Source organism: Pandoraea sp. SD6-2, from assembly GCF_000389825.1.
Classification (GTDB): Bacteria; Pseudomonadota; Gammaproteobacteria; order Burkholderiales; family Burkholderiaceae; genus Pandoraea; species Pandoraea communis.
In genome coordinates this window covers 115,344-173,014 of sequence record NZ_KB944444.1, presented here as the reverse complement: position 1 = coordinate 173,014, position 57,671 = coordinate 115,344, and the positions used below count along the sequence as shown (strand labels likewise).

The following is a 57,671-nucleotide window of genomic DNA, read 5'->3' as shown; positions in this document are numbered from 1 at the left end:
CGTCGCATACGTGGGCATGTACAAGATCATGTAGTTCGCCGTCGTCGTCAGCACCAGCGCACCGATGGACACCAGCAAACGCGCCTTCTGCGTCGCCAACACTTCCCATACCGGCGATTTGCCCGCGTCACCGTCAGCCGTGCGCGCGGCGTTCTTACGCGCGACGTCGTGCTCGAACGCAGGCGTCTCGTCCATGTACTTCCGGATGTAAAGCCCGATCGGCCCCACCAGCATCCCGAACAGGAACGGAATACGCCACCCCCATGACTCGAGTTGCGGCTGCGTCAACGCACCCGTGAGTACCGCCCCGAACGCCGACGCCAGCAGCGTGCTCGCTCCCTGACTCGCGAACTGCCAGCTCGACATGAAGCCCGGCCGGTTCGGCACGTGCTCGACAAGGAACGCCGTCGAGCTACCGAACTCTCCGCCCGCCGAAAACCCCTGCATCAGCCGCGACAGGAAAATGCCAATCGGCGCCCATACGCCGATCACCGCATACGTCGGCATGAACGCGATCAGCCCGGTGCCCACCGTCATCATCGCAATCGACAACATCAGCGAGGCGCGGCGCCCACGACGATCCGCATACGCGCCCAGCACGAAGGCCCCCAGAGGACGCGCAAGATACGACAGCGCAAACGTGCCCAGCGCCATCAGCAGCGACACAGTCTCGTCGTGCGCGGGGAAGAACAGCTTCGAAATCGTCACGGCAAAATAGCCGTAGACGATCAGGTCGTACCATTCGAGCGCGTTACCGATGGACGTCGCGACGATCAGTTTGTAGACGGGCACGTCCGTACGTGCGCCCTCCTTACCGGCGCTGGACGCGCCGCTCGCATGATCCGCCCCGGTGGCGGCAACGGTGCTGTTCATCGCGGCTTCCCCTCTTTCAGGTCCACATTCCCCAGATCCCAGAACAGACCCGCCATGATCTGCAACGCTTCGCGCGCGACGGATCCAAGCAGATGCTCGTCCGGCGCGTGCTGCGAACACGCCGGGTACGAGTGCGGCACCCACAGTGTCGGCAGGCCGAGCACATCGGCGAACACATCGTTCGGGAGCGTGCCGCCGAGATTCGGCAGCAGCACCGGCGCCTTGCCGGTCGTCTCACGCATCGATGCCAGCGCCCACAGCACCCACGGGTCATCCGGGTCGAGACGCGTGGCCATCACACCGCGCTCCACCTCGACCTCGACCATCGGGAAACCGTGCGCGTCCAGATGCGCGCGCAACATCTCTCCCAGCCGCTCCCAGTCGGTGCCCACAACGAAGCGGATCTGCATGTGCGCATAGGCATATGGGGGAATCGCGTTGACGGGCTTCTCAGGATTACCTGTCTTGAACGCCAATACCTCAATGTTGTTCCAGCCGATCACGCGCTCGGTCGGCGTCAGCCCAGGCTCGCCATAGTCGACGTCGACCTCGGGATCGTTCGGCCCACCGCCAACCTCCAGCCCGGCGAGCGCACGACGCACCGACACCGGCAGCTCGGGCGGACGCAGCCCCTCCACGAGAATCTTCCCGTTGCCGTCGACGATCGATGCAATCGCGTTCGCCAGCACCACCCCAGGATTGCGTAACAGCCCGCCCCAGTTGCCCGAGTGATGACCACCATCGCGCAAGTTCAGGCTGAGTTTGAAATTGACCAGCCCCCGCGAACCGAGGAATACCGTGGGACGCTCCGCCGTCAACCGCGGCCCGTCGGAGGCAATCAGCACGTCGGCTCGCAACTCGTCGCGCAATTGCTCGCAGATCGCGTGCAGCCCAGGCGAGCCCATCTCTTCGCCCATCTCCACGATCATCTTCACGTTGTATCCGAGCTTGCCGCCGCGCGAAGCCAATACCTCCGCCAGCGCCGCCAGATTGATCGTGTGCTGGCCCTTGTTGTCGGCGGTGCCGCGTCCGTACCAGCGATCTCCCTCCACCACAATCTCCCACGGCTTCAGGCCGTCGCGCCATTGCGCGTCATAGCCTCGCACCACGTCGCCGTGTCCGTAGGTGAGCACCGTGGGCGCGTCGTCGCTTTCGTGACGCTGCGCGATCAGGAACGGCCCGCCGCCCGGCACCGGATTGGGCACGATGCGCGACGTGAAGCCAAGCGCCGCGAGCGCGGGCGTCATTTCATCGGAGAGGTAAGCGTGCAAAACGTCACCGCTATCCGCCTCCTGACTCTCGGTCTTGTAGGCGACGCGACGGTTAAGAACATCGAGGAACGCGCCCGAGTCGTATTGGGCGGTGGCTTGGGAAATCGCTGCGCTACGTGTCACTGCTTGTCTCCAGATGGCTTGTGAGAGCACGGCGGCCTGTCTCGCACATCACTGCGACGCGTGTCGGCAGCACGCTGCGGCACAACCGTTCAGGCCATTCTAGGAGCGGGTATTTTTGACAACAATGATAATATTTCGAAGGTTTCTTTGCCGTTTCGGCAAAGCAAAAATCGAAGTCACACTCACGATCGATCGCGCTATTCCGCGTTCGTCATTCGGTCTCTCGCCCATGCAAACTCACGCGCTGCGTTACTTTCTCGAAGTCGCCCGTACGGGCTCGCTCAGTCGCGCCTCGGAGCGCCTGCATGTGGCCGTCTCGGCCCTGAGCCGTCAGATCGCAAAGCTCGAGGAGGATCTGGGCACGCCGCTGTTCGAACGCCGGCCACGTGGCATGGTGTTAAGCGAAGCCGGTGAGTTGCTCGCCGATCATGCGCGTCGCGTGCTGCTCGATGCTGAGCGTGTCACCTCGGAAATCCGAGGACTCGCGGAAGTGGGACGCGCGACGATTCGCGTCGCCAGCGCCGAGGGGGTGGCGCGGGATTTCCTGCCACAAGTCTTTGCGCGCTTTCGCGAAACGTATCCCGGCGCACACTTCCTGCTCGACGTCGTCTCGCCGTTCGAAGCCACCGTACGGGTGCGAGATGGCGAGGCCGACATCGCCGTATGTTTCAGCGTCGCCCCTGAAAAAGGGGTGCAGGTCGTGCACACGCAGCCAGCGCCGATCTATGCCCTGATGGCCAAGCGCCACCCGCTCGCCAAACGGCGCGACGTCGCGCTGGCCGACCTGCTGCCGTATCCGCTGGCACTGTCGAACGCCGGCGTGACCATCCGGCAGATGTTCGACCTTTGCTGCACGCTCGAAGGCCTGTTGTTCGAACCGGTGTTCGTGAGCAACTATCACGCCGCATTGCACAGCTTCGTGCGCTCAGGCAATGCGGTGACACTCACAGGTCTGCTCACGGTGCGCAGTCGTCTCGCGCCCGAAGGGCTCGTCGCCATTCCCATTCGGAATCCGGCACTGCATCAGCGCTCACTGCAAGTGCAGACGATGGCCGGTCGCACCCTGCCCGCCCCCGTCGAAGCCTTCCTCGGCCTGCTGATCGATGCCATTCGCGCACCTGAAATTCTCGACAAACCCTTTACTTCAAGGGGCTGAAGGGCCTAAGCGTCCCCCATGGTCATTTCGATTCGTCGCGGCTAATTTGTCGGCGGCGCAGGCGTAGCCGTCACGGCCTGTGCCTGCGTGTCGCCGTCGCCATCGGCCATCTGCTCACGATCGGTCAACTGCGCGAAGATCCATGCAGAACAACAGGTGATCACGCCGACGCACGCGAACGTCGACCGGAATGCGGGCAGCGCCCCAACGCCCTCACTCGCGCCGAACGCCCCGGTAAACGTCACCAGAAGCGCACCGCCCACGGTCAGACCAAAGCTCATTGCCAGCATCTGCACGAGCGAGAACAGGCTGTTGCCACCGCTGGCATCGTCTGGAGTCAGGTCCTTGAGCGTCAGCGTGTTCATGGCCGTGAACTGTATCGAATTGATGCCGCCGAGAATCCCCAACTGGATGATCAACAATGGCATCGGATAGTTGGGGGTGACGGCGGCGAAGCTCGCCATCACGCATCCGGCAAGGATCGTGTTCCACACCAGCACCGGCCGATAGCCGTAACGCATGACCAGATGTGTCGCGAGACTCTTGGCGAAAATGCCCGTGATCGTGATCGGCAGCATCAGCAGCCCCGCTTCGAAGGCCGTATAGCCAAGGCTCACTTGCAGCAGCAGCGGCACGAGATAGGGCACCGCCGCGATGCCGATTCGCGCAAAGAGGTTGCCCAGCAACCCGACGCTGAACGTGTGCACACGAAACATCGCCAGCGAAAACAACGGCTGCGGCGCTCGGTTCGCGTATAGCCCGTAGGCGACAAAGCCGGCAAACCCCACCACCAGCAACACCAGCATGAGGGCGTGCGCGCCCGCCATGTCGGCACGCCGGTCGAGCGCCAGCGAGGTCGCCACCATACCGACGCAGAGCAACAGATAGCCCTTGAGGTCGAACGGCGTCTGGTGCGGGGCGCGCGCGTTAACCAGAAAGAAGTGCGCCGCCACGCACCCCGCCACCCCAACCGGCACGTTGATCAGGAACACCCAATGCCACGACGCCACCTTGACGAGCCACCCGCCCAGCGTCGGCCCGATCAATGGACCGATCATTCCCGGCACCGCAACGAATGCGAGCGCCTGCAAGAATTGCTCGCGCGGGAAGGTGCGCAACACCGCCAGCCGTCCCACCGGCAGCAGCATCGCCCCGCCGAATCCCTGCACCACGCGCCACCAGACCAGCGCCTCGAGCGTGCCGGAATAGGCGCACATTGCAGAGCCGATGGAGAAAATCGTCAATGCACTGGAGAAAACCACACGCGTGCCCAGGCGGTCCGCCAGCCATCCCGATAACGGAATCGTCACGGCCATGGTCAGCGCATAGGCGATGACCACCGCCTGCATGTGCAACGGCGATTGACCGAGATCGCGCGCCATGGCAGGCAGCGCCGTATTGACGATCGTCGAGTCCAGCGTCTGCATGAAGAAGCCGACGGACACCACAAGGAGCATCGCTTTCTGCCGCCACGCGGCCGGGTTGGGTGAAGTCATGTCGATGAGTAATGAACGGTCATGGGCGCGCACGCCCGCCGCGGATAAAACAGTCGCCTGTCCCGCAGACGTCTCGCGAGATCATACCGGCGATGGTCGACCGCATGTCGTAACGCGACGTCGATTACCGATATCGAATCATATCCGCCGTCAAAATGCACTGCGGCGCAGTCCGAAAAATCGGATGCGCCGCAGTCTTGCTTTCCGTCATCGTCATCGAAGGCTTCGCTCCCGAAGCCCTCGATCAGCTACACGCCCTTCACGGCATCGCGCACCTGCTCCAGCGCCACCGGGTCCTCAAGCGTGATCAGATCGCCCGTCTCGCGGCCCTCGCATATCGCCTGAATCGCACGGCGCAGCAGTTTGCCGGAGCGCGTCTTGGGCAGCGTGGTCACGAAGAATACTCGCGCCGGACGCGCTACCGCGCCCAATTGCTTGTCGACCGTCTTCATGACATCGCCTTCCAGCGCCAGACGCGCCTCGGGCGTCGCGGCCAGTTCCGGCTGACGCAACACTGCAAATGCGATCGCCACTTGCCCCTTGAGCGCATCCTGGGCACCGATGACCGCCACTTCCGCCACGGCGGGATGACTTGCAATGCTCTCCTCGATCTCACGCGAACCCAGCCGGTGACCCGCGACGTTGATGACGTCATCGGTGCGGCCAAGAATGAAGTAATACCCATCCTCGTCGCGCAGCCCCCAGTCGAAGCTGGAGTACAGCGTGCGGCCCGGCACCGTCTGCCAATAGGTTTTGACGAAGCGGGCATCGTCGCCCCACACCGTGCTCATGCACCCGGGTGGCAGCGGCCCTTCGATGGCCAGCACGCCCTTCTGGTTCGGGCCGCAGTCCTCTCCCGTCACCTCGTCAACAAGCTTCACATCGTAGCCGTACACCGGCTTGCCCGGCGATCCGAGCTTGCCCGGCAAGACTTCGACGCCACGCGTCATGCCGAGGATCGGCCAACCGGTCTCGGTCTGCCAATAGTTGTCGACGACCGGCTTGCCTACGCCCTCGGTGAGCCAGCGCGCCGTCGGCTCGTCGAGCGGCTCGCCTGCGAGGAAAATCAGCCGCAGCGACGACAGGTCGTATTGCGTCAGGTACGCCGGATCCTGCTTCTTAAGCACACGAATCGCCGTCGGGGCGGTGAAAAGCTGCGTTACCTTGTATTTCTCGACAATGCGCCACCAGATCCCGCCATCGGGACGGATCGGCGTGCCCTCGTACATCACGGTGGCAATGCCCGCGAGCAACGGCGCGTACACGATGTAGCTGTGTCCGACCACCCAACCGATGTCCGACGCGCAGAACATCGTGTCGCCCGGTTTCACGCAGAAAATATGCTGCATCGACGCCGCCAGCGCCACCGCATATCCGCCGGTATCGCGTTGCACCCCTTTCGGTTTGCCCGTCGTGCCAGACGTGTAGAGCACGTAGGACGGCTCACTCGACTCAAGCCATTCGCATGGCACCAAGGCATCGAGGTGTTGTTCGCGCAATGACGCGTAGTCGACATCGCGGCCTTCCACACGCGTCATCGGTGCCAACCCCCGGTCGACGAGCAACACGCTCGACGGTTTGTACTGCGCAAGCGTGATGCCCTCGTCGAGCAACGGCTTGTACGGAACGACCTTGCCATTGCGCGAACCGGCGTCGGCCGAGACGATGACTTTCGGTCGCGCGTCGTCGATGCGGGTCGCCAGATTGACGGACGCGAAGCCGCCAAACACCACCGAGTGGATTGCGCCCAGACGCGTACACGCGAGCATCGCGAACAACGCCTCAGGCACCATCGGCATGTAGATCAGCACCCGCTCGCCACGCGCAACGCCCAGCGATTGCAACGACGCTGCCATGCGATTGACTTCCGCGGCCAGTTCGTCGTACGTGTAGACACGTTCCTGTTCGGTCTCCGTCGACACCCAGATCAGTGCGTTTTGCGTGCCGCGCGACGGAAGGTGGCGGTCGACGGCGTTGTGGCACAGATTCGTTCGACCACCGACGAACCAGCGGGCAAACGGCGGCTTGTCATAGTCGAGCACCTGCGTAAAAGGTGTCTCCCAATCGATCAGCCGGGCCTGCTCCTCCCAGAAGGCCGCGCGCGAATCGGGGGTAATCGAGCGGGCGTGAAACGACGCATACGAAGTCATATTGTCTCCTTGCATATATGAATTGGCTCGCGCGCCCGTCATGCCATACCGGCGGTGCCGGGGCGAAACGGAGCTGGCGCGGCGCCGGATCGGGCCGGCGGAGTCGGTCGCGCATCGCCATCGAACGGCAATGCGTTTCGGTGCAATGAAATCGTCAGGCACGGGTGACGTGCCTCGCGTTCAGTGTGCGCGTTGACGCTTACGGAAGGCTTACCGGGCGACCTCGCCCTGCCCGCGAAACCCTAGGGGATTACACGGACATGGCGTCAGGCCGGGTCGGCGATGTTGCCGCGTTGTTGTGTTGTTGTGTTGTCGGCCTGCCCGTCCGACACGTCATGCCGGTGCCGCCCGATGCTGGCCTGCATCCTCCCGCCAGCCGCGCACGAACATCTCTACGGCATACAAGCGCCGGATCGTCGCCATCGATTCGAGATGGTGATGCGCAATGCGGCCGATGGCCCGCCGGCATGCGTCGCGGTCGATCCATCCCGACACAGCACAGTAGCCCTCCAGACACACCTCTTCCACATGCTGGAGGTTGGCCGCCACGCCCGCCTCCACGATGCCCGTCGTCATCCCCTTGTCGCGCTGCCAGAGATTCGGCAGGCCGCTTGCAAGATAGGCCGCGCGGCGCAACGGCAGCCGGTTGTAGATCGCATTGAAAAGGCGGTACGTCGGCATGGCGAAACCCGCTTCGATGACCGGCTGCGTCAGGAACGGAAACACCGTGCCGCTCGCAGCCAGCGACGGGTGCACCTCGATGTCGCGAAGGTTACCCAGCGTGCGCAGAATCTGCACGCGCTTGCCTGGGCGTATCCGAAGCGGCCATTGCGCGAGCCACGCCTGGGCGAGCGGCTCAGTGCCCTCGGCCTGACCATCGCAGGCCGCTGCCGTAAGCAGATCGCTCGCCTGTGCTGCCAGGGGATCGGCGTGACGCTGCCGCAACTGCACGAAGGCGCGCTGCAACACCCACCATAGCGGCAAGCGCTGCATCACCGCCAGATCTCGCCACGCACCGAATCCTCGCCGCCACTGACCGTCGGCAAAAGCATCGAGAAGCGCGCCATCAGGTGGCGAGGCGAGGAAGATGGCATTGCCGCCATGCCCGTTGACGAGCCGGTGGTCGCGGTAAGACGTCAGCCGTTCGCGCAGGGCGTCGAGCTGCGCGAGCATGCACACATGCAGCGCAGGACGCGCCAGACGCGGGATCGTCGCAGGCGGAGAAAACGCGCCATGTTCGATATCGAAACGCTCGAACGCCATACGCACATGCCGCGCGACGTTGTCCGCATGATGCGACCTGTCGCTCGATGGCAATGCCGGATCACGATGATTCACCGCAGTGCAGTTGCCGGCACGCCCCGACTCGGCAAGCGCCAACGCGAGCGATGTCGACTCGACGCCGCCCGACAGCTCAAGCACGGCAGGCTTGTCTCCGAGGCACCGCTCTGCCGATCGGCGCAACAGTCCCAGCACCCCCTCGCCAGACGCCACTTCGCCGGCCCCATTCGCGTCGCCGCGCTGTTGCCACGACGGCCACCACACGACACGGGTCTTCGGCGCGCCGCGCTCGGGAATCCACAGCGCATGTCCCAGCGGCAGACGTTCCACGTCGTGCAGCGCACACTGCACGCCACCAATGTCGCCATGAACGAGAAAGGACTTGAGTGCGTCGCTATTGAACGCCGGGCGGGCGTCGGCAATCGAAGCCGGGTTCGCGGCGACATGCACCGCCCCGTCTCGGCAAAAGCGGTAATACGTCGGACAGTGGCCACATGGGTCGCACAGAACGAGCGTCGTCGCGCACCAGCGGTCGTGCACGATGACCCGGTAATGCCCCCAGAACTGCTCGACGAAGCGCTCCGGCGATTCGATCGCCGTGCGGGCCAGTTCGAGCCCCGGCGCCACTTCCTGACCATCCTCCTTGCGGAATACGTGGCCGCTCACATACCAGGCCAGCAACTCGCTCTGGCCACTCGTGTGCTGGCGCTCACCGCTCGTTTCAGGACAAATGCGGGCTGCGGGCTGGCCATCCAGGGCACGCAGTACGACGGCTCCGGGCAACGGCACGTGCCGCTCGGCCGGCCCAGGTCTCAGGCGGGCAATTCTCATTGCGGGCTCCGTTTGAATTGAGTCGTAACGCCAACTTGCCGCGGCTCACCGCGCTCCACCTCGGCTCAGGCGGGTGTCTCGAAGATCACGGCGAGTTGCTCTCGGCGCGGCGGATCGTCACCGACGATGTGTCCCTGCGCCACGGCCCACGCGTTGGCGTAAAACGGCTGACGCTGAACGCCGATCAAACGGCGTAGCGCTTGTGAATGGTCGTATGAGAGATTCAAGTGGCGATCGCGGGAGAGCTTGTGCACCACCATATGCCCATCGATACCCACGACGTGCACATCGAGCGCCAGATGACGGAAAACCAGCGCGTTCGCACACGAGTTGGCTCCGATTCGCATCGAATCCGTCACCTCAGGCGTTACCCCCAGTGGCCACCGGCAACGGCGGAATACAAATCGGCGAGAAACTGCGCGGCGGGACCGCGATGCCACCAGCGCCATTGCCAGGAACACCGCGCATAGCATGGGTGGCGTCCACCGAGGACAGCACATCAAGTTCGGTCACTGCCTTCGTGGTTCCCATTTGACCCTTCATTTAGGATTCCTTTTTGAGTGAATCCGAACGGATCCATCCGCGTCTTCATCATAGGAAACGAGAGCCGGTCTATTCATAGGAATTTTCCGAAGCAGGTGTGAAGCGGGCCCAGAGACGCGGGAGACATTCCCGGCCGCAAATACAAAACGCCCGTGAGGGAGATCCTCACGGGCGTTTTGTTTGACGCCGGCGATGCGATGATCGCCGGGTGAACCGGAGAAGACTGGCGCTTAGCGCTGCGCCGTCTTGGTGACCTTCGCGGGCGCCTTGGCAGCCGTCTTGGCTACCGTCTTTGCCTGGGCCTTCGCGGGCGCCTTCGACGCGACCTTTGCCGGGGCGGTCTTGCTGCTGGCCACGGCGGCCTTGGCCGGACTGGCGGCCGGGCGGCGGTCGACCACGCGAATCATCTTGCCGTTCTTGCCACGCACCATGCGCGTGCGCGGTGCGTCGTCGTCTTCCTTGGCTGCCGGTGCCGCCGGTGCGGCGGAAGCGGCCATCACGCGTGAGGCATCCTTGACCGGTACATGCAGCACCAGCAGTTGGCCCGACGTGAGCGTATCGCGACGCAGGCGGTTCCAGCTCTTGATCTGCGCCACACTCACACCGCTGCGCGAGGCAACGCTGGCGAGCGTGTCGTGCTTGCGCGCACGCACCATGACCTTGCGGGTGTCGGGAAGATCCGGCTCCAGCGCCAGCACCGCGTTGCTGGCCACCGACGCGCTGATGTCCTGATCGATGTCGTTCGAACGCGGCACCAGCAGCGTCGAGCCGGCCTTCAGACGCATACGCGGTGCAATGTTGTTGACCGAGCGGATGATGGCAGCGTCGACACCCAGCTTGAGCGCCACATCTTCCGGACGCTCACGCGAAGCCGACGTGTACGTCGTCCAGCTCGACAGCGGCTTGTCGTAGCCCTTCAACCGGCGCTGGAACACTTCGGCGCTGTCGAACGGCAGCAGAATTTGCGGCTGCGCGGCGCCGAGAATCACGGGCTTGCGGAACGACGGGTTGAGTGCATGGAATTCGTCGAGCGGCAGATCGGCCAGCTTCGCGGCGAGCGCCACGTCGATGTCGCGCTTGGTGGTCACGCTGACGAAATACGGGTGATTCGGAATCTCGGGCAGCTTCACGCTGTAGAGGTCCGGATGCGCAATGATGTTCTTGATCGCCTGCAGCTTCGGCACGTAATAACGTGTCTCGGTCGGCATACGCAGGCTCAGGTAATCGGTGGGCAGACCTTGCGCCTGATTGCGGTCGATCGCGCGTTGCACGTTGCCCTCGCCCCAGTTATAGGCAGCGAGCGCCAGGTGCCAGTCGCCGAACATCGCATAGAGCTTCGAGAGGTAATCGAGCGCGGCGGTCGTCGAGGCGAGCACGTCGCGGCGCTCGTCCTGGAACATGTTCTGCTTGAGGTTGTACGTCTTGCCCGTGCTCGGAATGAACTGCCACATACCGGCGGCCTTGGCCGTCGAGAGCGCCTGCGGGTTGTACGCACTTTCCACAAACGGCAGCAACGCCAGCTCCGTCGGCATGTGACGGCGCTCAAGTTCTTCAACGATGTGGAACAGATATTTGTTCGACCGCTGGATCATGCGCTCGACGTATTCAGGACGCTGTGCGTACCACTGCGTGCGGTCCTGCGCGAGGTCGGTATCCAGATCGGGGATGGCGAAACCATGACGAATGCGTGACCAGAGATCGGCGTCGGTGCCGTAGGCCAGATCGTTCAACGAGTCGTTATCGAGATCGATGGTTTGATCGCTGGAGACTCGCTGCTTGCCTTTGGCGGTCGACGCGAGAGGTGACTTGCTCTGCGCTTCGGGGGTGGAATTCGACGCACCTGTAGTCGGCGCTGTGCTGGCGCAAGCCGCAAGAAGCAGCGTCAGTAGCAAGCTAACGAGAAGTCGCATTGATCGGGCTCAAATTGAGTGACATCTTCATGAAATTGGCATGGATGGTAAGGAAACCCTTCGGATGCGTCAACCTTTCTGCCTAATTTTTTTGCAAAATTTATGCCCAAACGCCCCAAAAATGGGGGTTATCCCTTAGTTTAATTTCCAGCAATGTGGTCGAAGAGATACATCTGAGCGGCGTACTCGATGCCATCGAAACGGTACCGAAACTTCGCATTCGAGGCGATCCGGCAGGGTTGAGCAGGCGCGCACGAAGATGTCAACGTCCGTCTCATAGCAGAAGTCATGATGCGTCACGCTATTGACAGCATGACGCACTCCGGTCATGAAGCACTCCGATTAGCGGAAGGTATCTTTCCAACGGCGCACGGTGGCGAATACCGCCTCGCGGGAAGGCGTGGCGTGGCCGGCATGTGCTTGGGCGGCGGCGATGACAGCCGGCGCGTCGCTGCGCAGGAAAGGGTTCGTCTCCCGCTCCTGAGCGAGCGTGGTGGGCAGCGTTGGGCGACCGGCATCGCGAAGCGCCGTTGCCTGCCGATGCCACGCGGCAAGTGCCGCGTTGTCCGGATCGACGGCCAGCGCGAAGCGAATGTTCGACAGGGTGTATTCGTGAGCGCAGTGCACGAGCGTGGCGGGCGGGAGTGCCGCAAGCGCATCGAGCGACGCGAGCATCTGCGCGGGCGTGCCCTCGAACAGGCGGCCGCAACCGCACGAGAACAGTGTGTCGCCGCAGAACAGGCGCGGTGCGCCTGCACCGGTGCCGAGGAAGTACGCGATATGGCCCGACGTGTGGCCGGGCACGTCGATCACTTCCAATGTCATGGCCGGGGCTGCAATGTGAACCGTCTCGCCACCGTCATGCGGATGATCGACACATGCGATGGCCTCACGGGCCGGGCCGTGCACGGGAACGTCGAAATGCTCGAGCAGCGTGCCGACGCCGCCAATGTGGTCGGCATGCTTGTGCGTGACGAGAATGGCGCGCAGCGTGAGGCCGCGCGATTCGAGATAGGCGAGCACCGGGGCGGCGTCGCCCGGGTCGACGACTACGGCATCTTTGCCGTCATCGATGACCCAGAGATAATTGTCCTGGAACGCGGGGACGGGAAAGACTGTCAGTGTACCGGCCGACTGCTTACTCGCCGCATCTGTGTGCGCATCCATATATACTCGCCACCATGTCAGAACGTCCGATTATAGACTGGCCCGTCTGGCTCGTCTCACCGCCAGGCCGCTACGCGCTCGCGTGGGAACAGGCCCTCTTCGACCAATGGGTCGGGGATCTGTTCGGCTATCACGCGCTGCAACTCGGCCGTCCCGAGCTGGATACGCTGCGCGAGAACCGCATGCCTTACCGGGGCCTCATTCTTCCTGCCGCGCGCGGCGCTGAAGCACCGCCGCTCATGACCAAGGCCGCCAGCGATACGACCGGCAGCACACCGTCGTGCGACGCGAGTTCGGCGGCCATGGTCGCCCGCGACATCCTCGTGAGCCGGTTCGACGAGTTGCCCATCGCCACGGCAAGCACCGATCTTGTCGTACTGCCGCACGTGCTCGAATTTGCCGAGAATCCGCACGACATCCTGCGCGAGGTCGAGCGTATTCTCGTGCCCGAGGGACAAGTCATCATCACCGGCTTCAACAATCTGAGCCTGTGGGGCGCGCGCGAGGAACTGGGCAAGCTGGCCGGTGCGCCATTTCTGCCGCCGGGCGCCGATCTCATTGCGTTCACGCGTCTGAAAGACTGGCTTAAGCTGCTGTCCTTCGACATCGATCGCGGACGCTTCGGTTGCTATCGTCCGCCGTTGCGCGGCGACCACTGGCTGCAACGCTTCGAGTTCATGGAACCGGCAGGCGACCGTTGGTGGCCGATCTTCGGTGCGCTTTATGCAGTGCGGGCGGTCAAGCGGGTGCGGGGCATGCGCTTGGTCGGCAAAGTCCGCAAGCGTATACTCGGCCTCCAGCCAGCGGCGGCACCGGTCGCTACGCCCAACACCACGCATCGCCAGATGGCCGAAGCGACCGACGCGCCCGATTGATTGTTTGAGAGATGACCTTGCCGCAAGTTGAGATTTATACCGACGGTGCCTGCAAAGGCAACCCCGGCCCCGGCGGTTGGGGCGCCCTGCTCGTCGCGGGCAAACACCGCAAGGAAATGTTCGGCGGCGAAGCCAACACCACCAATAACCGCATGGAACTGCTTGCCGTCATTCGCGCGCTCGAAGCGCTGACCAAGCCCTGCCACGTTGTGCTCCACACCGACTCGCAATACGTGCAGAAAGGCATCAGCGAGTGGATTCACGGCTGGAAGACGCGCGGCTGGAAAACGGCAGCCAAAGCGCCGGTGAAGAACGCCGATCTCTGGCAAACGCTCGATGTCGTTTCGCAGAAACACGAGATCGACTGGCGCTGGGTGAAAGGCCACGCGGGGCACGAAGGCAACGAAGCCGCCGACCAATTGGCCAATCGCGGCGTGGAGAGTCTGCGTCGCGGTTAGCGCGGCGACGGCGATCCGACAAGCACCATCCGCGCGTTGCGTGAGGCGTCATGGCCCGCAGCGCGCCAATTCCGAAAACACACGAGACTCACCGAACATCATGCGACAACTGATCCTCGATACCGAAACCACTGGCCTGAATGCCAAGACGGGTGACCGTCTGCTGGAAATCGGTTGCGTCGAACTGGTCAATCGCCGCCTGACCGGCAACAACCTGCACTTCTACATCAACCCCGAACGCGACAGCGATCCGGGCGCACTGGCGGTGCACGGGTTGACCACCGAGTTCCTCTCCGACAAGCCCAAATTCGCCGAGATCGCTGAAGAGTTGCGCGAATATTGCCGCGACGCTGAGATCATCATCCACAACGCCGCGTTCGATTTGGGCTTCCTCGACATGGAGTTCGGCCGTCTCGGCTGGCCGCCATTCATGCAGCACTGCGCAAGCCTTATCGACACGCTGATGCAGGCCCGCGAGATGTTCCCAGGCCGACGCAATTCGCTGGATGCCCTTTGCGAGCGTCTCGGCGTGAACAATGCGCACCGCACGCTGCACGGCGCATTGCTCGACGCGGAACTGCTTGCCGACGTCTACCTCGCCATGACGCGCGGTCAGGAAAGTCTCGTCATGGATACGTACGATGGCGACGATGGGGAAGCCGGCGCACATCGCGAGAAGATTTCGCTGCGTCAGTTCGACCTGCCGATCATCGCAGCCGCGACCGAAGAGATTGCGCTGCACGATGACGTGCTGAACGGCATCGACAAGAGCGTGAAGGGCACGTGCGTGTGGCGCAAAGAACCGGCACCGCCCGAAGGCGATGCGCCTTCCGCCGCGTAAGTTCGCGCAGCACGATCCGGGACTTTGCGAAAATTTCGCATGGCGCTCTTCCCAAGCGAAGAAAACATCCCTATAATTGCGGTCTTTGCTGCTTGCGAGTCATCGCGAGAAACGGCGTGAAGTGATCGAGAGATATCGTCACGGCGGCAGCAAAAAAGAACGAAAGAAAAGTTGCAGGCTTCTACGAAAACAGTTAAAGTTCTGCTCCTGATTGCGAAACGAAAGCGTTAGCAATCAGCACTAAATCATTGATTTAGTTAATGATTTGGGTGGTTAGCTCAGCGGTAGAGCACTGCCTTCACACGGCAGGGGTCACAGGTTCAATCCCTGTACCACCCACCAAATTTGCGCGAACCGCGCGGAATAAGGCCCTCAGGCAATTGCCGAGGGCCTTTTTCTTTTGGTGCCTAACCTCTTCGAGAGCTTTAGGTGCAAGGGCGGTGCAGTCAGAAAATGCGTCCAGACCTCAACAAGAACTCGTATGGCGCAACACGGGGCATCGATCAAAAGATGCGGAGACTTCTGGCGAGCCTTCGTCCGAAGGAAAGATTACCCCGCGCAAAGTCGGACATTCGACATCGGGGCCTCACCGGCCACAGCATCAATCATTCTGCCTACGCATCGGCCTGCTTCATGCAGCATTGCCCAAAGAGCCCCCTCACTTCGCAGCGGCTCCCGGGCTGCGCGGAAAACGAGGCATCACGATCGATGCCCTGCCCTTCCTGTCGGCAAACGTATTTGCCTTTAATCTGCCTGCTGCTCGTTGGCAAAACAGCCAGTCCCGATCATGCGCAGCGCTCCGCCGTCGCGCACGACGAAGAGTGCGTCGAGGCGCCGGCGCTGGGCATAATCTCGCCCTGCATCCACGCCTAGCACCAACAAGGCTGTCGCGTAAGCGTCCGCGTCCGCGCATGTCGGTGCAATGACCGTCACCGACGCAACGGAACTGCACAGTGGCGCACCGGTTCTGGGATCCATTGTGTGCGAGACACGCACACCGTCGATGTCGGCCCAGTGACGGTAGTCGCCGGACGTCGCAATGGCGGCATTACTTAGTTCGATCACACTCATTGCGGTATGCCGCTCGTCATCCGGGGCTTCAAGCGCAATCGCCCACAGCGACCCATCCGGCTTGCTTCCGCAAGCGCGCATTTCACCGTCGATGCCAACAAGCCATGAGCCGATCCCGTGCTCGTTCAACACGCGTGCCAGTTCGTCGACGCCGAATCCCTTTGCAATGCCACACAGATCCAACGCAACCGATCCACGCTTGCGCACCCGGCACTGTTGCACATCCACGTCGATCAGATCGCTCACAGACGAACATGGGCTCGCTCGCGACGTCTCCACCGCGCCTGGATGATGTGCACGCTGCTCGCCCGATGGCCCAAAACCCCACATACCAACAAGGTCACCGACGCCGATGTTGAAGGCGTTGTGCGTATCACGGCCAATCTCCAGCGCACGTGCGAGCAAAACCGCAAGACTTCTGGATACCGGCACCCAGCAGTCCAGCTCGGCACAATTCAGCCGCGACAGGTCGGAGCTTTCCTTCCAGTTCGACATCTGCTCGTCAACCGCGCCAACCGCCGCCGCAAGCCGCGCCGCCAGTTCCTTTTCATCCGTCGTCGGCGACGCATGGAAGGCCGCAGTGTAGCGGGTTCCCATCGTCGCGCCGCTAAGGCGCCAGAGCTTAAGTTGCGCGTCTGGCAACGCTTCAATAGACATCTTCGACATAGCGCCCCTGCGCTCTCAATTGTTCGACGGACAAGCCGGTATCCATCAAAATACGTTCCCACGCCTGCGCGACACCTTCCGCCATCCTGCGGCCGCCGCACACCATGATTTGCGCGCCGTGCGCAACCAGCGTGCGCAGGCTCTGCGCATCGGCGACAAGGCGCTCCTGCACATAGCTCCGGCTTCCGGAACGTGAGAAGGCAGTCGTGAGCGCCCGCAGTCGCCGGTCGGCTACCAGATGCTTGAGTTCGTCGCGATACAGGAAGCCATCGTCAGCGTCGCGCGCACCGAAATACAGGTGCATCGGACGACGAACCGCGTTGTGCCGGATGAACCCGATCAGTGGACCGATCCCAGTACCGGCCCCGATCAGGATCACCGGAGCACTTCCGGCCCCCGGCCGAAAACACGCGTGCGGCCGCATGAATGCCTCAATCGTTTCGCCGGGCCGCAGGTCCGTGAGATACCCGGAACACACGCCGTTCTGGTGACGCCGCACGCAGATCTCGACCACGCCGTCCGCCGCCGCGCTCGCGAGCGAGTAGTACCGGGGCGAGGTGGCGCCCGGCGGCACGACGCCGAGCAGATCCCCCGTCTCGAACCGAGGCAGCCGCCGCCGTAGCAGGAGGGCCCAGTATCTTGCCCCCTCGGCAGGCATGAAGCGCAGCACCGAAGTCATGTCCTCTTTATCGGCACCGTAGTCGTCTCGTGAGACGAGCTTGAGCGGTATCGTGGGAGGCAGCAATGGCGTGTAGCGAATATCGAGCGACACGCCGAGCCTTTCGGCGAGCCCCGTGCACCACTGCCGGAATTCGGGTTCAGACTGCCGGTCAACCGTGCCCGGATCGGTCAGTGCGTCTAGCCCCTTGGCCGTCAGCGCGTCATGAACCGTTCGCGCATACCCGCAAAAATGAGGAAACTGACGGTCGCCGAAGCCCAACACCCCGAACGCCACCCCGCCAGGGATCATCAGACGCTCGAGCTTCGGCAGGAATCGTACAGCGCTCTCCGGCGCATCGCCGTCACCATGGGTCGCCGTCAGGACCAGCAGATACCGCAGGCCGCGGTAGTCGGCTGCAAGATCGTTCATCGGCGCAACATGCACGCGAAAGCCAGCCCTGGTCAGTGCTGCATGCAGTGCCGAAGCAAAGCCCCACGTGCTATTGCCCTCCGTACCCACTAGCAACACCGTATCTGCGTCGCGTGCCGGCACGTTGCAGGCGAGCTTCGGCATGCTCCGTCGACGACGCAGCCACAGCAACACGCCGGTGGTGGCCAACAACGGCACCGATGCCGACGATGCGCCGAGGATCAGCCCAAGCCACCATAGACCTTCGCCCGTGTGCAGCATGCGGACCATCCCGTGCAAACGTTGCCAGGCGTCGACCGGCTGAAAGGCAAGCCATCTGCCTGACGATGGATCGACATAACCGGCGCCATCCGTCGTATTCACTTCGATGACGCTGCTCGGGTCGGCCGCGTTGGCAAACGTCAACTGACGCAGCCTGGAGACGTCGATTGCCAGTGCAGACAACTGCCGCAGTGGCATCGGGGACGGGGTGATTGCCGAAACGCTGAGGCTGGGCTCCTGCGCGCCGCCTTCCGGGATCACGCCGAACGTCGTCAACGACATGACCACCCCGGTCATCGCCGACAGCGTGAGCCCGGCAAGCACGGCTCGCGCAGTCTCGTTATGCAGTCGCTGCAACCCGTCACCCCGGATCGGGGCCAAAATATGCGTCCACCCGCCCATCCGGCGTGCGAGCAAAACAAGCCCAGACAACACCGCGAACAGCATGAAGGCGGCAGTCGCGCCTGTTGCTATCCGGCCAGCGTCGCCGAGAAAGAGCTTGCGGTGGAGGTTCTTCAGCCAACGCTCGACAGGCGATGGGCGATAGTCGCCGACAGCCTTGCCGGTCACGGGATCAATGATCGATGCACGCTGTTCGCCGCCAACATGGTAGTACGCGATGATCTCCCCTGACGGTCGGCGCATGAGCGTTTCGACGCCGGGCACCGAGGTGCTCACGCGGCTGGCGAGCGTTGCCACGCTCAACGGCGCCAGGTCTGGGCGGACGGCACTTGCGTGCTCAAGTGCCGGATTTACTGACAACACCGCGCCTGTCAAGGCGACGATCGTCATCAGCAATGCAGCGATGAGACCGGGGATTGAATGGAGCTTGCGTAACATCGGGCACCTCCTCGCCTGCCCCTGGCTACAGGGAATAGCGGAACGACTTCACATAGCCGCTCCCCTTGACCGTCTTGTTTGCGCCCGAGGTGGTCAACGGCACGACGACCTCGGATGGGTACTCCTTCATGTCCTCGACCGCGGTGTCGATGTGGACCTCATATCCGGCGTCGAGCAGCGTGTCGGAAAGATCCAGCGTCGCACGCAGCGTCTTGCCTGCGCCGACGCTGGCGCCCGTAATGCCGTCCACCTTTGCGGTGCCGCCTGTGGCGCGATACCAGTCGCGCAGGTGTCGGTAGTACTTGGCTTTCCGCCCCGCCACCCACAGCGTGCCCTGATACCGTCCGGTGCGATCGGTGACATACATGGCAACGTAAGCGCCATCTCCCCCATAGTTCGACAGTTGCGTTTCGAACGAAACCTGACGCGCGGATGCAAGTGAAGGAGCAGCAAGCGCACCGGCAAGCACGGCAATCGGGAATGCGTGTTTCATCTGGATTCTCCTGATTTAGGCAAAAGGGGGGCATCGCACCCATCGCATTGGCCTGCCGCTGCTTCAGCAGGGCCAACGCCGATGAGGTACGCGGTGCATCGGCGATAAAGGGTCAGCGGATCTGGACCCGGGGCTTCGTGCCGGGCTTCAGCAAACCTTCGGAGGGTGCGTCAGCCGGTGGCTTGCCAGAATTCGCATCCGGCAGGCGTCCGCGTGCTCCGTCGTGGTCGTCGTCTTCACGCTTCATGCGGACGATATCGAGGGTGACAGGATCAAGTTTTGCCTTGAAACGCCGGCCATCGGCATCACGCCCCTTGACCTCGTAGCAACCGTCGTCGATCCTGAGCCTGTCGATCTGCCACCCCTTTTGCTGCGCCATCGTCCGGACGGCATCACGCGGCTTCCAGGCGTTGACCGGGGCCTCGCAATCGTCGCTGTCGTGCGCCTGTGCGGGATAGTGGATGCCGACAGCGCCGACAAGGACAAACATCGTGAGCACCAGGCGTCTGGCTATTCGCAGGTGTTTCATAACTAACATCTCCCGTTCCCATCCTTAGACGCCACAATGCACCCCAAACCTGAAGCCAAGCTTGCGGACACAGGAAATTTCCGTCATGTTCGCGACAGGTTCGCATGGCAAAGTCACGCGAGACACCCATCAGGGAGATCTTAATGAGAGTCCTTCTCATCGAGGATGAGCCTTGGCTCGGGGAGGCCGTTCGCGACCAGATCGAGAAAGACGGACATCCGACCGACTTCGTCACCAACCTCGCCGAAGCACGCCGACACCTCGCGGCCGCCAACTACGATCTGGTCCTGCTCGATCTGCTGCTTCCCGATGGCAGGGGGCTCGACTTCCTGCGACAGCTTCGTGCGAGTGGATCGACCGTGCCCGTCATCATCCTGACAGCGCTCGACCAGGTGTCGAATCGTATCGACGGCCTGAACGCCGGCGCGGATGACTATCTCGTCAAACCATTCGACCTGTCCGAGCTTTCCGCGCGGGTGAGCGCGGTGTCGCGCCGGTATTCGGGCAATCCGAATCCCCTGGTCAATCTCGGCGAACTGCGTATCGATACGGCGGGACGCAGCGTGATGCGGGGTGCCGCGCGCATCGACCTGACCGCCAGTGAATGGGCGCTTCTCGAAGCCCTGATCCGGCATCCGGGGATGATCGTATCAAGGAGCCGGCTGGAGGATCGCCTTTATTCCTTCAACGAGGAAATTGGCAGCAACGCCATCGAGGTACATATGAGCCGGCTGCGCAAGAAGCTCGGTGCCGATGTCATCGAGACCTTGCGTGGGCTCGGCTATCGGCTGAAACTGGACTGACCATGCTGCGCAGCCTGCAAAGTCGACTGGCGGCAGCACTGGTTGCAGGGCTCGCGGTGCTATCGCTCGCGGCTGCGGCCGCTTCATTCTACGTGCTGCGCCACGAAGTCGATCAGATGTCGGACAGTGCGTTGCAGGAAACGGCGCAGCGCCTGTTGCCGCTCGCCATCATGGATATCGTCGGGCGCGATTCGGATGGCGATGACGATGGCAGCCGCCGTATCGCAGCCGTTCGCCCGCACGACGAATTGCTGACCTACGCGGTTCGCGATGACAGTGGCAAGCTCCTGCTGCAATCGCACGACGCCGATCTCGCCATCTTCCCGCCTGACCTGAAAGCAGGTTTCACTTCCACGGCGTCGCACCGGATTTACGCCGAACCGGGCTTGCAGGGCACGATCTCCCTGATGATCGCCGAGCCGCTCGCCACGCGCCGGCATGCAGTGATTGAGGCCGCGCTCGCGGTCGCCAGGGTCCTCATCCTGTTTCTGCCGGTCGGCCTGTGCGGCATCTGGCTGATTGTCCGCACCGGGCTACGGCCAATCCGGCGCTTCTGCGACAGCATCGCTGCACGCGGCCAGAATGACCTGACCCCACTCGAAAAGAAGGAACTGCCGACGGAGGTCGCGCCGGTCGCCGACGCGGTCAACGACCTGATGGCTCGCCTGGACCGCGCGCTGGCTGCGGAGCGCAGCTTCACTGCCAATAGCGCGCACGAGTTGCGCACGCCAATTGCCGCAGCCCTCGCGCAGACGCAGCGCCTCATGGCCGAAATGCCTTCCGCCGCCACGCGGGAACGCGTACAGCATGTCGAGAGAGCCCTGCACACTTTGTCGCGGGTCAGCGAAAGGCTCATGCAACTCGCGAAGGCCGAAAATGGACGCGTGCTCGGGGACGCGCCGCAGGATCTGCGCCCGGTGCTGGAGCTTGTCGTCGAGGATTTTCGGCGCGTTGCATCGGCGCAGCCGATCCAGCTCGACGTGCCCGACCAGCCCGTACCGTCGTGGATCGATCCGGACGCATTCGCCATCGTCGTGCGCAATCTGGTTGAAAATGCACTCAAACACGGTGCGCCCGGGAAACCGGTGGAGATTGTGCTGTCGGTCGCCGGTACGCTCAGGGTAAGGAATCAAGGACCCGTGCTGCCGGACGATGAACTTGAGCGCCTGACGAAACCGTTCGAGCGCGGCGCGACTACCGCCACAGGCAGCGGGCTTGGTCTGGCGATCGTCGACGCGATTGTCCGCGGCGCAGGTTCGGTCCTTACGCTGCGCTCACCGGTTCCGGGCTGGCAGGACGGCCTGCAGGTGAGCATCGATGGTCTGCCGCTGGCGTCCGCGAAGCCGGTGCGCGAGAAGACCGGTCCAGCGTAATCAGTCGAGATGGCGTGACGGGTTGTCTTGAGACGATCGGCGAACCTGGGCTGGCACTCTCAAGCCCTTGTTTTAATACTGACTTCTGCCGGTCGGGACCAATTTTTCATAGGCGAACAGACAGCATATCCAGCGGTGCAACGGTTTCAGACGCACCGCACGCCTCTATCGCCTCACCCCATCATCAGCGCTTGAACCCCGCTGCACCGATCACTCGCGTCTCCGGTCCCGTCAGCGAATAAACGATCCCCGCGTTGTTCGCCGCCGCGCCCGTGAGCATGCCCTGCGTCGAAAACGTGCAGGCGCTGCCCGCGCACGCGCCACCAGTCACGTTCTGTGTCATGGTGGTGAACGTACCCCGTGCGCCATCCGGGCCGACTCTCGTGATCCCCGATCCCGTCACGTAGGTCTGTCCGGGCATCGCAATATTCAAATTAGGCGTGACGTTGTACTGCCCATTCTGAAACGCAATGCTGAGCGCCCCCGATAGCGTGCCAACCGCGCCCGTCGTCATGTCGACAGCTTTCGTTGCGCCGGCGAGCGCGTAGGTCATCGTGCCCGACACCGGCAGATTGGCATCCAGCGTCGGGCGCCCCACGAGGTATGGCATGCCTGAGCGCCACGTCGACAGATCGAACGCCACGTTGTGATCGGACACACTCCCCGACGTCCATCTCCCCCAACCGAGGTCGTCGAGCTTGCCGACCTCAATCGCCGTCAACGTCGAATTCACGGCGAACGGCATGGTCGATCCCGTGAAGTTGGTCAGCCAGTTCAACACATTGAACGTCGCCGTTCCCGAGCCAAGATTACCAAGACCGTCCGAGCCCCAGTTCATCAGGTAATAGCCCGAACCACTTGCCAGCACGCTGGGCAGCGCGGCCGGCGGTATCACGACAGGGGGAATGACTGCCGTCACGACATTAGGCGGCGGATCCCGAAAAACGGACGGCGGCGTGAACGTCAGCCCAGGATTCACGGGCATGAAGACCGGCGGCGTGGCGAGCTGCGGCGTGAAGCCGAACTGTCCCGCAACGAACTGCTGCGTGCCACCAGGATTCGTCACGTTGATCAAGCCGTCCAGCACCTGAACATAAAGCCCCGGATTCAGTTGTGTGAAACTACCACCGGCGCCGCTCGGCACAGTACTCCCCGGTGCCGAGGGTTGCGCGAAGCGGCCGAAATCCGGGATCGCGGTCTGAGCGGCGGCTGGCGAAATCCCGGCCACCATCAAGCACGGCATTGCACTCAGAAGTGCCGCCACACGCCGGAAGGCGTCGCGAGACACCCCCCGGGTCAGTATCGGTTTGCGCAACGTCATTTTTCGCTCCATATCAGGACGGCAAGGCAACATATCGAAGTCGGAAACAGACCGGGCACGCACCCGCGAAGTGTCAGCGGAAGTCATAACGCGCCACAACTTCATAAACGCTGCGGTGATAGTCATACAGCGTCAGACTGGAACGGTTGCGAGTGAAGCTGTATTGCGGTGTGACTGAAAATGCCTTCGTCACGAAATACGAATAGCCCGCTCGCACATCTAGCTGGCGGTCGCGGCGCTCGACGAGAAACATGCTGTCGAGCGTGTCGTAGTTGCGCCGCTCGAAGCTCACGTTCGCAAACAGCACCTGATTAGGCATCGCATGCCATTCGCCACCGAAGCGTCCGCCCCACAGGTGATTGCCGAACGCCGCAGCATTGTTGTCCTTGGGACTCTCACGTCCCGCATACATCGACGCAAACACCACCGGCTCGCCATACACCGACGTGAATCCCTTGACGATGGAGGCGCCGCCCAACGCGCGGTTCACATCGCGCGCGTCTGTTCCCATATAGCGCAGCGGCGTGTACTGCGCGAACGCCGCAGCCTGAAGGCTGTCACCCAGATCTCGCGTCCACTGCGCCGTGAAACCGTTCAGATTGCGATAGCTCTCCGCGTCCAGCCACATGTGCTGATTGGCATATTGCAGGCCGAAGTTGTTTGCACCGGATAGCCAGTTCGCCCCAAGCTGGAACATATAGCTGCCCTGATCGAACCCCCGGGCGTTGCCGCCATATCGGCGAATATCAATGTCGGCACCGCCCGACACCACGAGGTTCTCCGTCACGGCATGACGCACCGACAACCCACCGCTCACATCGCCAAAATTCGCGGGCGTGCCGCGGGCGCTGCCGTCGAGAACGAACACCAGACCGCCGAGCGACGGAATGGCAATCGACGAGTTGGTCGTCGCGTTGTTGGCGTTGGTGTCGCGTCCGAAATTGCCTTGCACGTATCCCGACCACGCGGTGCGCACGCCCACCGGCGCATTGATCGCGTTCAGATAAGCCTGAATGACCGGGCGCACCCCTTCCGGCACATCGCCTGCGGCCACGCTTTCGAATTCGCGCCGCGCATTCTCGCGTTGCCCCAGCAGGAAATAGGTTCTGGCAAGCTCGAGATGCGTGGGGCCGTCATCGGGACGCGCCGCAGCACTGCGCTTCAACGCTCGTTCGGCAACCTCGAGATGACGGCTATCCGCCGCGGCGATGCCAAGCAGATAGTCATACGCCGAATCCCCGGCCAGACGATCCTCCAGCGGAGCGAGCACCGCGTAGGCCGCATCGGGCGACTTCGCGTGCATCAATGCGCGCGCCTGTTGAAGCGCCTGATCTTTTGCATCGGGCGAATCTGACGAGCCTGGCTGAGCAAAGGAACGAGCGTCGACTACAGCGCCTTCGGAAGCGTATGCCCCGCCGGCGAGAACAACGGAAAACGCCGCCGCAACGAACGCGCGCCAGCGAAACGATAGAACGGACATGCCAAGAATCCCCGATACGACGAGACTCCGGCCGCGCCGGTAGCCTCTTGCTGGTCTATTTTTTGGTTTTGCTTTGTACAGCCGAATCTCACTGTCGCGCGCCTACCTGTTTTCATTGCAGCAACGGCAGTGAACGCGCGGCGTCCCAGGGCCGGCGCGTGGGCGCCATTAAAGCGCAACGATATAGGCATGGCAAGCGGGGAATCCGGAGGCGCGTCCACGACATTCGCTCAGGGTTCGCCTGGTGAACCCGACTTCGGCGCTCCCTTTTCAATAGATTATTTCTATTAAAAGATAAAATTCATTAATATTTATCTTCCCAGCGTCCCCCATCAACACACCCCCTGATCCACGCCCCGCCGCACGTTGCGGGATTTTGCACGAAGTTATGGGGCCTACAGAGGCAGTCTTATATAAGACCAAAGCATTCACATTACGAAAAGGCATTTCAGTTTTGCCCCCGACCCGTGTCACAATCGGGGAAATTTGTCATGGCTAGCGGACTGGCACCTCAGTCAGCGGCGTTCCCCCACCTTTCCCTGCTTCTTGAATCCGAGACCAGCGATGAGTACGCAGCAACCCAGCATCATCTACACCCTGACCGACGAAGCACCGCTTCTGGCCACCAGTTCCTTCCTCCCGATCATTCGTACGTTCACGGCACCGGCGGGCGTGTCGGTCGAGACGAGCGACATTTCGGTCTCGGCCCGTATCCTCGGCGAGTTCCCCGAATTCCTGACGGAAGAACAGCGCGTGCCGGATAACCTCGCCGAGCTGGGCCGTCTGACGCAAGAACCGGACACGAACATCATCAAGCTGCCGAACATCAGCGCATCGGTGTTCCAGCTCCAGAGCGCCGTCAAGGAACTGCAATCGAAGGGCTACAAGATTCCGGACTATCCGGAAGATCCGAAGACCGACGAAGACAAGGCTATTCAGAAGCGCTACTCGAAGTGCCTCGGCTCGGCCGTGAACCCGGTGCTGCGCGAAGGCAACTCGGATCGTCGCGCCCCGCTCGCCGTCAAGAACTACGCCAGAAAGCACCCGCACAGCATGGGCGAGTGGAGCATGGCTTCGCGCACGCACGTTGCGCACATGAAGCATGGCGACTTCTACCACGGCGAAAAGTCGATGACGCTCGACCGCGCCCGCGACGTCAAGATGGAGCTCGTCACCAAGAGCGGCAAGACGATCGTTCTGAAGCCGAAGGTCTCGCTGCTCGACGGCGAAATCATCGACAGCATGTTCATGAGCAAGAAGGCGCTGTGCGACTTCTACGAAGAGCAGATGGAAGACGCGCGCAAGACCGGCGTGATGTTCTCGCTGCACGTGAAGGCCACCATGATGAAGGTCTCGCACCCGATCGTGTTCGGTCACGCCGTGAAGATCTTCTATAAGGAAGCCTTCGAAAAGCACGGCAAGCTGTTCGACGAACTGGGCGTGAACGTCAACAACGGTCTCGTGAACCTGTACGAGAAGATCGAAGCGCTGCCCAGCTCGCAGCGAGAAGAGATCATCCGCGATCTGCACGCCTGCCACGAGCACCGTCCGGAACTGGCGATGGTCGACTCGGCCAAGGGCATCTCGAACCTGCACGCACCGAACGACGTGATCGTCGATGCCTCGATGCCGGCCATGATCCGTATCGGCGGCAAGATGTGGGGCGCCGACGGCCGTCCGAAGGACACGAAGGCCGTGATCCCGGAAAGCACGTTCGCCCGCATTTATCAGGAAATCATCAACTTCTGCAAGACGAACGGCAACTTCGACCCGACCACGATGGGTACGGTGCCGAACGTGGGCCTGATGGCTCAGAAGGCAGAAGAGTACGGCTCGCACGACAAGACGTTCGAAATTGCCGAAGACGGTGTGGCGAACATCGTCGACATCGCCACGGGCGAAGTGCTGCTCTCGCAGAACGTGGAAGCCGGCGACATCTGGCGTATGTGCCAGGTCAAGGACGCACCGATCCGTGACTGGGTGAAGCTCGCCGTGAACCGCGTGCGCAACTCGGGCATGCCGGCCGTGTTCTGGCTCGACCCGTACCGTCCGCACGAAGCCGAACTGATCAAGAAGGTCGAGACGTACCTGAAGGATTACGATACCAACGGCCTCGACATCCAGATCATGTCGCAAGTGCGCGCCATGCGTTACACGCTCGAGCGCGTGATCCGCGGTCTGGACACCATCTCGGTGACCGGCAACATTCTGCGCGATTACCTGACCGACCTGTTCCCGATCATGGAACTCGGCACCAGCGCCAAGATGCTGTCGATCGTGCCGCTCATGGCTGGTGGCGGCATGTACGAAACGGGTGCTGGTGGCTCGGCACCGAAGCATGTGAAGCAACTGGTGGAAGAGAACCACCTGCGCTGGGATTCGCTGGGTGAATTCCTGGCATTGGCCGTCTCGCTGGAAGACCTGGGTATCAAGACGGGCAACCAACGCGCCAAGATCCTCGCCAAGACGCTGGACGCCGCTACCGGCAAGCTGCTCGACAACAACAAGAGCCCGTCGCCGAAGACCGGCGAGCTGGACAACCGCGGCAGCCAGTTCTATCTGGCAATGTACTGGGCGCAGGAGCTGGCCGAGCAGAAGGACGACGCCGAACTGGCCAAGGCCTTCACCTCGCTCGCCAAGCAACTGACCGAGAACGAGAAGACCATCGCGAGCGAATTCGCCAGCGTGCAGGGCAAGCCGACGGACATCGGCGGCTACTACAAGCCGGACTTCGAGAAGCTCGATCAGGTCATGCGTCCGAGCAAGACGTTCAACGCGGCACTGGAAAGCGCCACGAAGGCCTAAGACGGGAAAGCATGCGATGCGGGCGGTCTGTGAGGACCGCCCGGGAACACCGCAGCATCCAACAAAAAAGCTGGCCTAGGCCAGCTTTTTTGTTGACTTCACGCTGGCGGTGCGAAAGCGGGCCATGTCACCCTTCGCCCCACCGGATACCGGCAAGGGGCGCGCTCGGGTAAGTCCAGAACACCGGCATCGTGGCAATGCATGCCTGCCGCGCCGACCGAGAGTGCAACCATCGCGAGCGGCACGTTGTTGCCCAGACCGTGCTCAGATACAAGCAGACCTCACGGTTCTCGCCATAAGAGAACCGATCGCGCAAAGTCCGGACGCATTGTCTCCGGACGTCGCCCCCGGCCAGCGGGCCGTTGGGCGACGTTTCTCACCCTGCCATCCCCTTTCGTCATTGGGAGGCCGACGGGATTGTAAACCATAGGACACCGCTCCATTTCGAACGCTTGCCCGGCCATTGGCCACATGCCGAAACCGCGTACGCCGAAAATGTCGTGTTGACACGACGTTCATCGCGAGCTGACACAATGCGGCGTTGCGAGCGATGTCAGCGTCGCAATGCCGCGCAGCGCGGTGCGTCCGGAGGCTGACATGCGTATGCCGATAAGGACGTGTCTGAAAAGCCATCGAAAATTCGTCACATCGCCACCTGACAGCCAGGCGGCTTGGCGCGTAACCTAGACGTTTTCGGGAGGCATCACGCGGTGCACTGCAATGCCCGTCGCGAGATGGAGCGAGACGTCGTGCAAGGCCTCCCGCCGAGACATTTTCCGAGTCACCTATCGCCATGACGTCACCCACTGCTCTTTCTCTCCCCACGCCGGCGACGGTCTCGTTGGTGAGTGTGTTTCCCGCTGCCGAGAACGGTGGCAATCCGGCGCCCATCGTGCTCGATGCGGATGCCATGACCGCAGACGACATGCGTGCCGTGGCTGCGCACTATGGCCACGAGAGCGCGTTCGTGATGGCTCCAGAACACGCGGGCAATGCCTGGCGTTTTCGATTCTTTGTACCGAATCACGAGATGGAGATGTGTGGACACGCGACGCTGGGGGCGTTGTGGGTGTTGCGTCGCGCCGGGCGATGGGATGGCAGCCCCGTCACGATTGAGACGCTCAGCGGACGGGTCGAAGGCCGCCTCGCGTCGGATGGCGAGCATATCGAAGTGAGCCAGCCGGCCGGGCGCACCGAACCGGTCATCGATGCCAGCGCCATCGCCGCCATTTGCGCGGCGCTGCGAATCTCACCTGACGACATCGCGCTCGAAGGTATCTGTAACGCCGCGACCAGCCGCGTGAAGACGCTGGTGCCGCTACGCAGCGTCGAACAGTTACAGGCGTTGGCACCCGACTTTACGACGATGCTCGCCACATGCGACGCCATCGGGTCCACCGGCCTGTACCCGTGTGCCCGGGAAGACGTTGGCAACGGACGTGCGTTACCGGTACTGCAAGCGCGTCAGTTCCCGCGCGCTTCCGGCTATCCGGAAGATGCGGCGACCGGCATAGCGGCCGCCGCCCTGCTCTACGGTGCGCGCCGCTACGGCTGGCTCGCGCCCGGCGAGCGTGGCGTCGTCGTGCGCCAGGGGGTGGCAATGGGGCATCCCTCCGCCATCACCGTCACGTTGCGCGATCCGCTCGATGCTGCCGCCGGCTGCTGGATCAGCGGCGACGTGCACGCCATGTAACGACGACCGGTACACCGCACAGGAACACGGTACCGGCCCGGCTGGCGAGAAGACGCCATGACGTGCCGACGGACATGGAACGTCGAACGTCGAACAAACGACCGCGACGGGAAGCACCGGCCGGCGCTTTGAGCCTTAGCCGTCTGCGCGCAGCAGCCCCCAACATAACCGGTAGAGTTCGTCTTCAAACTCGGGCGTGCCGAGCAACGGGGAGTCTTCAAGCGCGGCGGAGCGCAGCGTGCCCATGACGGCGCGTGTGAGCACGAAGATGGTGGCGGCGGTGGGCGGACGCATCTCTGGGGCGTCGCGCCGCGACATGGCGACGGCGATATGTTCGGCTGCCTCGCGCATGGCTTGCATGATGTTCTCGTGATGATCGAGTTGCCACGCCATCTTGATGAGCGAGCGCTTCACGCGCCCGCCCGCGCCGAACGCTTCGATGAGCACCCGAAGCCGCTCACGGATCACACGCTCGGGGTCTGCGCCTTCTTCGGCGGCTCGGGCAATACGTTCATTGAGTTCGTCCATCACGCGGCGACGTTCACGCGCGATCATCGCCAGCAGAATCGCTTCTTTGGTCGGGAAGTACTGGTAAAGCGTGCCGATAGAGAAGCCGGCCTTCCGAGCGATACGATTGGTGGTGAGCGCGGCCTCGCCTTCTTCGTCCAGAACCTGAGCAGTGGCCTCGAAAATCGTCTCGACGGTGTGTTGCGCGCGTGCCTGCATCGGCCGCTTTCTCATGGTTGACGGGGCGTTCGGGGTAACGGGCGGCTTGGGTGTGAACATGTTGAAAAACCTGAGCGGGAAGCGAGTTGCGGCAAGACGCCTGAAAAATGAATAATGCTCACATTCAAGACAAAACTCAAGTGACGGCGACAAGGCGAGCCTTCCGCACTCAGCGAGTGCCGCAAATTCGCCAATATCGCCGGAGAGCCGAGACACCATGAGCAACGACATTTCCGCCCTGACCGTACGCAAGCTGACGGTCGACCTCGCCAGTGGCTTCGACCGTCATTGGCATAGCGGCGACGCGTACCGCACGATGTACTACAACGCGCTGTCGATGAGCTTCCCGGTTGGCGAGCAGTCGTTCATCGATTCGGTGCGCGACACGATGGACCATCTGCCCGACGATGCCCGCTACGACAAGTTACGTGCCGACATCGCGCAGTTCATCGGACAAGAGGCGACACATCGTCATCTGCATGGCCAGTACAACGCGCAGTTGGCCAGGCAGGGGCTGGTCAATCACTGGGAAAACTGGGCGACGGCCCGCATTCAATGGGCTCGCCGCCGCAAGCTCTCGCCGATGTATATGCTCGCCGTGACGGCTGCATACGAGCACTGCACGGCCGTGTTCGGCGATGGCGCACTTCGTTACGACCGCTGGCTCGCGAAGGCAGCGCCGAAGATGCGCCTGATGTGGCAATGGCATGCGGCCGAAGAAACCGAGCACAAGGCCGTCGCGTTCGATCTGTATCGCACACTCGGGGGCAGCGAGCGTCAGCGCATCCTGACCTATCTCTATGTGCTGTTCATGTTCGCGCTGGAAAGCCATGCGCAGACGATCAATAACCTCTGGCACGACGGCACGCTCTTCAAGCCGCGTACCTGGTGGGGATTCACCACGATGTTCTTCGGCCGGGATGGCATCGTCTGGCGCAGCACCGGGCCAATGCTCAAGTACCTCGCGCCCTCGTTTCATCCGAACCGTCACGGAGATCCGAAGCTCGCTGAAAACTGGCTTGAGGCGCATAGCGCCAGTTGGCGCGCCGTTCGTTGATTTGCTTTGCCGGTTGCTGACGGCTGACCTGCGCTTCCCTCAGCGGTCGGCCGCCGGGCCGCTACCCGTTTTCGTCGCTCCACGAAATTCGCTTTGGAAAACGGGTACCGGCCCGACGGCACGAAACACGCCCTCGCATCGTCGCAACCCATCCCCCTCCTCGCCTCGCTTCCCCCGCCACCCCCATCTTCACGACGACACCGTCTTCTCATGCGCCAAGGGCCTCGCCGCCCGTCCCCACGTGCTTCGCAACTGCTGGGGCCCGAGCAGCGAGGCCCTCGACATCGCACCGGTGCCTCCTCCGCCCAGTCCGCAACGGCCGTGGCTACCGACAAGGTTGCAACACACTCGGTGACGTGGGCGCGTCGCGTATTTCACGACGACACCTGCAAACCGGGAGCGAAGAAGTCCTTTGGGGATAACGAGGCTCTCGACGATCGGGCCCCAGCAGTTGCGAAGCACGTGGGGACGGTCGGCGAGAGCCTGGGCGCAGGAGAAGACGGTGTCGTCGTGACGGTAAGGCGAACGACTGCGCAAGCGTGTGCGCCGGGGGAGGTCGCGTCGAATCGATGGCATGGAGATGGCCGTCGGTGGGGTCCCCGTTTTCCAAAGCGAATTTCGTGGAGCGACGAAAACGGGGACCCCGCCGATGGCAGACCGCAGCCGTGTGCAAGGGGCAAACCACCGGCGTTAACCCGAAAATTGTGCCGTCAACAACGGAATACCGAGTATCAAAGCCAGGTGATATGTCATATGAGGCAACTTGATAATAATAATCACGCCTCAAAGCAACACCGATACCCTCGCGAAGCGAAGTCAGTGTGTCAATGACTCAGGCGTGCCCCCTTGCACTCTTCGGTGAAAAGAGAAGTTCAGAGGCACGCACAAACTAAAACGAGACGGAGACACATTCATGAGCAAGGCAGCAGATTGGCTGCGAGGCGCGCTCGCCCTCGCGGTCTGTAGCGCAGCGGGCGTCGCCCACGCACAATCCAACGTATCGCTCTACGGTCAGGTCGACGCCTGGGTCGGGGCCGCCAAGGCACCGGGCGGTGAGCGCGCGTGGACGCAAGGCGGTGGCGGAATGTCCACTTCTTACTGGGGCATGAAGGGTTCTGAGGATCTAGGCGACGGTCTCAAGGCGATCTTCACGCTGGAGGATTTCTTCTTGCCGCAGAGCGGACGCTATGGCCGCTTCACCGGCGACAGTTTCTTCTCGCGCAACGCCTATGTCGGACTGCAATCGAACTCGCTCGGCACGGTGACGATGGGGCGTCTCACCACGTCCTATTTCGTCTCGACGATTCTGTTTAACCCGTTCGTGGACTCGTATACGTTTAGCCCGATGGTCTATCACACGTTCCTCGGCCTCGCGGGTCAGGGGATCGTCGGTGATTCGGGGTGGAGCAACACGGTGATGTATGCCACGCCGGATTACAAGGGGCTCGGCGCCAGCTTCTCGTACGCCTTTGGCAACAAGGCCGGTGAAATGGGCCAGAACAAGTGGAGCGCCGCCGCGATGTATTTCCATGGCCCGCTCGCGGCCACCCTCGCCTATCAACAGGTGAAGTTCGATTCGACGCCCGACGATCAGGCAGGTATCACCGGCTTTCGCAATCAGCAGGCCCTGCAAGCCGGTCTGACTTACGACTTTCAGGCGGTCAAGCTCTACGGTCAGTATCAGTACATCAAGAACACGATTACCGGCGGCAACCTGACGTCGAACGGCGCTCAGTTGGGCGTGTCGGTGCCGCTCGGCGGAGGCAGCGTGATGGCTTCGTTCGCCTATACGAAGAATTCGGGTATGAACGACACGAGCCGAAGCACCTGGGCGCTCGGCTACGATTACCACCTCTCCAAGCGTACGGATCTCTATGTGGCCTACCTGAACGACAAGGTGTCCGGGCTCGAAGCGGGGAATACTTTTGGGATGGGCATGCGCACCAAGTTCTGACAAACTCAGCTGCACGGGTTCGCTCGCAGTACAATGCGCGCGCCCCCGCTGCACACGGACAACGGCATAACAAAGTGACAAGGAGAGCACGTTGCTGACTAAATTCTTCAAGCTCAAGGAGCATGGCTCCAATGTACGGACAGAAATGGTGGCAGGTCTCACGACCTTCCTCACCATGTCGTACATCATTTTCGTCAACCCCAACATCCTCGGCACGACCGGCATGGACAAGAGCGCCGTGTTTGTGGCGACCTGTCTTGCGGCCGCCATCGGCTCGGTGGTGATGGCGTTCGTCGCGAACTACCCGATCGGCATGGCGCCGGGCATGGGGCTGAACGCCTTCTTCGCCTTCACGGTCGTCGGCGCAATGGGCTACACGTGGCAACAAGCGCTGGGCGCGGTGTTTATCTCAGGGTGTTTGTTCATCATCCTGACGGTAACAGGCATACGCTCATGGCTGATTGCCGGGGTGCCCAAATCGTTGCGATGTGCAATTGCGGCCGGCATCGGGCTGTTCCTCGCGATCATCGCGCTCGGTAACGCCGGTGTGGTCGTGGCGAACCCGGCGACGAAAATCGGTCTGGGCGATCTCCACTCGCCGCAGGCGCTGCTCGCGATCTTCGGCTTCTTCCTGATTGCCGTGCTCGACGCCCTGCGCGTACGTGGCGCCATCCTGATCGGCATTCTGGCCGTGACGGTTCTCTCGATGGTCCTGGGCCTGAACCAGTTCCAGGGTGTCTTCGCCATGCCGCCGAGCCTGGCCCCGACGTTCCTCCAACTCGACATTCCAGGCGCACTGCACGCAGGCTTCGTTCACGTGATTCTCGCGTTCGTGCTGGTGGAAGTGTTCGACGCCACCGGCACGCTGATGGGCGTGGCAAAGCGCGCCGGTCTGCTCGAAGGTACGCATTACAAGGGCCTTGGCCGCGCGCTCTTCGCCGACTCGATCGCAATTTTCATCGGCTCGCTGCTGGGTACGAGCAGCACGACTGCCTACGTGGAAAGCGCCTCGGGCGTTCAAGCCGGCGGCCGCACGGGCCTCACCGCCCTCACGATTGCCGCACTCTTCATCCTCGCACTGTTCATCGCTCCGCTGGCCGGTTCGGTACCCGCCTACGCAGCCGCCCCGGCGCTGCTATATGTCGCAGGTCTGATGCTGCGCGAACTGCTCGACGTGGAGTGGGACGACATCACGGAAGCCACCCCGGCCGCATTGACCGCACTGGCAATGCCGTTCACCTACTCGATCGCCACGGGTCTGGCATTCGGCTTCATCTCGTATGCCGTACTCAAGCTGTTCACGGGCCGCGCGAAACAAGTTCACCCGGCCGCCTGGGTGATCGCCGTCCTGTTCGTGCTGAAGTACACGTTCTTCCCGGGTTGATCGATTCGACATCCCCATGACAAAACGGCCCGCCGGAGGATTCCCCCGGCGGGCCGTTTTGCATTGCGATGCGATGCTGCGGCTCGCAGCAGTTGCCCTACCCGGCACTCACGCCTTCGCAGCCGAAATCAATGCGGCCAACCCCGCACGATGCTGCCCCTGCGCATCGAAGTTCTCCGGCGATAACCATTGCTGGAAACCACGGCTGATGGCCGGCCATTCGCCATCGATAATCGAGAACCACGCCGTGTCGCGGCTACGGCCCCGGTACACAATCGCCTGACGGAAGATGCCCTCGAAGATGAAACCGTAACGCGCCGCCGCTCTGCGCGACGGTGCGTTCAAAGCATCGCACTTCCACTCGTATCGGCGATAACCCAACTCGTCGAATGCTCGGCGCATCAACAGGTATTGCGCCTCCGTACCCACACGCGTGCGCTTGAGCAACGGCGAATACGCCACATGCCCGACCTCGATCACGCCGTTCGCCACGTCGATGCGCATAAGCGCAAACGTCCCCACCGCCTTGCCCGTCTCCCGATCAATGATCGCGTAATGCAATGGATCAGCAGACGACGCCAACTTGGTCGCGTACGCGTAGTAACTGTCGAAGTCCGGGAACGGGCCGCCACTCATGTATGTCCAGTCTCGGCCGTCCGGCGCGCCAGCATATGCCTCGTACAAATCCTTCGCATGACGCTCCACGTCAATCGGCTCGATCCGGCAGTAACGCCCCTCGATCGGCGTACGCGACGGCGCCGCTCGCGGCTTCCAATCCGGCAGCGCAGCGCCGATCGGCTGGTCGTACTCGTTGAAGTTTGGTGCGTCAGTCATGTCCTTCTTTCTCCGAAAATAGGCCCACGTTCAGTTCATGACGCTCAAGGTATCGCTTCAGTGGTACGATTAAAAGCACCACTATGCGGAAATCTCATGGTGCCAGGATTTTTGTAAAACCCGCCGCAAGCCAGACCGAAGCCCCCTTCCGCCACTCAGACAGTGACCCAACTCGCAGCGGAAGGGGGCTCCGGTCCGGCCGCATACGCTCTCGGTTTCGCCGCCCCCGCCCTCTATTTCGCCACGTCGCCATGACTACCGCTCCGAAAGGCCGCCCCGCTCTCCACGATCACTCGCCGGAAAATGTCGCCGCACTCTTCGATAGCCCACTCACCCTCGGGCCCGGTCGCGGCGCCTCTCTCCAAAAACAACTTCTCTCCCGGCTCAAACACGCCATTCTCGAAGGCCGCCTGCCCGCCGGTGCCCGACTTCCCGCCTCCCGCACCCTCGCCGAAGATCTCGCCGTCTCACGGAACACCGTCTCCATCGTCTACGATCAACTCGCCGCCGAAGGCTTCATCGTCCCCCACCGACTCGGTACCCGCGTCGCACAACTCTCCCTCGACCCACACTTCGCCGCCGAAGCCGCCAAACAAAAGGCCGACGCGCTCGTGCCTCCGCCGCCGGACGATCTCCCCACCACACCCGCCGCCTCACGACGCATCCAACGCCTGCCATCCACCCGGCACGCCGCCCGCGCCAACGAAACACCCCTCCCGTTCACACCCGGTGTGCCCGCGCTCACCCGCTTTCCCGCCAGTACCTGGCGTCGCACACTCGAACGGGTCATGCGCGAGGCCCAACCCCGCCACTATCACTATGGCGACCCGCTCGGAGAACCCGCCCTGCGCGAAGCCATCGCCGAACACCTCCGCATCTCTCGCGGCGTGCGTTGCGATGCTTCTCAGGTCGTCATTACGGAAGGCGCGCACGAGGCACTGATCCTCTGCGTCCGGCTACTCACCGACCCCGGCGATACGGTCTGGATGGAAGATCCCGGCTATCGCGGCGCCAAGGCCGCCTTTCATTCGAGCGACGTTCGCCTCCAAGCCCTTCGCGTCGATGACGAAGGAATCGTGATTCCGGATGGTCTGTGGGAAACGTCGCCGCCACGGCTGGTGTATGTCACGCCCTCGCACCAATATCCGCTCGGCAGCGTGCTGTCGGCCGCTCGCCGCCTCGATCTGATCGCTCAGGCTCGGCATCACGGTAGCTGGATTCTGGAAGACGACTACGATAGCGAGTTTCGCCATCAAGGCGAACCCATCGCCGCCATGCAAGGCATGGTGCCGGATAGCCCCGTGGTGTACGTCGGAACGTTCAGCAAGACGATGTTTCCCGCACTCCGCCTCGGCTTCCTGATTCTGCCCGCAACACTCGCCACGCAAGCCCGCGATGCACTCGACGAACTCCTGCGCGGCGGTCATCGCTTCGAACAACTCGCTATGGCCGATTTCATCCGAAGCGGTCAGTTCGCGCGACATCTCGGCCGCATGCGGCGTCTGTATCGGGAACGTCAGACCGCACTGCGTGACGCGCTGGCCTCGTATTTCGACCCGGCGTATGCGGTGATCGGAGAACGCTGCGGCCTGCACCTGACAGTGCGGCTCGATCCCGCCTTCCCCGACAAGGCCATCGTGGCCGCCGCACAGCGCGAAGGCATCGGCCCTCGCGCCCTGTCGAGCTTTGCACTCGACCCACTACCCACGGATAACGGTCTCGTGATCGGCTACGGCGATACGGATGCTTCGCGTATCCCCAGCCTGATCAAGCGGCTTGCCACCATCGTGGCAGCGCAAAAGTCGGCGGCGAGTTAATCGCGCCGCCGTAGGGTATTACGCAGTCTGTGCGACTTTCTTGCCGCCCTCGCGAGCCTGTGCAGCACGCGCCATCCACAACGTCAGCAAGATAGCCGCGACGGCTGCGATGGCCGCACACAAGTACACCTCGGCGTACCCATACGCCCCCACGATCAGGCCCGCCACCGGGCCTGTTACGCCAAGCGCAACGTCGAGAAACACGGAGTACGCACCCAGTGCCGCACCACGGTTCTGTGCCGGCACCAGGTTGACAGCCGCCACACCCAGCGACGGGAACACCAACGAGAACCCCGCCCCCGAGAGCGCCGCCCCCAACAACGCGGTGAATCCGGTCGGCGCTATGCCAAGCACGACCAGTCCGAACGCTTCGAGCGCAAACGACACCATCGCAACACGGTAGCCACCGAAGCGCCCGATGCTGCTGCCAAGCAATAGCCGCACGCCCATGAAGCACACACCGAACGCGGTCAGCGCAAGCGCCGCGTTGTCCCAGTGATGGCTCGCGTAGTAAAGCGTGATGAAGGTGGAAATGGCGCCAAAGCCGATGGAACCCAGCGCGAGGCCCATGCCGAACGGCAACACGCGGCCAAGCACGGCATGGAACGCCAGACGCTCACCGTGGATGACCGGTGTCGCGCGCTTCACGCGCGCCAGCACCAATCCCACAATGCCGGACAGCGCAATCGCCCCGCCCAGCGCTTCAATGCCATAGGCATTGTCTAGCGCAACGCCCAACGGTGCGCCCAGCGCCAACGCGCCGTATGTCGCAACGCCGTTCCAAGAGATAACGCGCGCGGTGTGCGACGGCCCCACCTGCCCAATGCCCCACATGATCGCGCCCGTCGACACCCAACTCTCGCCAAAACCCAGCACGAGACGCCCGAGAATCAACGCAAGGAGCGAGAGCCACGCCACATCGGAGAACACACCGGCCAGCGCCACGAGCAAGCCAGATGCGCCGCAGGCCACCAATCCGCACAGCACCGTGCGCTTCGGCCCCCAAGCGTCAGCCGTGCGCCCGGCGTAAGGGCGCGAGAGCAGCGTCGCCAGATACTGGACGCTGATGGCCAACCCGGCAACAACCGAACTGTAAGCCAGATCCACGTGCACGAACGACGGCAGCACGGCGAGCGGCAAACCGACCGTCAGATAGCAGAGGAACGTGAAGAACACGGTGGAGACGATCTGCAATGTCGTCGCGAACTGTCTGTTCGCAGGGCGGGTGTCGTTGGGCATTGCGCAGGGGATCAGGAATCGACGAAACCCCAGGAAGCGCCAGCCCACACGCCGGGCAAGCATGCGCGTAGGTCAACTCAATCCTAGGGTTTTCCCGGATAATACGCCGTTTCGCGTCTTTTGTGTAAACGCTTAAAAAATGACGGCGAACCGGACTTTCAGTTACCGATTGGCCGCATTCCCGCGCGCCCGGTCCCGCTCGGCCGCGCCTTCGCGCAGCAGGGGAATGAGCTTCTGGCCATATTCCACGGTGTCGTCGAGCAGATTCCAGCCGCGGATGTAGAAGGCGCTCACGCCAATGTCGTAGTAACGAAGATAGGCCTGCGCCACTTGCTCCGGCGTGCCGACCAGTGCCGACGTCGAGCCGCCTGCGCCAAGCAACCGCGTGTACTTGAGCCAGAGGCGTTCGTCGGCCACGTCCTGCTCCTGCGCCACGGTGTTGAGCCGCTTCGCGCCGACGGAGCTGCGTACCGGCGACGAGAACTGCGGGCCATCCGCCTTTGCGGCCGCCTCGAGTTCACGGCGCGATGTCTCGAAGATATGTTCGGCGCGCTCCCACGCCTCGGCTTCGGTCGCCCCGAGAATCGGGCGCTGCGACACGCTGAAACGGACTTGCCGCCCGTGTCGCGCCGCTTCGCCCTGAACCCGCTCGACGAACGCCTGTGTCGGTGCAAGCGGCTCGCCCCAGAGCATGTAGACATCGGCATGCTTTGCGCCAACGCGCACCGCACCGTCGGACGCCCCGGCGAACGACAACCCGATCGAATCGGGATGGTGCGGCTTGACCGCCGAAAACGCGCCATCGACACGATAGAAGTCGCCGTGGTGAGAGAACGTGGACGCCTCGCGCCACACGCGTTTGAGTACGTCGAGATACTCGTCGGTTCGGGCGTAGCGGGCATCGTGCGGCACGTCGTCGCCGTCACGGCGCTGATCGGTTTCGTCGCCTCCGGTGATGATATGCAACGCCACGCGCCCTGCCCCGGCCAGACGCTCCAGCGTGAGCGCCTGACGCGCAGCCAGCGTCGGTTGCGTGAAGCCGGGGCGATGTGCCACCAGCGCGCCGAGCCTCGATGTCTGATACAGCACATAGGCGGCAATCTGGAACGCATCCGGACGCCATGACTCATGCCCGATCAGCACGCGGTCGTACCCCGCCTGCTCATGGGCGCGCGCCACCGCCGCGATGTACTCCGGTTCAAAGGCACTCGCGCCGCGCAATCCGGTCGTCTCAGTGACACAGCTGTGCGGCACCGTGCCGAGGATCTCGATGGGCATGACAGGTGTTTCCTAAAATCAGTATCAGTCAGCTTGAGCGCAGCCCACGCCGGAAGTCGTTCCACACGCTCACGCGGCGGTACGGGTGTGCTCGATCTGGCCCTGAATCGTCTGCGGGTTGATCAGGAAGTTGTAGATCGGGCAGGTACGCTCAACCGCTTCGTGCAGCGCCGCGATCTGTTCGCGCGACGCGGGCGATTCGATATGCGCCGTGTAGCGCACGTTGACCGGATAGACCGGCACATTCTCGAAACCCGGCTGCCCGGCACGGTGATCGATGTTGGCCGTCACCTCGACATTGATCGCGTCGAGCGGCACGTCCTGCAACGCCGCCTGCGTCAGAAAAATGTGCGTGAGGCAAGTGCCCAGCACGCCAAGCTGCATCTCCTGCGAGCCTGGGCCCAGCGAATGCCCCGCCAGTTCGGGCCCGCTATCGAAAATGATCTGAAAGTCGCGCACGCGGATGCGACGCACGCCCGTGCGACCTTCGGCGCTCACGCGCGCGCTCAATTGCGCGGGTTGCGAACCATCGTCGCGGATCTTGTTGCGCCAGCTTGTCACGGCGCCTTTCTTTTGCAGCAGATATTCACGCAGGTTGCTCACGAAAACCTCTTCGATGAAGTCGATGAAATGAATGGGATGAACGGCGCGAGGGCAGGAAAATCAGGCAACACCCTCACGCCGTCGCACGCGCGGCAGCCGCCGCCAATACGGTGTTGAAACGGGCGTCGAAGACTGGGCGCACCTCCACGGGCCGTGCGATGATGCCGAGCGACGCAAAGCGCTCGGCTTCCTGCTGCACGGTGGCGATGAGCGCGTCGTCGATGGGCGTGAACTGCCCGCCCGTGCGGCTCGCGGCAAGCGCGGCTGCGTCAGGCGACAGACGTGCGGTTTCGACCTGTTTGCCCGCCCATGCCTGCGCATGCGTGCGCACCCAATCGGCAGCGGTCTGGGCCCGCACGAGATAGTCCTGCAAGGCGGCGCGACGGGCGCTGTCGCCGAGCACGGACTTGCTCGCAAATTGGAAGGCATACGACAGACGTTGAGGTGTCGCGAGGATGCGCGCCCCGTATTGACGCTGTGCAATCGCCGCATTCGGGTCCCAAATGCCCCAGGCATCGACCTTGCCGCTGATGAGTCCCGCAAGACCGTCGGCCGGTGTCAGATAGACCGGCTCGATATCCTGCCAGCGCAACCCCGCCTGCTCGATGATCGACACAAGACTATTGTGGAAACCCGAGCCGCGAAAAACCGCCACGCGCTTGCCTTTGAGTTCGCTGACCTGATGTAGCGGCGAGTCGCCGCGCACCAGCAGCGCCCCGTACAGGCCATTGTTCTGTGCCCCCACAACGAAGGCGTTGCCCGGCCGGGCGGCAATCGCCAGCGTTGGCGTGTCGCCGCCCGAGAAAACGTCGATATGTCCGCTGAGTAGCGCCTCGAGCGCTGGCGGCGCCGCCTCGAAACTCGCCCACTCGATGCGATACGGCAGGTCTCGCAACGCACCCGCGATCTGAAGCTGGACGTCCGGACCAAGACGGCTCGCCAGACCGACGCGCAGCGTCACACCCGCCGGAATCGCCTGCGCGGCACGGAATTCATCACGGGAATAGGCACGCCTGGAAACGGCCAGCGGCGGCAAACCAAATGCGGCAGCGCCCGCCAGACGAAGCGCGCCGGAGAGAAAACGTCTACGACCCACGGGGGTGTCCTCTACGGTGAAAAACGAATAACCGTGTCGATTACACCATCCGTGGGCCGCTCGCCCAACCAACGATTCGCCACAAGGAATTCCGCGCCTATCGCATATGCAATCCCGGCAAAGCCATCGATCCCTCGATCGCGAACATACGCGGAACCCCTCGTCACATCACACCCGCCGCATCCGCCAGACGTCAGACATCAGCGCCCGACCTCCGCCAATGCCTTCAGACTCACCGACAGCATGGCGAGATCGGTATTGCCCACGGCCACCTGATCGGCAAGCACGCGGTGATAACGCGCCAACGCCTCGGCATGCGCGTGCTGCCACCCCGCGACCAGTCTGCCTGCCGGACTCGGGTCGGCGACGTCGGCAGCGTGCTCGACGGCCTCCGCCTGCTCGCCGCCGTCGAGCACGCTGGCCGTCAAACGCCGCCTGAGCACCGACAACTCCTCAAGCAAGGTGGCACGCGCGAGCCGTTGCCAGTGCGTCTGCATCGGCAAACCCAGTATGCCGGTCTGCAACCAGCCATAGCCGAGCGGCGCATCGAGCGAGAAATACACCTGTGCGGCAAGCGCGGGCTCGCGCGCGCTGGTGCTGGCCACTTCCGCAATGTCGAGCAATGCCACTCGCGCACCGATCCCCGCCGCCGTTTGTGCGAGCGACATCGGCACACCGGCGTCGATCATCGTCTGCGCCCTGAGGCGCGCATCCTCGGCCGCCTCGCCGCTAACCAAGGTGTCGAGTGTCGGCAAAATCGGATCGAGCACACCGCGCAACCGCTCGACGGTCTGCGGCACATCGCTCAGCCGCCGGCGCAGGAACCACAACGTCGCCTGCTCGTGCCATTGCGCGATGGACGCAAAGAGCGATGCCTGCGTTTCGTGCGAGACCCGTGCGTCGAGCGCATCGACCTCGCGCCATAGCGCGTCGAGGCCATAAGCGCCGCGCGCCGCCAGACTGGCCCGCACAACATCAGCCGGCTCCGCGCCGGTCTCCTCGCTCAATCGGTGTACGAACGTCACCCCCGCCCGGTTCACGAGCGCGTTGGCGTGCATCGTGGCGAGAATTTCGCGTTTGAGCGGGTGACGCAGCATCGCCGCGCCGCATCGGCTCGCCAGCGGCGTGGGGAAGTAGGACGGCAACTCCTCGGCTACGAAGTCGGCATCGGGCAGATCGCTTGCGAGCAGTACGTCGTAGAGCCACATCTTGCTGTAGGCCATGAGCACCGCGCGCTCCGGCGACGTCAGTCCCGCCCCGGCCGCGCGGCGCGCGTCGAGTGCTTCGTCGTCGGGCAGAAACTCGATGGCGCGCACCAGCCGCTGTGCCCGCTCGAGATAACGCATGAAGCGCGCGTCGTCGTCGAGCGCCGCCGCCGCGCGCAACCGTCCCAGCGACAAGGCTTGCGTCTGCAAATAGTTGTCGCGCAGCACGAGCGTGCCAACTTCTTCGGTCATTTCCGCGAGCAACGTGTTGCGCTGCTTGAGCGTCATTTCGCCATCCGTCACCACCAGACCCAGCAGAATCTTGATGTTGACCTCGTGATCGGAGCAATCGACGCCCGCCGAGTTGTCGATGGCATCGGTGTTGATGCGCCCGCCGTGCTGCGCGTACTCGATACGCCCGAGTTGCGTCAACCCGAGATTGCCGCCCTCGGCCACGACCTTGCAGCGCAGCTCTGCACCGTTCACCCGCAGACTGTCGTTGGCGCGGTCGCCCACTTGTGCGTGTGTCTCGGTACTCGCTTTCACGTATGTGCCGATGCCGCCGTTGTAGAGCAGATCGACCGGTGCTTTCAATAGCGCGCGCAACAGGTCGTTGGGCGGCATTTCAGTCGCGTCGGTGCCGATCAGTTCACGCACCTGCGGCGAGAGCGCAATCGCCTTGGCCGTACGGGGAAACACACCCCCGCCCTCCGAGATGAGACTCGTGTCGTAATCGGCCCAACTGGAGCGCGGCAATTGGAACATGCGCTCGCGCTCGGCGAACGACGTCGCCGCATCGGGGTTCGGATCGAGGAAAACGTGCCGATGATCGAATGCCGCCACGAGCCGGATGTGCTTCGAGAGCAACATGCCGTTGCCGAAGACGTCGCCCGACATGTCGCCGATGCCGACGACTGTGAAGTCCTGCGTTTGGGTGTCGACGCCGATCTCGCTGAAGTGACGCTTCACCGACTCCCAGGCGCCGCGTGCCGTGATAGCCATCTTCTTGTGGTCGTACCCGACCGAGCCGCCCGACGCGAAAGCGTCGCCAAGCCAGAAGCCGTACTCGGCAGAAATGGCATTGGCGTAGTCGGAAAAGGTAGCCGTGCCCTTGTCGGCCGCGACCACGAGGTAAGGGTCGTCGCCGTCGATGCGTACGGTTTGCGGCGGCGGCACTAGCTGACCGTCGACATAGTTGTCGGTCAGATCCAGCAGACCGCGCAGGAACGTCTGGTAACACGCCACGCCCTCGGCCAGATAAGCATCCCGGTCGCCCGGCAACGGCGGTTGCTTCACCACGAAGCCGCCCTTCGAACCGACCGGCACGATCACGGTGTTCTTCACCATCTGCGCTTTGACCAGGCCCAGCACCTCGGTGCGGAAGTCCTCGCGGCGATCCGACCAGCGCAGACCGCCACGCGCAACGCGTCCGCCGCGCAGATGCACGCCTTCCACGCGCGGCGAGTACACCCAGATCTCGAACATCGGCTTCGGGTCGGGTAGGCCCGGCACCTTCGATGGATCGAACTTGAACGACAGGTAGGTCTTTTGCGTGACACCATCCTTGCCCGTCTGGAAGTAGTTGGTGCGCAACGTCGCTTCGAGCACGCCAAGAAATTGGCGCAGAATGCGATCTTCGTCGAGATTGGGAACGTCTTCGAGCGCCGCATGAATCTGTGCACGCAGCCGCTCCGCCTGCGACGAGCGCACCTGTTCGCTCAGCGCCGGATCGAAACGGGCGAGGAACAGACGCACCAGCATGCCGGCAATCGACGGGTTTCCGGTCAGCGCACTCTCGATGTACGCGTTACTGAAGGTTGAACCGACCTGACGGATGTACTTCGCGTACGCCCGCAGAATGCGCACTTCTCGCCACGTCAGCCCGGCTTGCAAGACCAGACGATTGAGGTCGTCGTTCTCGACATCGCCTGCCCAGATGCGCGCGAAGGCATCTTCGAAGCGCGAGCGGGCCTGCTCGAGATCGACGTCCGCACCATCCAGACTCGTCATGCCGAAGTCGTGCATCCAGACGGCCCCCGTGTCGGCAGGCTCGATACGGTACGGACGCTCGTCATTCACCCGCACGCCGAGGTGCTCAAGCATCGGCAGGCTGCGCGAGAGCGCGATAGGCTCGCCCGCCTGATAGATCTTGAAGCGCAACGTGCCGGACGAGGCCTCCAGCGGCCGGTAGAGCTGCATGGCGAGCGGCGTGGCCCCGGTGGCCCCCGTCTGGGCCGGCGGCGCGGCGGCCAGCAGCGGCTCGATCAACTCGACGTCGCGCACCGCCACGCGGGCGGCATAGTCTTCGCGATACCCGGCGGGAAATGCCTGCATGTAGCGCCGCAGCGCACGTGTGCCGCGCTCTTCGCCCAACTGTTCGCGCAATGCGTCGGACAGGTCGTCCTGCCAACGGCGCGTCGCCTCGACGATACTCGCTTCGAGTTCGTTGACATCGACGTCCGGCACGTGTCCCGGCTCGGTGCGCACGGTGATGTGAATACGCGCGAGCATCGACTCGGAGAGCTGCGGCGTGAATTCCACGCTCGTGCCGTGATAGGCCGTCTGCAACAGGTTCTGCACACGCACGCGCAGATCGGTGTTGAACTTCTCGCGCGGCACGAATACGAGACACGACACGAAGCGATCGAAGCGATCACGTCGCACGAACAATCGTGTGCGCTGACGCTCCTGCAATCGCAGAATGCCCAGCGCGATATCGGCCAGTTGGTCGACTTCGATCTGAAAGAGTTCGTCGCGCGGGTATTGTTCGAGAATCGTGGCGAGCGTCTTGGCCAGATGCCCGTTCGGCAGGAAGCCGGTGCGCCCGATCACCTCGGCGACCTTGCGGCGCACGAACGGAATTTCGTCGACCGGCACCATGTAGACGGTCGACGTGTAGAGCCCGAGGAAACGACGCTCGCCGCACACGCGCCCCTGAGCATCGAAGCGTTTGACGCCTACGTAATCGAGATAGCCGGGGCGGTGCACGCTGGCCCGCGAATTCGCCTTCGTCAGAAAAATTGGCGCACTCTGCTTCACGATGCCGATGGCGCCGGGCGACAGACGGGTGATGTCGGGGGTGCTGGCGTCGCGCCGGGCCTCGCGAAGCACGCCCAGGCCGGTGCCCGCCACCCCTTGCAGGTAATGCTCGCCCTCGCGCTCGACCAGTTCATAGTCGCGATAACCGAGGAAGGTGAAGTGACGGGCAAGCATCCAGCCGATGAACCCATGCGCTTCGTCGATCTCCGCCCGCTCCTGCGAACTCACGCCCCTTCGTGCGGCATGTTGCACGAGGGCTTCGATGGCCGCATGAGCCGCCGCCTGCATCGCACGCCAGTCCTCGACAGCGGCGCGCACGTCGCCAAGCACACGTTGCAGGCCGTCCGCCAGCGCCTGAATGCGCTCGGGCTCGGAGAAGCGGTCGACTTCGATATGGATATACGATTCGAACCGGCCGTCGTCGGCCGTGGCGTCGCTGTCGCTCTGTGGTGCCCCATCCGACGCACCGGCCGCCAGCAATGCCCCCACGTCGCTCCCGCCATTGGACGGAACATGCGTGCTCCCAGGCTCGGGGCGAACGAGGCCGCTGCCCGGCACCACCGCGAGGCGCTTGCCTGCCGCGTCACGCTTGATGCGGTAGACCGGATGAAACGCCGAGTGCAGGGCCAACCCCTGCCGGTTGATCTCCATCGTCACCGAATCGACGAGAAACGGCATGTCGTCGTTCACGATTTCGATGACGGTATGGCTGCAATGCCAGCCGTGCTGATCGAGCGTGGGGTTATAGATGCGGATGCGTGGCTCGCCGGAGACGAATTTCTGGCCGAGTTGCCAGTGCGCCATCGCCGCGCCATAAAGATCGGCGACACTGCGCGAGACGACATCGTCGGCATCGGCCAGACCGTAGTAATGCCGTACGAAGGGTTCGAACAGCGCGGCCACCTCTGGCGCACGCTCCCCGGCCATCGTGACGACTTCCGCCATGTGCTGGCGGACTTTCTCTTCCGAATTCGCGGGCATGGGCAACCTCAAGCGGGAATGGACGAGACATCGACAGGCAGAGCCATGCTACGCCCGGCAGCCCCAGGCTGGCAACGGCGCGAACCCTGACGCGAGCACAACCGGCCCAACCCGACCGGTATAATTGCGCATGAACTCAAAAGCCACCGAATCGCGCAACGACAGCGCCCCCTTCTCGAGCCTGCCGCTCACGCCTGCCATGCAGGAGAACCTCGCACGGCTAGGTTACGTCTCGATGACGCCCATCCAGCAGGCGTCTCTGCCCGACATCCTCGCCGGCCACGACATCATCGCGCAGGCCAAGACCGGCAGCGGCAAGACCGCCGCGTTCGCGCTGGGCGTGCTCCAGCGCGTCGATGCCCGCGATTTCGCAGTGCAGGCCGCCGTGCTCTGCCCCACGCGCGAACTCGCCGAGCAAGTCGCGCAGGAAGTGCGCCGCATCGCGCGCGCCGAAGACAATATCAAAGTGCTTACCCTGTGCGGCGGCTCGCCCCTGCGCCCGCAGGCGGAAAGCCTCGCCCACGGCGCCCACGTGATCGTCGGCACGCCGGGGCGCATCATGGATCACCTGGACCGCGGCACGCTCTCGCTCGCCAGCATCAAGACGCTGGTGCTCGACGAAGCCGATCGCATGCTCGATATGGGCTTTTTCGACGACATCGCCACGGTTGCACGTCAAACGCCCGCTTCGCGTCAAACGCTGCTCTTCTCCGCCACGTACCCCGAAGGCATCGGCAAGCTCGCTCAGCGCCTGCTGCGCACGCCGCGCGAGATTCGTCTGGAAGAGAAACACGACGCGAGCAAGATTCGCCAGCGCTTCTATGAAGTGAGCGAGAACGAGCGTCTGCACGCCGTGGGGCAACTGCTCGACCATTTCCGGCCGGTGAGCACCATCGCGTTTTGCAATACGCGGGCGCAATGCCGCGATCTCACCGACGTGCTACGCGCCGAGGGCTTTCACGCCCTGATGCTGCACGGCGATCTGGAACAACGCGAGCGCGATCTGGTGCTGATCCAGTTCGCGAACCGTAGTTGCTCCGTGCTGGTGGCCACCGACGTGGCGGCGCGCGGGCTGGACATCGCGCAGCTCGAAGCAGTTATCAATGTCGACGTGACGCCCGACCCCGAGGTGTACGTTCACCGCATCGGCCGCACGGGCCGCGCCGACGAGGAAGGCTGGGCGTTCAGTCTGGCATCGATGAACGAGATGGGCCGTGTCGGCAACATCGAGGCCGCACTGGGCCACGAAGTGCCGTGGCACAAGCTCTCGGAACTCACCCCGTCGGGCAGCGGGCACCTGCTGCCGCCGATGGTCACGCTCCAGATGCTCGGTGGCAAGAAGGACAAGATCCGTCCGGGCGACGTGCTCGGCGCACTCACCGGCGAGGCCGGCTTTGCCGCCACCCAGATCGGCAAGATCAACGTGCTGGAGAACTTCACGTATATTGCCGTGGATCGCGACATCGCGCCGACGGCATTGCGCAAGCTCGCAGATGGCCGTGTCAAAGGCCGCAAGGTCAAGGTAAGATTCCTCCAGGATTGAGGTTCCTTAGGTTCCTTAGTTTCGTTACCCGCCGGTTTCGTCACCATCCGGATCGTCCCCTGAGCGCTGCGCGCGGCAAGGAGGCTGCAATGAGGTCACTACGTGCCCTGTGGTTCTCCCCTGTCGCGCGTCTCGCGCGGCGTTCGGCGCTGACGGCCCTGATGGCGCTGGCCGCCGGCTGGCTGGCGGCGTGCAGCACCAAGGGCGTACCGCCCAACCCCACCCTCACCGAAGACACCCTCGACGAGTACGCCCTCGTCATCGTCGGCCTCGACACGCCGCTGCAAAGCACGTGGGGTCCGTGGAATTTCTCGGACGTCTCTCAGACGGTCAACGGCATCATCGGCGGCAAGGTCACACGCACGCTCAACAGCAATCCGCCCACGCGCGGCTTCGTGGCCATGCGCGTCTCGCCGCTCATGCGCAACGAGCGCTTCGGACCGATGGAATTCACCCCCGCCGACAACAGCTATCGCTTCCGCTATTGCAAGGGCCGCAAGGTGCCGACGGTACAGGTCCGCCGGGGCGACGTGATCTACGCGGGCACGCTGGTGCTCGACAGTCACGACGGCAAGGTCTGGCTGCGCACCGAATTCGACATGGCCGGTGCGCGGCGCTTTGTACAGGCGAACTATCCCTCGCTCGCCGACAAGCTTCAGGCCCAACCGTTTACCTACTTTGAAGTGAAAAGCGAGCCGGGCTGCCGCTGATCCCGTCGGCAGGGCTTACCCCTCGTCAGCGTGCCCGCCCGGCGTAAGCACGATCTCCCGCCCCTCGCACAACGCTTCGGCACGTTCGCTGAGTTCGCTCGCGACGTCTGCCAGATGCCGCCGCAGCGTGTCTGCCAGCACGGACTCTGGCTGATGCGCGGGGCGCAACATCTCCACCGGAAATTCGATGGCCGGCGCCACGCGGTACAGGCGCTGTGTCTGCACATGCGCACTCGCCGCCGTGAACTGATCGAGCAACGCGTAACCCAGACCATGCTCGACGAGCGCCGCCGCCAGCGAATACGTCTGCACCATCAATTCGGCGTCCTGCAATAACGCCGTCTGATCCAGACGCTCGTTGATCAGCGCCCCCAGTGGCGTGTCGTCGTGCAGCTTGATGAGATCGCGCCCCGCGAGCGCATCGGCGCTTGCCGGGCCGCGACGCGAGAGCTTCGGCCACGACGCGGGCACGGCTAGCACGATGTGTCCCTGCGCCACCGGCCGGCTCACGATGCCCGCCGCCATCGGCGGTGCCGAGACGATGCCGACGTCGACCGACGACGTCAGGATCGCGGTAATCGTTTCGGTGGTGTGATGCGTAATCAGTTCGAAGACAACATCCGGATGCGCACGACGCATGCGCTCGATCGCAGCAGGCAACAGGCTCTGCGCAAGACTCGGCGTCGCCGCAATGCGCAGATGACCCACACCATGCTGGCGCAGGTTACGCGACGTGGTGCGCAGCCGCTCCAGATCGCTGAAGATGCGTTCAACGTCGGGATACAGACGACGGGCTTCGGCCGTTGGCACGAGCCGGCCCTTGATGCGATCGAACAGCTTGAAGCCCAGTTGCTGCTCGGCGTGCTGCAACACGCGCGAGACGACGGGTTGCGATACGTTAAGCAATTGCGCCGCGCCACTGGCCGAACCGGTCAGCACCACCGCGCGAAACGTCTCGATATGCCGCAATTTCATGCCTGACGTCGTCCCCTGTTCCAGATGCCGGATAGGCAGCGAGGCCGACCCTATAGCCAAAAGACATATGCTGCCTCAAATCCGCATAGGTTACCGAATTTTCTCGCTCTACACTGCGTAGCAAAGGGTGTGTAGAAAGCCTGCCGCGAGGCCCCCGCCCTCCCGCCGGGAATATTTTCCGCCTTGCATTCTCTAGCGTTTTTGGTTGTTATTCATCGTCATGCATATTGGAGTCATCGGGGCGGGCATCGTCGGCCTCGCGAGCGCGTATCAGTTGCTTCGCGCAGGCCATGAGGTCACCGTCATCGACGCCGGACGCGGTCCGGGCCTCGGGACGAGTTTCGCCAACGGCGGTCAGTTGAGCTACGGCTATGTCTCGCCGCTCGCCGCCCCCGGCGTACTTTCGCAACTGCCCTCGCTGCTGTTCTCGCGTACAGGACCGCTACGCATCAAACCCTCGTTCGATCCGGATTTCTGGCGCTGGTCGATCGAGTTCGTCAAGCACTGCAATGCGCGAGCCAACGCCAGCTCCACGTTGCGTCTGCTCTCGCTCGGCCTGCACAGCCGTGAGGTGATGCAGGAGTTTCTGGCCAAGGAGTCGGTGTCGTTCGACTACCGCCGCAGCGGAAAGCTCGTGGTGTATCGCGATGCGGGCAAACTCGCCGCCGCCGAGCGTTCGCTGGAGCTCGCCAACGGCCTCGGTTACACGCAGCGTCGTGTCGACGCTGCGACATGCGCCACCCTGGAACCCGCACTGGGCAAGATTGCCAGTGAACTGGCGGGCGGGATTCATACGCCGGGCGAAGGCACCGGCGATTGTCAGTCGCTGTGCAAGGAACTGGCACGACTTGTGGGCGCGCACGCAAGCGGCACGTTGCTGTTCGACCGCGAAGTGACGGGCTTCGACGCGCGCGGCGGCGCCGTGCAGGCGATTCGTACCCGCACGGGCGACGTGACGGTCGACGCCTGCGTCGTCGCCAACGGGTTGGCCGCCATGCCGTTGTTGCGCACGATCGGCGAGTCGGTGTCGCTGTATCCGCTCAAGGGTTACAGCCTGACGTATCGCGGCGCCCCGGTCGACGCACGACCGCAGGTGTCGGTGACCGACGCCGACAACAAGGTCGTCTATGCGAGCCTCGGCGAGCATCTGCGCGTGGCAGGCATTGCCGACCTGGTGGGGTATGACGATCGCATCGCGACGCACCGCATCGACGCATTGCGCTCCCTCTCTGCGGGGTTGTTCCCCGCGCTGAGCCGTGCGCACGCGCCGCTGGAATGGACTGGCATGCGACCGGCCACGCCGCACGGCCGTCCGGTTCTGGGGCGCGCGGACAAGTTGCGCAATCTGTGGCTGAACGTCGGCCACGGGGGGTTGGGTTTTACCTTGTCGATGGGCGCGGCGCGTGTGATTGCCGACGCCATCGACGGCAAGCGTCCCGCAGTCGATCTGGCAGGGTTTGCCCGGCTGGCCGCGTGACCCCTTGGTCGCCGACCATAGCGGGCCGGCCGGATCGAACGCCTTGATGACGAAGCAGGACGAGGCAGGACGCGGGATTTCAATGCATCACTCCCACGGGGATCGTCGGGAGCAAGTGTTGGGTTGTACCAGTGTGTTTTGGCTTTCGATATTCCAACGGCGCGGACCACCGTGCCATCACTTCCGATAGGACAGAGACCATGAAGAAGCTGTTTGCTCCCCTGCTGCTCGCCAGCGCTGCCGCCGCCCTGTTCGCGCACACCGCGAGCGCACAGGAACTGACGGGCACGCTCAAGAAGATCAAAGACACCGGCGTGATCGCTCTCGGGGTGCGCGAGTCGTCGATTCCGTTCTCGTACACGGACAATGCCGGCAAGACGATCGGCTACTCGCAGGAAATCGCGCTCAAGATCGTGGACGCGGTCAAGAAAGACCTGAATCTGCCGAACCTGAAAGTGACGGAAACGCCGATCACCTCGCAGAACCGTATCGCACTGATGCAGAACGGCACGATCGATCTGGAGTGCGGTTCGACCACGCATACGTTCGAGCGTGAGAAGCAAGTGGGCTTCTCGCACAACATCTTCCTGTACTCGATCAAGATGATCGCCAAGACGGGCTCGGGCATCACCGACCTGAACAGCCTGAAGGGCAAGACCATCTCGACAACCGCCGGCACGACGGCCGACCGTATTCTCTCGGGCAAGAAGGGCGAGATCGGCTTCAACCTGATTCAGACGAAGGAACACTCGGATGGCTTCCTGACCGTCAAGCAAGGCCGTGCCGCGGCCTTCGTGATGGACGAGCCGCTGCTGTACGGCCAGCGCGCCGCACTGTCGACAGACGAAGCCAAGGGCTATGAAGTGGTTGGCCCGAACCTCCAGTTCGAAAACTATGCGTGCATGCTGCGTCGCGACGACCCGGCGTTCACCAAGGTCGTGAACACGGTCATCGCCGACATGGAAAGGTCCGGCGAAATGGAGAAGCTGTACAACAAGTGGTTCACGCAACCGGTTCCGCCGAAGAACCAGAACATGAACTACCCGATGACGCCTGAAATGCGCGCCATGTTCAAGGATCCGATCACCAAGGCTTACGACTGATCCTGACGGGCCGTGCGTTGTGCGGGGGCCCCGGTTCCCGCACAACGCACGATCCGGTTTTCTGCCGCTCCCCCCATTGTCATCATCATGAACTCGCACGCCACGCTCGGCATCCTCGGCGGCATGGGCCCCGCCGCCGGCATCGACCTTTGCCGCAAGATCGTCGATCAACATCCTGCCAGCCGCGATCAGGATCACATCCCGTTCATTCTGTACTCGGTTCCCCAGATTCCCGACCGCACCGAAGCCCTGCTGCACGACGGCGCCTCCCCGCTCGACGGCATGCTCGACGGTGTGCACGCGCTAGAGCAATCCGGCGTCGGCTGCATCGCCATTGCTTGCAACACGGCCCACGCCTGGCTCGACGCACTGCGTCACCGCACCCGGCTGCCGGTGCTCGATGTGGTCGAAGCCGTCGCCAGCGAGTTGTCCACATGCGTCGCGCCCGGCGCCCCCATCGGCCTGATGGCCACCGAAGGCACGCACCACGCCAACGTCTACCGGCCGCGGCTCGAGGCCCTGGGCTACCGATTTGTTCAGGCGGCCGAACCGCTCGCGCACCAGGCGCTCGTGAGCGAAGGCATCCGGCTCACGAAGGCCGGCGACGTGCGTCGTGGCGGTGAAGCGCTCGCCATGGCGATGGAGCAACTGCTGGCCACCGGCGCGCAACGCGTCATTCTCGGCTGCACCGAAATTCCGGTCGCTCTCGCCACATGCGAAACCCCGCTGGGACGCTTCGGCCTGGACGCCTCGGCAGCACTGGCTCGCGCCTGCATCGCGTGGTCGCTCGCCCACGAGCCCCCGGCCCACGCCTGAACCGGCCGCATCGATCGTCGATGCCCGCTTCCCGAGCGACACGCCGCCCGGCACCGGCAAGGATGGCCGCGACGGTGGCGATGTTGCATTGCAGTAACAAAAATTCACGATTGCTGCCCCCCAAAGTGCTTCGCGCTTGAGTAGACTGACGCTCGCAGGAGAATCGCACCGGGCACCGGTGTGCGGAAGGTCCGGATGGCGGGCGTTTTGGGGCGACTATCGGCCAAACGTCAACGGCCGCGCAGGAAATAATCCCGATGTCTTGTCAGAAAAAAACCCACAGGGAAAAACCTGTGGAATGCGGCATGAAACGGGGATTGCGGCGACCAAAATCGCTGGCGTCTTTAGCTATAATGGCCCACAATCCATCGGACACCTGCCGGACCATGGTTCGGCCAAGAGCGTTTGCCTGAACGGGGAAGCACATGAGCGGCAGCGCGCTCGACGTGATGCATGCACAGACAACAACAATGAGTTCAGATCGACTCCCAGCCGGTGTGCCTTTCGTCGAACCTTCGACCATGGCGCCGGTCATCGCCGAGGGTAACCTCCCGGCGCCGGCGCCCGCATTATCCCGGGCGCTGGTCGAGCTGACCGGCGGACTCTCGGCGCACGTTGCTGCCGATGGCCGCTTCCTTTTCATTGCCGAATCCTCCCTGCGCCTGCTCGAATACTCACGTGAGTACCTCGACCACGCCACGCTCTTCGAGCTGACCGGCATCGAAGACGTGCCGATGTTGCAGGACGCCTTCTCCGCGGCCCAGACGCTCGGTCCCCAGCAGTGCACGGTGCGCCTGTTGCGCGGCCTGACCGACCGTATCTGGATGCGCCTGCGCATCGCTCAATACACGCCACGTATCGCCGGTACGAACGCATCGTTTATCGTGCATGGCGAGGACATCACCGCCTTCAAGGAAAACGAAGCGCGCCTGTCCGATCTGGCCGTGCGCGATCCCGTGACGGGTCTGGGCAATCGTCAGTACATTCAGCAGTGCATCGTCGAAGCCATTCAGCACGCCCGTGAAGGCGGCCCGAACTTCGCCGTCGCCCTGCTCGATCTGGACGGCTTCAAGAAGATCAACGATTCGCTTGGCCACGATGTGGGCGATCAGCTCCTGCGCGACGCGGGCCAACGCCTGATCGCGCAGATTCGCGAGACGGACATGGCCGCGCGCATGGGCGGCGACGAGTTCGTGCTGATACTGCCCGGCTGCGACGACGAACAGGCGCTCGGCGGGATCATGAAGCGCCTGCTCTCTGCGGTGCAGCAACCGTTTCAGGTCGGCGACCAGTTGCTGCACCTTACGACGAGCATCGGCGTGTCGTTTTTCCCGCAACATGGCGATTCGGCAGGCCTGCTCATCAAGCATGCCGACGCCGCCATGTACTGCGCCAAGGATCGCGGCCGCAACGGTCTGTTCGTCTACACGGACGATCTGGGCAATCTGCACCGTAAGGCGTTCTCGTTGGAATCGGCCATGTTCGAGGCGATTCACAACGGCGAATTCAGCTTGCACTACCAACCGATCTGCGACCCGACTTCACTGAACGTGAAGGGTGTCGAAGCGCTCATGCGCTGGCATCCGGCGCTCGGCCCGGTCTCGCCGACCGAATTCATTCCGCTGGCCGAAGCCAATGGCCTGATCAACCTGCTGGGCGGCTGGGCATTGCGCGCCGCCTGCATGCAACTCGCGCGCTGGGATCGCACCCGGCTCGACGGGCTGTACATGTCGGTCAACGTCTCGGCGCAGCAATTTCACCATCCGTCGTTCCCCAGCCTCGTGTGGCAAGCGATTGCCGACTCGGGCGTGGAAGGTCACCGGCTGGTGCTCGAAATTACCGAAAGCGTGCTCATGCGCGACCCGGAGCAGGCCAATCTTGTGCTGCGCGAGTTGCAGACACTGGGCGTGCGTTTCGCCGTCGACGACTTCGGCGCGGGCTACTCGAGCCTGGGATACCTCAAACGATTCCCGCTCTCCGCGCTCAAGATCGACCGCAGCTTCGTGAAAGACATGCCCACGTCACCGAACGACCGTACGATCGTGACGGCCGTCCTGGGACTGGCGCGCGAGTTGGGTCTGTCGGCTATCGCCGAAGGGGTCGAGACAGAAGAACAACGGCAGATGCTGATCGATCGCGGCTGCCATTCCATCCAGGGCTGGTTGGTGTCGAAAGCCCTGCCTGCGGGAGAACTCGAGGCGGCCTTTGCGAGCGGGCGTCTCAATGTGGATGCCGGCCACTGACCGGACATCCCCGCTACCATGACATGAGCCTTACCAAAGAAAAAACGCTCGAATTACTGTGGCAGCGCATGGCCGAGCGCGGCGACTTTCCGTCGCTGCAACGCTCGGTCACGGGCATCGTGTCTGCCATGCAAAGCGAGAATACAAGCACGGCCGACCTGGCGTCGTCGGTGCTCTCGGACTTCGCCCTCACCCAGAAAGTGATCCGCCTGGCCAACTCTGCCATGTATGCGCCGTTCGGCTGCAACGTGACGACGGTCTCGCGCGCGATCATGATCCTGGGCGTCGATACGATCGGGCACCTCGCCCTGAGCCTGAAGCTGCTGGAGGGTTTCGGTGAAGTTGCCGCCCATCGCGACGACATGGCCCGCGAGTTGGCCCGCGCCACGCTGGCCGGCGCGTTCGCGCGCGACATCACGGCGAAGAACGGTATCCGCGATGGGGAAGAAGCGGTCGTCTGCACGCTGCTGCACCACGTGGCGCGACTGCTGGTGACCTACTGCTTCCCGGACGAGTGGATGGAAATTCAGGCCATCGCCGCCGCACAAGGCATCAGCGACAGCGACGCCTGCGAACAGGTGCTGGGCATCTCGTTCCCCGAACTCTCGGAAGCCGCCGCCCGCAAGTGGGGGCTGCCGGAAACAATCGCGACGAGCATGCGTCCGATCGATCTGGAGGGCGACGCCCCGCTCTCGCACGCCGACTGGCTGTGCGCCGTGGCGAACATGTCCAACGAGATGGTGACGGAACTCACGCGCGGGGCAGACCCCGCGCGTCTGGCGGAGCTGGCGGAGCGCTATGCCGAACGCCTCGCGCTGAACATCGGCGAAGTGGTTTCCGTAGGCGAAGAGATGGTACGCGACACGAGCCATCAGGAATTCATCGCGATCAGCACCGGCGCGTCGAACACGCGTCAACCGCCGGCGGGCAAGCCACTGGACTCGGCGCGGCGTCTGGCTGACGGTCTCTCGGAAGTGCGGGCCGCCACCGGCGAGACCGACGCCGTGGGCCTGCTCAATCTGACGCTCGAGGCCATCCTCCAGTCGCTGGGCTTCGTCAACTGCGCAGCCTTCGTGCGCGCATCGGCGAGCAAGGTCTTCGAGATGCGCTTCGGCATCGGACGCGACGTGCAGTCGCTGCTCGGCCTGACGTTCCCCGAAGCCTTCGAGCCGGACGTTTTCCATCTGGCGCTGACCAACGGCCGGGCGATTCTGATCGACAATGCCCGCGAGCCGCGCATCGTGCCGCGTATTCCAATGTGGCACCGTCAGCATTTCTCGAACGTGAAGTCGTTCTTCCTGCTACCGGTTCGCCAGCGCAACCAGACCGTGGCACTGCTCTACGGTGACTGGGGCGGCGCGCTGTGCACGGGCGGCATCGGTGCAAAGGAAATGGAATTCCTTCACCACATGGGCGAGGAGATCTCCTGCAAGCTCGAGAGCGTGGCGCAGCAAAACGCCAGCACTGGCAATACCACCGATTCGCTCGCCCGCCGGCCATCCGGCACGACTGGCGCACGCTGAGCACCATCACGCGTCGCCAAGCCGCCGGTGCCCGGCAGCCTGGCGGCGAGTGAAGCCTCGTTCATCGGGCCCTGACGCCCCCTCTTCTTCGCTGACGCTCCCCCGTTCTCCATTCCCCATGCCGACGGCATATTCCGGGCCATTTCCGTTTGGCCTGTGTCGGTCTCGTTGTCGATCTTCCGTCGTGGCAAGCGCGTTCATTCGCCGCCGGGCAGCGCCCGTGTGTCTCTGCAATTCATACGCCAAACACAATCTTTAGTATTTCGGATTCGATATGAGCCTCAGCGGATCGCCCGCACTCACCGCCGTGCACAGGACGATGTGAACGTGGCCGATCCCGGCCCGCGATGTCTCGCGGCTGGCTTCCCGGCGGCATCTGCCCCATATGGCATAAGGCTTTCCCGGTGTTCGACCACGGCGGCACGGGCGGGCTTAACATGTCGCCATACCGCAGTTTTCGGCCGCGACGGCGTGCCGGTCGCCGCTCACGGCAGCGACGTCGCCGGCCCGGCGGCTTTTTGACTGCACTCGCTGCGCCCCGGTAAAAAATTTACGCTCGGTTCGCCATGTAAATCAAATCGTACCGTCGGATCAGGAGAAAACATGACGCAATCTGCTGCTTTACCGGTGCATCCGGTCGACGAGCGCCTGCCGCTCCCCAAGTTGTT

Annotated in this window: 43 protein-coding genes and 1 tRNA gene (2 of these 44 cut by a window edge); 21 read left to right on the top strand and 23 right to left on the bottom strand. The window is 63.2% G+C overall.

Annotated features, from left to right (window positions below; genetic code table 11):
• Both C266_RS13730 and C266_RS13725 read right to left on the bottom strand, forming a co-directional pair.
• Positions 1-873, bottom strand: partial view of an MFS transporter gene (locus C266_RS13730; RefSeq protein WP_010805949.1) — the 5' portion only. It extends 483 nt beyond the left edge of the window; the window shows 873 of its 1,356 coding nt (coding positions 1-873); the start codon lies at positions 871-873; its stop codon lies beyond the left edge, outside the window.
• A complete protein-coding gene (locus C266_RS13725; protein ID WP_010805948.1) occupies positions 870-2,267 on the bottom strand; it encodes a M20 family metallopeptidase in 1,398 nt (465 codons plus the stop codon). The genes C266_RS13730 and C266_RS13725 overlap by 4 nt, the downstream gene beginning before the upstream one ends.
• Positions 2,268-2,496: 229 nt before the next feature.
• Between C266_RS13725 and C266_RS13720 the strand changes: the two genes are divergently transcribed.
• Positions 2,497-3,423 carry a LysR family transcriptional regulator gene (locus C266_RS13720; protein ID WP_036662995.1) on the top strand — a complete coding sequence of 309 codons (927 nt, stop codon included), beginning with the start codon at positions 2,497-2,499 and terminating at the stop codon, positions 3,421-3,423.
• A gap of 41 nt (positions 3,424-3,464) precedes the next feature.
• On the opposite strand, the gene mdtD is transcribed toward C266_RS13720, so the two are convergent.
• From mdtD to gloB, 7 genes are all read right to left on the bottom strand, one after another.
• The gene (mdtD, locus tag C266_RS13715) at positions 3,465-4,919 is read right to left on the bottom strand and encodes a multidrug transporter subunit MdtD (protein WP_081636283.1); all 1,455 of its coding nucleotides are present in this window, start codon (positions 4,917-4,919) and stop codon (positions 3,465-3,467) included.
• Positions 4,920-5,167: 248 nt separating this feature from the next.
• Entirely contained in the window at positions 5,168-7,069 is a 1,902-nt protein-coding gene (locus C266_RS13710; RefSeq protein ID WP_010805945.1) for a propionate--CoA ligase, read from the bottom strand.
• 333 nt (positions 7,070-7,402) lie between these two features.
• Positions 7,403-9,181 carry an asparagine synthase-related protein gene (locus C266_RS13705; protein ID WP_036662947.1) on the bottom strand — a complete coding sequence of 593 codons (1,779 nt, stop codon included), beginning with the start codon at positions 9,179-9,181 and terminating at the stop codon, positions 7,403-7,405.
• A 65-nt stretch (positions 9,182-9,246) separates the two neighbouring features.
• Positions 9,247-9,528 carry a lasso peptide biosynthesis protein gene (locus C266_RS13700; protein ID WP_010805943.1) on the bottom strand — a complete coding sequence of 94 codons (282 nt, stop codon included), beginning with the start codon at positions 9,526-9,528 and terminating at the stop codon, positions 9,247-9,249.
• A gap of 13 nt (positions 9,529-9,541) precedes the next feature.
• Positions 9,542-9,724, bottom strand: a complete 183-nt coding sequence (locus C266_RS13695) for a hypothetical protein (RefSeq protein WP_010805942.1) — start codon at positions 9,722-9,724, stop codon at positions 9,542-9,544.
• Between the two features lie 230 nt (positions 9,725-9,954).
• The gene (locus tag C266_RS13690; protein ID WP_010805941.1) at positions 9,955-11,634 is read right to left on the bottom strand and encodes a transglycosylase SLT domain-containing protein; all 1,680 of its coding nucleotides are present in this window, start codon (positions 11,632-11,634) and stop codon (positions 9,955-9,957) included.
• Between the two features lie 342 nt (positions 11,635-11,976).
• Positions 11,977-12,801 (bottom strand): hydroxyacylglutathione hydrolase, encoded by an 825-nt coding sequence (gene gloB, locus C266_RS13685; protein WP_010805940.1) that lies wholly within the window; start codon positions 12,799-12,801, stop codon positions 11,977-11,979.
• A gap of 14 nt (positions 12,802-12,815) precedes the next feature.
• Here gloB and C266_RS13680 point away from each other — a divergent pair, with 14 nt between their 5' ends.
• From C266_RS13680 to C266_RS13665, 4 genes are all read left to right on the top strand, one after another.
• Positions 12,816-13,676: a methyltransferase domain-containing protein gene (locus tag C266_RS13680; RefSeq protein WP_010805939.1), complete on the top strand. Its 861-nt coding sequence runs from the start codon at positions 12,816-12,818 to the stop codon at positions 13,674-13,676.
• 11 nt (positions 13,677-13,687) lie between these two features.
• Entirely contained in the window at positions 13,688-14,134 is a 447-nt protein-coding gene (rnhA, locus tag C266_RS13675) for a ribonuclease HI (RefSeq protein WP_010805938.1), read from the top strand.
• Positions 14,135-14,234: 100 nt separating this feature from the next.
• Positions 14,235-14,975: a DNA polymerase III subunit epsilon gene (gene dnaQ, locus C266_RS13670; protein WP_010805937.1), complete on the top strand. Its 741-nt coding sequence runs from the start codon at positions 14,235-14,237 to the stop codon at positions 14,973-14,975.
• Positions 14,976-15,242: 267 nt separating this feature from the next.
• Positions 15,243-15,317: transfer RNA gene (locus C266_RS13665), tRNA-Val, on the top strand.
• Between the two features lie 402 nt (positions 15,318-15,719).
• On the opposite strand, the gene C266_RS13660 is transcribed toward C266_RS13665, so the two are convergent.
• The 4 genes from C266_RS13660 to C266_RS13645 all read right to left on the bottom strand — a co-directional run bounded on the left by C266_RS13660 (position 15,720) and on the right by C266_RS13645 (position 19,934).
• Positions 15,720-16,712 carry an FAD:protein FMN transferase gene (locus tag C266_RS13660; RefSeq protein ID WP_010805936.1) on the bottom strand — a complete coding sequence of 331 codons (993 nt, stop codon included), beginning with the start codon at positions 16,710-16,712 and terminating at the stop codon, positions 15,720-15,722.
• Entirely contained in the window at positions 16,693-18,903 is a 2,211-nt protein-coding gene (locus C266_RS13655) for a PepSY domain-containing protein (RefSeq protein ID WP_010805935.1), read from the bottom strand. Before C266_RS13655 ends, C266_RS13660 begins: the two co-directional genes overlap by 20 nt.
• Positions 18,904-18,928: 25 nt before the next feature.
• On the bottom strand, positions 18,929-19,396 hold the full coding sequence (locus tag C266_RS13650; protein WP_010805934.1) for a DUF2271 domain-containing protein: 468 nt from the start codon (positions 19,394-19,396) through the stop codon (positions 18,929-18,931).
• Positions 19,397-19,508: 112 nt separating this feature from the next.
• On the bottom strand, positions 19,509-19,934 hold the full coding sequence (locus C266_RS13645) for a PepSY domain-containing protein (protein WP_036662943.1): 426 nt from the start codon (positions 19,932-19,934) through the stop codon (positions 19,509-19,511).
• Between the two features lie 134 nt (positions 19,935-20,068).
• On the opposite strand from C266_RS13645, the gene C266_RS13640 reads away from it, so the two are divergent.
• Both C266_RS13640 and C266_RS13635 read left to right on the top strand, forming a co-directional pair.
• Complete coding sequence (locus tag C266_RS13640) at positions 20,069-20,728, top strand: response regulator transcription factor (protein WP_010805932.1); 660 nt, start codon at positions 20,069-20,071, stop codon at positions 20,726-20,728.
• Positions 20,729-20,730: 2 nt separating this feature from the next.
• Positions 20,731-22,101, top strand: coding sequence for a HAMP domain-containing sensor histidine kinase (locus C266_RS13635; protein ID WP_010805931.1), 1,371 nt, complete (start codon positions 20,731-20,733; stop codon positions 22,099-22,101).
• A gap of 184 nt (positions 22,102-22,285) precedes the next feature.
• Here the strand turns inward: C266_RS13635 and C266_RS27920 are convergent, their stop codons facing one another.
• On the bottom strand, positions 22,286-23,422 hold the full coding sequence (locus tag C266_RS27920; protein ID WP_010805930.1) for a hypothetical protein: 1,137 nt from the start codon (positions 23,420-23,422) through the stop codon (positions 22,286-22,288).
• A gap of 73 nt (positions 23,423-23,495) precedes the next feature.
• The gene (locus tag C266_RS13625) at positions 23,496-24,902 is read right to left on the bottom strand and encodes a surface lipoprotein assembly modifier (RefSeq protein ID WP_010805929.1); all 1,407 of its coding nucleotides are present in this window, start codon (positions 24,900-24,902) and stop codon (positions 23,496-23,498) included.
• A 564-nt stretch (positions 24,903-25,466) separates the two neighbouring features.
• Between C266_RS13625 and C266_RS13620 the strand changes: the two genes are divergently transcribed.
• Positions 25,467-27,707, top strand: a complete 2,241-nt coding sequence (locus tag C266_RS13620; protein ID WP_010805928.1) for an NADP-dependent isocitrate dehydrogenase — start codon at positions 25,467-25,469, stop codon at positions 27,705-27,707.
• Between the two features lie 793 nt (positions 27,708-28,500).
• Positions 28,501-29,400 carry a PhzF family phenazine biosynthesis protein gene (locus C266_RS13615; RefSeq protein WP_051126308.1) on the top strand — a complete coding sequence of 300 codons (900 nt, stop codon included), beginning with the start codon at positions 28,501-28,503 and terminating at the stop codon, positions 29,398-29,400.
• Positions 29,401-29,535: 135 nt separating this feature from the next.
• On the opposite strand, the gene C266_RS13610 is transcribed toward C266_RS13615, so the two are convergent.
• Positions 29,536-30,141 (bottom strand): TetR/AcrR family transcriptional regulator, encoded by a 606-nt coding sequence (locus tag C266_RS13610; RefSeq protein ID WP_051126306.1) that lies wholly within the window; start codon positions 30,139-30,141, stop codon positions 29,536-29,538.
• Between the two features lie 202 nt (positions 30,142-30,343).
• On the opposite strand from C266_RS13610, the gene C266_RS13605 reads away from it, so the two are divergent.
• From C266_RS13605 to C266_RS13595, 3 genes are all read left to right on the top strand, one after another.
• Positions 30,344-31,183 (top strand): metal-dependent hydrolase, encoded by an 840-nt coding sequence (locus C266_RS13605; protein WP_010805925.1) that lies wholly within the window; start codon positions 30,344-30,346, stop codon positions 31,181-31,183.
• Positions 31,184-32,096: 913 nt separating this feature from the next.
• Complete coding sequence (locus C266_RS13600) at positions 32,097-33,137, top strand: porin (RefSeq protein WP_010805924.1); 1,041 nt, start codon at positions 32,097-32,099, stop codon at positions 33,135-33,137.
• A gap of 91 nt (positions 33,138-33,228) precedes the next feature.
• Positions 33,229-34,521, top strand: coding sequence for an NCS2 family permease (locus C266_RS13595; protein ID WP_010805923.1), 1,293 nt, complete (start codon positions 33,229-33,231; stop codon positions 34,519-34,521).
• A 108-nt stretch (positions 34,522-34,629) separates the two neighbouring features.
• On the opposite strand, the gene C266_RS13590 is transcribed toward C266_RS13595, so the two are convergent.
• Positions 34,630-35,355 carry a GNAT family N-acetyltransferase gene (locus tag C266_RS13590; RefSeq protein WP_010805922.1) on the bottom strand — a complete coding sequence of 242 codons (726 nt, stop codon included), beginning with the start codon at positions 35,353-35,355 and terminating at the stop codon, positions 34,630-34,632.
• 251 nt (positions 35,356-35,606) lie between these two features.
• Between C266_RS13590 and C266_RS13585 the strand changes: the two genes are divergently transcribed.
• Positions 35,607-37,172, top strand: coding sequence for a PLP-dependent aminotransferase family protein (locus C266_RS13585; RefSeq protein WP_010805921.1), 1,566 nt, complete (start codon positions 35,607-35,609; stop codon positions 37,170-37,172).
• Between the two features lie 18 nt (positions 37,173-37,190).
• On the opposite strand, the gene C266_RS13580 is transcribed toward C266_RS13585, so the two are convergent.
• From C266_RS13580 to C266_RS13560, 5 genes are all read right to left on the bottom strand, one after another.
• Positions 37,191-38,411 (bottom strand): MFS transporter, encoded by a 1,221-nt coding sequence (locus C266_RS13580; protein WP_036662986.1) that lies wholly within the window; start codon positions 38,409-38,411, stop codon positions 37,191-37,193.
• A gap of 162 nt (positions 38,412-38,573) precedes the next feature.
• Positions 38,574-39,689 carry an LLM class flavin-dependent oxidoreductase gene (locus C266_RS13575; protein ID WP_010805919.1) on the bottom strand — a complete coding sequence of 372 codons (1,116 nt, stop codon included), beginning with the start codon at positions 39,687-39,689 and terminating at the stop codon, positions 38,574-38,576.
• Between the two features lie 69 nt (positions 39,690-39,758).
• Positions 39,759-40,292, bottom strand: a complete 534-nt coding sequence (locus C266_RS13570) for an OsmC family protein (protein WP_010805918.1) — start codon at positions 40,290-40,292, stop codon at positions 39,759-39,761.
• A 73-nt stretch (positions 40,293-40,365) separates the two neighbouring features.
• Entirely contained in the window at positions 40,366-41,388 is a 1,023-nt protein-coding gene (locus C266_RS13565) for a PhnD/SsuA/transferrin family substrate-binding protein (protein ID WP_010805917.1), read from the bottom strand.
• Between the two features lie 200 nt (positions 41,389-41,588).
• The gene (locus C266_RS13560; protein ID WP_010805916.1) at positions 41,589-46,613 is read right to left on the bottom strand and encodes an NAD-glutamate dehydrogenase; all 5,025 of its coding nucleotides are present in this window, start codon (positions 46,611-46,613) and stop codon (positions 41,589-41,591) included.
• A 130-nt stretch (positions 46,614-46,743) separates the two neighbouring features.
• Here C266_RS13560 and dbpA point away from each other — a divergent pair, with 130 nt between their 5' ends.
• Together dbpA and C266_RS13550 are read left to right on the top strand one after the other, a co-directional pair.
• Positions 46,744-48,156, top strand: a complete 1,413-nt coding sequence (gene dbpA / locus C266_RS13555; RefSeq protein ID WP_010805915.1) for an ATP-dependent RNA helicase DbpA — start codon at positions 46,744-46,746, stop codon at positions 48,154-48,156.
• A gap of 89 nt (positions 48,157-48,245) precedes the next feature.
• The gene (locus C266_RS13550; RefSeq protein WP_010805914.1) at positions 48,246-48,866 is read left to right on the top strand and encodes a hypothetical protein; all 621 of its coding nucleotides are present in this window, start codon (positions 48,246-48,248) and stop codon (positions 48,864-48,866) included.
• 15 nt (positions 48,867-48,881) lie between these two features.
• Here the strand turns inward: C266_RS13550 and C266_RS13545 are convergent, their stop codons facing one another.
• Positions 48,882-49,841 carry a LysR family transcriptional regulator gene (locus C266_RS13545; protein ID WP_010805913.1) on the bottom strand — a complete coding sequence of 320 codons (960 nt, stop codon included), beginning with the start codon at positions 49,839-49,841 and terminating at the stop codon, positions 48,882-48,884.
• 220 nt (positions 49,842-50,061) lie between these two features.
• On the opposite strand from C266_RS13545, the gene C266_RS13540 reads away from it, so the two are divergent.
• The 6 genes from C266_RS13540 to C266_RS13515 form a co-directional block, all read left to right on the top strand.
• The gene (locus C266_RS13540) at positions 50,062-51,318 is read left to right on the top strand and encodes a D-amino acid dehydrogenase (protein ID WP_036662982.1); all 1,257 of its coding nucleotides are present in this window, start codon (positions 50,062-50,064) and stop codon (positions 51,316-51,318) included.
• Positions 51,319-51,518: 200 nt separating this feature from the next.
• Positions 51,519-52,421: a transporter substrate-binding domain-containing protein gene (locus tag C266_RS13535; protein ID WP_010805911.1), complete on the top strand. Its 903-nt coding sequence runs from the start codon at positions 51,519-51,521 to the stop codon at positions 52,419-52,421.
• Positions 52,422-52,508: 87 nt separating this feature from the next.
• Positions 52,509-53,237 (top strand): aspartate/glutamate racemase family protein, encoded by a 729-nt coding sequence (locus C266_RS13530; RefSeq protein WP_010805910.1) that lies wholly within the window; start codon positions 52,509-52,511, stop codon positions 53,235-53,237.
• A 470-nt stretch (positions 53,238-53,707) separates the two neighbouring features.
• Positions 53,708-55,480, top strand: coding sequence for a bifunctional diguanylate cyclase/phosphodiesterase (locus C266_RS13525; protein WP_036662980.1), 1,773 nt, complete (start codon positions 53,708-53,710; stop codon positions 55,478-55,480).
• 23 nt (positions 55,481-55,503) lie between these two features.
• Positions 55,504-57,003, top strand: a complete 1,500-nt coding sequence (locus C266_RS13520; protein WP_010805908.1) for an HDOD domain-containing protein — start codon at positions 55,504-55,506, stop codon at positions 57,001-57,003.
• Positions 57,004-57,606: 603 nt separating this feature from the next.
• Positions 57,607-57,671: the beginning of a nucleobase:cation symporter-2 family protein gene (locus tag C266_RS13515; protein WP_010805907.1), read on the top strand. 1,306 nt of this gene lie beyond the right edge of the window; only the first 65 of its 1,371 coding nucleotides appear in the window; its start codon is at positions 57,607-57,609; its stop codon lies beyond the right edge, outside the window.

Excerpts from the sequence above, each read along its gene's own strand:
- C266_RS13720 (WP_036662995.1), top strand. The coding sequence starts at position 2,497 with ATGCAAACTCACGCGCTGCGTTACTTTCTCGAAGTCGCCCGTACGGGC.
- mdtD (WP_081636283.1), bottom strand. The coding sequence starts at position 4,919 with ATGACTTCACCCAACCCGGCCGCGTGGCGGCAGAAAGCGATGCTCCTT.
- C266_RS13710 (WP_010805945.1), bottom strand. The coding sequence starts at position 7,069 with ATGACTTCGTATGCGTCGTTTCACGCCCGCTCGATTACCCCCGATTCG.
- C266_RS13705 (WP_036662947.1), bottom strand. The coding sequence starts at position 9,181 with ATGAGAATTGCCCGCCTGAGACCTGGGCCGGCCGAGCGGCACGTGCCG.
- C266_RS13700 (WP_010805943.1), bottom strand. The coding sequence starts at position 9,528 with ATGCGAATCGGAGCCAACTCGTGTGCGAACGCGCTGGTTTTCCGTCAT.
- C266_RS13695 (WP_010805942.1), bottom strand. The coding sequence starts at position 9,724 with ATGAAGGGTCAAATGGGAACCACGAAGGCAGTGACCGAACTTGATGTG.
- C266_RS13690 (WP_010805941.1), bottom strand. The coding sequence starts at position 11,634 with ATGCGACTTCTCGTTAGCTTGCTACTGACGCTGCTTCTTGCGGCTTGC.
- gloB (WP_010805940.1), bottom strand. The coding sequence starts at position 12,801 with ATGGATGCGCACACAGATGCGGCGAGTAAGCAGTCGGCCGGTACACTG.
- C266_RS13680 (WP_010805939.1), top strand. The coding sequence starts at position 12,816 with ATGTCAGAACGTCCGATTATAGACTGGCCCGTCTGGCTCGTCTCACCG.
- rnhA (WP_010805938.1), top strand. The coding sequence starts at position 13,688 with ATGACCTTGCCGCAAGTTGAGATTTATACCGACGGTGCCTGCAAAGGC.
- dnaQ (WP_010805937.1), top strand. The coding sequence starts at position 14,235 with ATGCGACAACTGATCCTCGATACCGAAACCACTGGCCTGAATGCCAAG.
- C266_RS13660 (WP_010805936.1), bottom strand. The coding sequence starts at position 16,712 with ATGTCGAAGATGTCTATTGAAGCGTTGCCAGACGCGCAACTTAAGCTC.
- C266_RS13655 (WP_010805935.1), bottom strand. The coding sequence starts at position 18,903 with ATGTTACGCAAGCTCCATTCAATCCCCGGTCTCATCGCTGCATTGCTG.
- C266_RS13650 (WP_010805934.1), bottom strand. The coding sequence starts at position 19,396 with ATGAAACACGCATTCCCGATTGCCGTGCTTGCCGGTGCGCTTGCTGCT.
- C266_RS13645 (WP_036662943.1), bottom strand. The coding sequence starts at position 19,934 with ATGTTAGTTATGAAACACCTGCGAATAGCCAGACGCCTGGTGCTCACG.
- C266_RS13640 (WP_010805932.1), top strand. The coding sequence starts at position 20,069 with ATGAGAGTCCTTCTCATCGAGGATGAGCCTTGGCTCGGGGAGGCCGTT.
- C266_RS13635 (WP_010805931.1), top strand. The coding sequence starts at position 20,731 with ATGCTGCGCAGCCTGCAAAGTCGACTGGCGGCAGCACTGGTTGCAGGG.
- C266_RS27920 (WP_010805930.1), bottom strand. The coding sequence starts at position 23,422 with ATGACGTTGCGCAAACCGATACTGACCCGGGGGGTGTCTCGCGACGCC.
- C266_RS13625 (WP_010805929.1), bottom strand. The coding sequence starts at position 24,902 with ATGTCCGTTCTATCGTTTCGCTGGCGCGCGTTCGTTGCGGCGGCGTTT.
- C266_RS13620 (WP_010805928.1), top strand. The coding sequence starts at position 25,467 with ATGAGTACGCAGCAACCCAGCATCATCTACACCCTGACCGACGAAGCA.
- C266_RS13615 (WP_051126308.1), top strand. The coding sequence starts at position 28,501 with ATGACGTCACCCACTGCTCTTTCTCTCCCCACGCCGGCGACGGTCTCG.
- C266_RS13610 (WP_051126306.1), bottom strand. The coding sequence starts at position 30,141 with ATGAGAAAGCGGCCGATGCAGGCACGCGCGCAACACACCGTCGAGACG.
- C266_RS13605 (WP_010805925.1), top strand. The coding sequence starts at position 30,344 with ATGAGCAACGACATTTCCGCCCTGACCGTACGCAAGCTGACGGTCGAC.
- C266_RS13600 (WP_010805924.1), top strand. The coding sequence starts at position 32,097 with ATGAGCAAGGCAGCAGATTGGCTGCGAGGCGCGCTCGCCCTCGCGGTC.
- C266_RS13590 (WP_010805922.1), bottom strand. The coding sequence starts at position 35,355 with ATGACTGACGCACCAAACTTCAACGAGTACGACCAGCCGATCGGCGCT.
- C266_RS13585 (WP_010805921.1), top strand. The coding sequence starts at position 35,607 with ATGACTACCGCTCCGAAAGGCCGCCCCGCTCTCCACGATCACTCGCCG.
- C266_RS13580 (WP_036662986.1), bottom strand. The coding sequence starts at position 38,411 with ATGCCCAACGACACCCGCCCTGCGAACAGACAGTTCGCGACGACATTG.
- C266_RS13575 (WP_010805919.1), bottom strand. The coding sequence starts at position 39,689 with ATGCCCATCGAGATCCTCGGCACGGTGCCGCACAGCTGTGTCACTGAG.
- C266_RS13560 (WP_010805916.1), bottom strand. The coding sequence starts at position 46,613 with ATGCCCGCGAATTCGGAAGAGAAAGTCCGCCAGCACATGGCGGAAGTC.
- dbpA (WP_010805915.1), top strand. The coding sequence starts at position 46,744 with ATGAACTCAAAAGCCACCGAATCGCGCAACGACAGCGCCCCCTTCTCG.
- C266_RS13550 (WP_010805914.1), top strand. The coding sequence starts at position 48,246 with ATGAGGTCACTACGTGCCCTGTGGTTCTCCCCTGTCGCGCGTCTCGCG.
- C266_RS13545 (WP_010805913.1), bottom strand. The coding sequence starts at position 49,841 with ATGAAATTGCGGCATATCGAGACGTTTCGCGCGGTGGTGCTGACCGGT.
- C266_RS13540 (WP_036662982.1), top strand. The coding sequence starts at position 50,062 with ATGCATATTGGAGTCATCGGGGCGGGCATCGTCGGCCTCGCGAGCGCG.
- C266_RS13535 (WP_010805911.1), top strand. The coding sequence starts at position 51,519 with ATGAAGAAGCTGTTTGCTCCCCTGCTGCTCGCCAGCGCTGCCGCCGCC.
- C266_RS13530 (WP_010805910.1), top strand. The coding sequence starts at position 52,509 with ATGAACTCGCACGCCACGCTCGGCATCCTCGGCGGCATGGGCCCCGCC.
- C266_RS13525 (WP_036662980.1), top strand. The coding sequence starts at position 53,708 with ATGAGTTCAGATCGACTCCCAGCCGGTGTGCCTTTCGTCGAACCTTCG.
- C266_RS13520 (WP_010805908.1), top strand. The coding sequence starts at position 55,504 with ATGAGCCTTACCAAAGAAAAAACGCTCGAATTACTGTGGCAGCGCATG.